The sequence below is a fragment of the Pseudomonas sp. NPDC087804 genome, assembly GCF_044742965.1.
In the GTDB taxonomy this organism is placed as follows: Bacteria; Pseudomonadota; Gammaproteobacteria; order Pseudomonadales; family Pseudomonadaceae; genus Aquipseudomonas; species Aquipseudomonas rustica.
This window is the reverse complement of the sequence record NZ_JBIUVN010000017.1, coordinates 11,507-66,806: the sequence shown is the minus strand read 5'-3', so window position 1 is coordinate 66,806 and position 55,300 is coordinate 11,507. Positions and strand designations below refer to the sequence as shown.

The following is a 55,300-nucleotide window of genomic DNA, read 5'->3' as shown; positions in this document are numbered from 1 at the left end:
GTCAGCGCAACGGCATAATGCCCCCGCCCACATCATTGCAGAGTCTAGGGAGCTAGCTTGTCTACGCCTGTCGAACCCTTGCGTTTGCTGCTACTGGCCGAAGAGCCAGCGTGGACAGCGTTATTGCGTGAGTGTCTGGCTCCGATGGGGAGCGCGGCGGTGCTGATCAGCGCGCCGAGCTGGGAGTCGGTCAGCAGTTTGTTCGAAGACAACCGCCATGCGGTGTTATTGACCCTTCCTGCGTTGCAACCGGCACCCGGCCGCTGCAGCCTGCCGACGGTATTGCTGCTGGAACATGAACCGGACACCGCGCCGGTTGGCGTCAGTGACTGGCTGGTGTTCGACGCCCTCGACCCCGGCATGCTGCGCCGTTGCCTGCGCCATGTGCGCGAACGCGGAGTTCTCGAAAACACCCTGCAACGCCTCGCCGAACAGGATCCTTTGACCGGCATCGCCAACCGTCAGGGTTTCCAGACTTTGCTGACGGCGCGTCTCGCTGAAGGCGATGGTCGCGGCCTGGCCCTCGGGCATCTCGATCTCGACAACTTTCGCCACGCCAACGACGCCCTTGGTCATCAGGCTGGCGACCGTCTGATCCTGCAAGTCGTGGCGCGGCTGAAAAGTCAGTTGGAGGCCGGCGATCAACTGGCACGTCTCGGCAGCGATGAATTTGCTTTGCTGATCGACACCCGCCGCGCGCCGCAACGCGCCGAGTGGATGGCCGAACGCATCACCGAAGCACTCGCCGAACCGTATTGGGTGGATGGCGAAAGCCTGCTCATCGGCTCCAGCCTCGGCATCGCCCACGCCCGCGCGCAGGCTGGCGCTGACCCGCTGATGTGGCATGCGCACATCGCCATGCAGCAGGCCAAGAGCACGCAGGGCTGCACCTTTCATATCTTCAACGAACGTATCAACCGCAACGCGCGGAGCATGGCTGACCTCGAAAGTGAGCTGCGCCGGGCCTTGCGTCGTGATGAGCTGGAACTGCATTACCAGCCACGCCTGAATCTTGAGGATGGGCAGATTGTCGGCCTCGAAGCCTTGGTGCGCTGGCGCCATGGCGAACGTGGTTTGCTGCCGCCGAGTGAGTTCGTGCCGTTGGCCGAGCAGAGCGGCTTGATTGTGCCGCTGGGTTACTGGGTGATTTCCCGGGCGTTGCGCGATATGCAGGCACTGCGCGAACGCGGATTGCCGGCGCTGCACATGGCGATCAACCTGTCGTTCCGCCAGTTTCAGGACAGTCAGTTGTTGCCGACGCTGAGCCGCTTGATCGCTGAGCGCGGTGTGGAGGCGCAGTGGCTGGAGTTCGAGCTGACTGAAACGGCGGTGATGCGTCGCAGCGATCTGGTCAAGCAGACCATGGATGCGCTCGGGCGCCTGGGTGTGCGTTTCTCGCTGGATGACTTTGGCACCGGGTTCTCATCGTTCGTGCACCTCAACAGCTTGCCGATCACTTTGCTGAAGATCGACAAGAGCTTTGTCGGTGGCATGGAACAGCGTGAAGAGAACCGCAAACTGGTGCACGCGATGATCAACCTTGCGCACAACCTGCATCTGGAAGTGGTGGCGGAAGGTGTTGAAACGCCGGAACAACTGGAATTGCTGCGCGGGTTTGGTTGCGATCAGGTGCAGGGTTATCTGATCAGCCGGCCGTTGCCGTTGGCAGAGCTGGTTGAGTACCTGACGTTTGGCTCAAGCCAACAGCCCGCCCTCGAAATCGTGAGCTGACCACTAGAGCAAATTTGAAACAACATTGTGGCGAGGGGATTCATCCCCGTTCGGCTGCGCAGCAGTCGCAAAACCATCGCACCGGGTGTAACTGATACACCGCGACATCAGATTTTGGGGCGGCTTCGCCACCCAACGGGGATAAATCCCCTCGCCACAAGATTCCCTTTCATTGGGGGATTTCAGTCGGTCTGAGGAACTGTGAATGGCCGGGATGACGCAGGCTCCAGCCGAATCATCCGCTTCATCTTCCACTCAAACGCCAACGTCAGACTCACCGCCGCGCACGCCAACCCCAGCGCCAATCCCCACCAGACGCCCGTCGGCCCCCAGTTCAAGTGGAATGCCATCCACCACGCCGCTGGCGCGCCGATCAGCCAATAACAGCCGAGCCCGACCAGGAACGTGGTCTTCGCATCCTTGAGCCCGCGAATACAGCCCATGGCAATCGTCTGCGTGCCGTCGAACAGCTCGAACCATGCCGCCACGGCCAGCAGGCTCACCGCCAAACGAATCACTTCGGCAAACGCCGGATCATTGTGATCAAGGAATAACCCGACCAACTGATTTGGCAGCAACCAGAACACCATCGCAAACCCGAGCATCACCACCGCACCAAAGACAATCCCGACCCGGCCTGACATCCGTGCATCGAGCAATTGCCCGGCGCCGTAATGCTGGCCGATGCGCATGGTGATCGCATAAGACATCCCCGCCGGCACCATGAACGCCACCGAAACAATCTGCAGAGCAATCTGATGCGCGCCCAGTTGCGTGCTGCCCATGGTGCCCATGCACAGCGCCGCGAAGGCAAACAACCCGACCTCCACCGCGTAGGTGCCACCGATCGGCAGACCGAGGCGCCAGAGTTCTTTCAGGTACTGGCGGTTCGGCCGCGATAACCCTGCGCGCAGCGGATAAGCGTCATACGCCGGGTGCCGGCGTATATGCCAGGCCAATGCCAGCGCCATGCAGTTGGCGACAATCGCCGTGACCAGACCGATGCCCATCAGGCCCATTTTCGGCAGACCGAACATGCCAGTGATCAGCGCGTAATTGAGCAGGAAGTTGGCCACGGTGCCGGCCAGACTGATAACCATCACCGGTGTCGCCCGACCAATTGCACTGGTGAAACCGCGCAGGGCCATAAAGCTCAGGTAGCCGGGCAGGGCGAAGGGCAGGGCGATCAGGAATTGCCCGGCGGCGTTGACGTTGGTTTCGGTCTGGCCGAACAGCAGCAACACCGGTTTCAGGTTCCATAGCAGCAAGCCGGCACCCAGCGCCATCAGCCACGCCAGCCACAACCCGGCCTGGGTCAGACGGGCCGCGCCAATGATGTCGCCCGCACCTTTGCGAATCGCTACCAAGGTGCCGACTGCGGCAATCACGCCGATGCAGAAGATCGACACGAACGAATAAGTTGCCGCGCCAAGACCGCCGCCGGCCAGCGCTTCGGGACTGAGGCGCGCCATCATCAAAGTGTCGGTCAGCACCATCAACATGTGCGCCAACTGTGAAGCGATCAACGGCCCTGCCAGCCGCAGAATGGCCCAGAGTTCAGTACGCACAGGATGCTGCATGGGTATCACCACTCAATTTTCAGAGGGAACAGGAGACCGTCGATTCTCCGGCCTTGGCAGGCATTGCACAAAGGGATAAAAAGGATGGGTGGCATGACTAAAACTCATCCTGAACAGATTCCGCTCATTTCGCTGCATCCCGCCACTGGAGCTTTGTGCATGGCCCGTCGACTTCCTCCGTTGTATGCCCTGCGCGCATTTGAAGCGGCGGCGCGACATAGCTCGTTCACCCGCGCAGCGGAAGAACTGTCGATCACCCAGAGCGCGGTGAGTCGGCATATTCGTACGCTCGAGGATCACTTTGCCTGCAAGCTGTTTCACCGCAGCGGTCGCCATTTGCAGCTCACCGAGTCGGCCCGTTTGCTGTTGCCGGGCATCCGTGAAGGCTTCGCAGCCCTGGAGCGCGCCTGCAACACCTTGCGTGCCGAGGACGACATCCTGCGCATGAAAGCCCCGTCGACCCTGACCATGCGTTGGCTGCTGGCGCGGCTCAGTCGGTTCCGCCATTTGCAGCCGGGCAACGAGGTGCAACTGACCAGTGCGTGGATGGATGTCGATTCGGTGGACTTCAACGATGAGCCGTTTGATTGCGCCGTGTTGCTCAGCGACGGCCATTTTCCGCCGGACTGGGAGGCGAGTTTGCTGTTTCCCGAAGAGTTGATCCCGGTCGGCGCGCCGAATCTGCTCAACGATCAACCGTGGGATCTTGATCGACTGGCAAACACCGAATTGCTCCACCCGACCCCGGATCGCCGCGACTGGCGCAGTTGGCTGGAGCACATGGGCTTGTCCGATCAGGTCTCGCTCAAGGGTGGGCAAGTCTTCGACACGCTGGAGCTGGGCATGATCGCAGCGGCGCGTGGCTACGGGGTATCAATGGGCGATTTGTTGATGGTCGCCGAAGATGTCGCGCAAGGACGCCTCAGTCTGCCGTGGCCAACCGCTGTCGCCAGCGGCCTGAATTATTACCTGGTGTGGCCAAAAACCCGTCCGGGAGGTGAACGTTTGCGCCGCCTCAGCGACTTTCTTCAAGGCGAAGTCCGCGCCATGGAACTGCCAGCCGTCACGCGCTTGAGCTGAAACGTTCGAGCCGCCACAATGCCGGCCCCGTGCCATACCCTCGCACAGCGCTCAAGTATTCGGATTTACCGCCGACTATGAGCAAGTGGAACCGTCGTGCCGGTCTCCATGCTTCACCCCCATTATTAGAATTATTCCGAGCATCAGCTGCGATCAAGGAGGATCCGGTGGCTCGGCCAGGAGCTGTTCATGTCTCAACCTCGCGCTCGGATTGCCTCGCAGCTGGGCCTTGCCCTTGCTGTGATTCTGGCGGTCGTCATCAGTGGCAGTACGCTGTTCGCGTTGCGTTCGCTAGATACCGCCAACCTCGCCACCCGTGAAGAACATCTGGCCAGTGAGGCGCGGCTGCTGGCCGACCAACTGAGTACCTTCCACGGCACGTTGCGTGAAAGCACCCAGCGCCTCAGCGGGTTGTTCGAGAAGCGCTTCAGCAGCGGGTTGAGCCTTCATCCGGACGAGCCGGTGAGCGTCGCCGGCGCCCAGACTCCGGGTCTGCACCTGGGCAGCGAAGTGCTGAACAACAACTTCAAGGAAGTCGACGAGTTCAAGCAGATGACTGCCGGCGTTGCCACGCTGTTCGTACGCAGTGGCGAAGACTTCATCCGCGTCAGCACCTCGCTGACCAAACAGGACGGCAGCCGCGCCATTGGCACCTTGCTTGACCACGCCCATCCGGCCTACGCGAAGTTGATGACCGGACAGGGTTATGTCGGCCGCGCCTTGCTGTTTGATCGTTCCTACATGACCCAATACACCCCGGTGCGCGATGGCAGCGGCAAAGTGATTGCGGTGCTGTTCGTCGGTTTCGATTACACCGATGCGCAGAACGCTCAGTTCGACAATCTCAAACGCTTCCGCATCGGTCAGACCGGCTCGCTGGCGTTGCTTGATGAGCAAAGCAAATGGCTGGTTCCACCAGCGGGCGTGCAGGCGCTGGATCAAGCAATTCCGCTGATCAAGGATCTGGCGAAATCGCCGGGCAAAGGCCAGTTCTGGGGCGACACGTCCGAAGATTTCTACAGCGTCGCGGTGCCGTTCGACGGCGGCCCGTGGTCGGTGGTGGCAAGCATGCCGAAAGCCGAGATACGCGCAGTGACCTGGAGCGTCGGCACGCAACTGGCGATTGGCAGCCTGTTGGCGATGTTGCTGGCGGTCGGTTCGGCGATGTGGCTGCTGCGTTCGAAACTGCAACCGCTGGGTGATCTGGTGCGTCAGGCCGAAGCCTTGGGCGCCGGTGATCTGAGCGTGCGTCTGAATGTAGCGAGTAACGACGAAATCGGTCAGTTGTCGCGCGCGTTCAACCAGATGAGCCAGGCGCTGTCGACCATGGTTGAGCACATTCGCCGTTCCTCCGCGGAGGTCAACAGCCGAGCGCAGGCACTGTCCGGTTTGTCTGGCGGTGCTTATGAAGGCATGGAGCAGCAGTCCGGCGAAATCACCAGCATGGCCGGCGCGGTGGAAGAATTCAGCGCGACCTCGTTGAACATCGCCGACAACATGGGCGCGACCCAACGTCTGGCACAGGAAAACGCCCAGCAGACGCAGATTGGCCGCAGCTCGATGGAAGAAGCTTCGTCCTCTCTGGAGCAAATCGCTGGCGCCCTCAACAGCACCGCCACAGTGATCAACACCCTCGGTCAGCGCTCGCAGGAAATTGGCGGCATCGTTGGCGTGATCACTTCGATTGCCGAGCAGACCAACCTGCTGGCGCTCAACGCTGCAATTGAAGCGGCGCGTGCCGGTGAGCAAGGTCGCGGTTTCGCCGTGGTGGCGGATGAAGTGCGCAGCCTGGCTTCGCGTACCCGTCAGGCGACCGATGAAATCTCGGTGATGATCCACAGCATCCAGCAGGAAACCGGCAACGCGATCAGCACCATGGAGCAGGGCAATGTGCTGATGCAGGAAGGCTTGTCGCGTAACGCCAATGTCGCCTCGGCGCTGGCGCGGATTGATGAGCAGAGCCGTTCGGCGGGGCAGCAGTTTGCCGCGATTACCACCGCGACTCAGGAGCAGAGCAGCACCGCGACTTTGCTGAGCAGCAATTTGCAGAGCATTGCGTTGGCCAACAGTGAGCAGCGTGAGGTTGTTTCGAATCTGGCTGTGACGGCGAAGGAACTGGAAGGCTTGGCGGCGGACTTGCGTGCCGAGGTTGATCGGTTTCGTTGATGGGTGGCTGAAATCGCTATCGCGAGCAGGCTCACTCCTACAGGTGTATCGGTTGGTCGCAATGTTTGTGATCACTGAAGATCCCTGTAGGAGTGAGCCTGCTCGCGATCGCCTCACTGCCAATCCTGAATAAAACACTCGAGCTCTTGCTCTTTCATACTTGCTGAAACGTTTCCGCAGCGCTATAAAAATGGCACAACTCCAATAAAGGCTGCTGCCATGACCCCGCTCAAACTCGCCGTCGCCCTCGGCGCATTCTCTGCTGCTTCCCACGCCATGGCCTGGGATTACGTCCTCCTCGACACCAACAAGTCCGCGCAAAACTGGAGCATCACCAGTGAGCAGCTCGGCGTGAAAACCGACAAACCCTTCTCCGTAAGCCTGCGTACCTTGCACGGGGGGCGGCAGGAAGGCGTCAGCATCGTCGATATCGATAACGGCACGATGAAACTCTCGGTGGTGCCAACCCGAGGGATGAACGTCTTGCAGGCCTCTGTCGGCAACGTGCGCATGGGTTGGGATTCGCCGGTCAAGGACGTGGTCAACCCGGCCTTCATCGAGCTCAACGGGCGCGGTGGTCTGGGCTGGCTGGAAGGTTTCAACGAGCTGGTCGCCCGCTGCGGTTACGAATGGGTTGGCCATCCCGGCATGGACAACGGTGAACTGCTGACCTTGCATGGCCGCGCCGCCAACATCCCGGCCAGTACCGTCACGCTGCACATCGACGAAAAGCCACCCTACGCCATCAGTCTGCGCGGCGAGCTGAAAGAGCAGGCCTTCAAGAAAGTCGACTTCTCGGTCGTCACTGAACTGGTCACCGAACCTGGCAGCGTGCGCTTTGCACTTAACGATACGCTGACTAACAACGGCGACTATCCAAAGGAATACCAGGCGCTGTATCACAGCAATTTCAGCACGCCGTTCCTCGAGCAGGGCGCCCGTTTTGCTGCACCGGTAAAACAGGTCTCGCCGTTCAACGACAAGGCCAAGGGCGATCTGGCTGACTGGCAGACTTATCGTGCGCCGACCAAGGACTACGACGAAACCGTCTACAACGTCGTGCCCTATGCCGACGCCAAAGGTGAAACGCTGACTGTTCTGCATAACAAGGCGGGCAGCCTTGGTGTTTCTGTTGGCTTCAATACCCAGCAGTTGCCAGTGTTCTCTCTGTGGAAAAACACTGATACCCAAGGGCAGGGCTATGTCACGGGGCTGGAGCCGGGCACCAGTTTTTCTTACAACCGCCGCTATCAGCGTCCGTTGAATCTGGTGCCGACCATCGCACCGAAGGAACGCAAACAGTTCCAGATCAGCTACAGCCTGCTCGCAGACAAAGGTGCTGTGGATAACGCCTTGAAGCGTGTGACCGAAATTCAGGCGGGGCGCGACACCGAAGTGCGGCAGACGCCGCTGGTTGATCTGACCGAGCATTAAGGTGTCGCCGGCCGATATTGCAGCGCCTCGGCCAAGTGTTCGCGTTTGATCGCATCGACTTGCTCAAGGTCTGCCAGTGTCCGGGCGACCTTGAGCAGGCGATGTGCCGAACGCAGCGAAAGCGTTAATCGCTCACAGGCCGACTCGAGCCATTTTTCATCGGCTTTGGATAGCGCGCAGTGCCTCTTCAGCCCCGGCAAATCAAGAAATGCATTGGCGCAGCCCTGACGTTTCTGCTGCCGTTCGCGCGCCTCGGCGACCAAAGCAGCGGCAGTGGCACTGTTCTCTCCCGGCTTTACCTGCGGATTCAGAGCCGTCGCCTCCCGCGCGACCGTCAGGTGCAGATCAATTCGATCCAGCAGCGGCCCCGATAGCTTGTTGCGATAGCGCTGCACCATGTCCGGTGTACAGGAACATTTGCCGCTGGGCTCGCCAAGATATCCACAGGGACATGGATTCATTGCCGCCACCAATTGAAAGCGCGCCGGAAAACGCACGCGATCCTTGGCTCGGGAAATCACGATGTGTCCGGACTCCAATGGCTCGCGCAGCACCTCCAGAACCTTGCGATCAAACTCCGGCAATTCATCGAGAAACAGCACGCCGTGGTGGGCGAGGGTGATTTCACCGGGTTGCGGTTTCGAGCTGCCACCGACCAGTGCCGGGCCGGATGCCGAGTGATGCGGCTGGCGAAACGGCCGCTGCGGCCAGTGGGTCAGCGGCACGCAACTGGCGACCGATTGAATGGCCGCCACTTCCAGCGCCTCGCTTTCCGCGAGTGGTGGCAGCAACCCGGGCAGGCGACTGGCCAACAAGGTTTTGCCCGTCCCCGGCGGGCCGCTGAACAACAGGTTATGCGCGCCCGCCGCGGCAATCAGCAGCGCACGTTTGGCAGCTGATTGACCTTGGACTTCGTTGAGATCGGGATAGGGTTTGCTGGCGTACATCAGGCCGTTCGAGACATACGGTTCAACCGGCGTATGGCCATTGAAATGCGCCACCGCCTCCAGCAGATGATCCACCGCAAACACTTTCAACCCCGATGCCAGACAGGCTTCCTCAGCATTCGCTCGCGGCACCACCAGCGCACGACCCGCCTTGCGCGCCGCCAATGCTGCCGGCAACACGCCACGCACCGCTCGTACGGCGCCGGACAGCGCCAACTCACCAAGACATTCCACATCATCCAGCGTCAGACACGGCACCTGCACACTCGCCGACAGAATCCCCAAGGCAATCGCCAGATCAAACCGCCCGCCATCCTTGGGCAGATCCGCCGGCGCCAGATTCAAAGTGATCCGCCGCGCCGGAAACTGCAGCCCGGAATTGATGATCGCGCTGCGCACCCGATCCTTGCTCTCCTTCACAGCCGCCTCGGGCAGGCCGACCATGGTCAGCGACGGCAGACCGTTGGCCAGATGGACTTCGACGGTGACAGCGGGAGCATCGACGCCAATCTGGGCGCGACTGTGGACGATGGAGAGGGACATGGTCGTTCCTTGAGCTGAATCGGGGAGCCGCTTCCTGCGGGTTTTTTAAGGGTAGTCGGGGGAGAGGGCGTTGGTCGGACAGTTTTAAGGTCGAACCTTCACTGGATGTTGCTGAAGACACTAATTCTCAGGCATAAAAAAACCGCCTGTCAGGCGGTCATTTTTGCGGTACTCAGGTTCCACCACCGGCGAGCCAACCATCGGGCTCCATTTCCTTGCCATAGGTCGCGGCCACTTTCAGAAAATGCCGCTGACTGGCTGAAACTCTGTCCGGTAATCCGAGTGCCTCGGTACCCGGTTTGGACACCCGTGCCGGTTGGGTTTTCTGCTTCTTCTGCTTCATAAACACCTCACGTGCCGGGATGCTTGATTCGATCTTATTGGTCGTCCAATGGAAAGACAAGGCGACCGGTTGTATCAAAATAAAATCCCAGCGTTTGATAGTAAGGGATGGCGCCTGAGTCTGGCTCTTGTACTTCGATTTGCGTGCACCCCAGCTTCCGGGCGTAGAACTCTGTTGTCAGCAATGCCATCGGAGCGATCCAACCCCGCAAGGTATTCGTCTTGCAGGTGTGTCCCTGCAAAAGGACGATTTTCATGCAGATCGTGCTTCTTCGCGGTGTTGCGTAGCACAGTCCGCACAGTTCCTCTTCGTACCAGAACGCCAAGTCCAGCCCTTTTGCATCTTTGTTCTTCCAGTCCAAAACAGAGTCCCAGGGATACCCAACGGGGCCGGTCCACTGGTGGAATGCGTTAATTGCTACTGGAGTAATCGGATCGATCCTGAGTAATAGAGCGTCAACTCCAGCTGCCACGGCTTCTGGATCCATGGACATTGTTTGATGTGCGAGTTTGCGCGATTCAGATTTGAGTGTCTGATTTCGAAGCTCGGTACCTTTGCCTTTTCTTCGCATCGTCTTGTTCTGTCGGGATCAATATACAGACGATATCGAAGGCATTGATGCTTACGTAATCAGACGTAGGGGACGATCCTCGTAGGACTGTGCTTGTGTTAGTGAAGGACGTTGGAGATGGCCAGTTCAGGGTGTGAGAGGGCGGAGAGGCAATACTTTATACCGGCATGGATGAGGGTTTTGCGCTGCTCTCGATCGTAAATGAGCTTTGACTCCTGAGCGGTACTGAAGGATCCTCACGCTCGAGGACTGCAACTGCGCATTCGTTGGGACTGGGCACCAGTAAAAGCTCCCCCGCATTTTTGGCAGCAGAGAAAGCTGGTTTCTCTGAAGTAATGACGACGGGCTAGCCTGTCGGATTCTGAACCCAAGGCCGTAAAGTCGGGAGCTAAAGAATCGCTGCGACTACTCCTCCGAACACAAAAAAGGCGTCCTATGGACGCCTTTTTTATTTTTCACTCAGGATCTTCTACCGGCCAGCACGCCGCTTGGCTCAAGCGCTGGCCCACATGTAACAGCAACTTCAATAAATCGCCGTTGGTTGGCTGACATATCCCCAGCCAAACGGAGTGCTTCGAGGTGTAAATCAACAATCTGAAATAGCTTTTCCTTCCTCTTCTTATCTTTCACAGATACCTCCATCTTGATGGGCGTATTTCGTTCGCCAATGTAATGACATGCGTAAGAGCTGCGTAACTGGGCGCAGACGCTAATGTTTGTAGGGCCATGCCCTAATAGTTGTAGGACGCCGGCGAAAGGGGGGTGAAGGTCTTGAATCCGGGAGTCGGATGCTCCAGTTTGGCCGTTCAATGCAGCCTCTGGAGGCGAAAAATGGATCGCAATGGTATGCGCCCGATTCATCCGGGCGAGGTTCTGAATAAGGAATTCATGGAGCCGTTGGGCATGACCGTCATGGATCTGGCCATGCCCTCGAACTGGCCCGAAAGTGAGATCGAAAAGCTTGTGAAATGCCAGCTCAGGATCTGCGCCGATCTGGCAATCAGCCTTGCCACTTATCTCAACACTACGCCTGAGTTCTGGATGAATCTGCAATCGACTTACGATTTGCGCAGGGCCCAGCTCCGGCATGCGGGTTTATAGCGATTGCAGCATCCGCGAAGCTCTTTTCCACCATGGCCCCGTCATTGGGCGCTTGGTCTGTTCCCGTTCCACCATCATCTGCGGCACATCTTGTAACCGTATCCACGGCTGGTTATTCCAGTGCAACAAACTCAAAGACATGTCCGGCCAACTGAGCAAGCTGAGGTGTGGGCGTTCGCTTGTGCTGGGGTGTTGGGCGTCGCGCAGGGTGGGGATGACCAGGTGGGTGATCCATTCGCGCAGCGCTCGGTATTCGGGGCAGTAGTGGTAGACGAGGAGGGCGTAGATACCGGACTCGCTGATCAGCAGGGCGTTTTCGATCTGGTTGTGGATCAAGGTTTTTCGGGTTTGGTATTGGTCGGGGTCGAGTTTTCGCAGCATGCGTTCGTTGAGGTAGATGTGCAGCAGGCGACTCAGGTCTCGTGCGCAGAACCAGGGTTGGTTCTGGATGAGGAGGGCGTGGAGGGGGAGTTTGTGGCGGGTGAAGATGTTAGGTGTCAGGTAGTTTTCGTCCATGGTTCAGTTCTCGAATTCAAGTGAAGAAAACTGCTTCTGTTCGTCGCCAAACGAAAAGGGTGGCAGCTATGCGCGGGTTGGCGAACCGGTGAATTCGAAACCGGCAGACCCTGAGGTCTCCCACGCAAAGCCGCCATAACTCGTTGAGAGAAAAAACCTCTCTGTGAGTTTAGTTGCATTGCGTCAAATTCGATCCAGGTCGCCAAACCCGCTGCTGAACATTCAGCATCGGGTGAGCTTAGAAACCTGGGCTTTTCGGCGCAATCGGACGGCGGTCATTCAGGTTGTAGGACGTTGCCGGGATGGTTGAAGGGCTGGAGATCAAAAGACGCAGCCTTCGGCAGCTCCTACAGGGGGCGTGGGTTATTCAGCGGGCGGTGTCAGCTTGGCTTCCATCTCGGCGACTTTGGCTTCGAGGCTTTCGAGGCGGGCGCGAGTACGCGCTAACACGACCATCTGACTATCAAATTCTTCACGGCTCACCAGATCCAGTTTGCTGAACGCACTCTGCAGCAGCATCTTGAACTGGCTTTCGATTTCGGCTTTCGGCAGCGGGGTGTCGCCGTTGAACAGGCGGGAGGCGGTGCCGCTCAGGGCGTCGAGGAAGTCTTTGGGCGCGAGCATGGTGGATGTCCTGGAAACAATGGCCGGCAGTGTATCACGCAGTGTCTATAGTCAATCCCGTGGTCAGGGATGCACGCTTTTCGCGCAGGCGGACGGACGGTGACGCACCGTTGTTGTGCGTATCCGCAGAGCGTTTTGTGCGGGATGGCTTGCGGCAGCGGCCAAGGGATTGAAATCAGAGGTTTTTGGCGAGATGGCAAGGTTTCTGCTTAGTCACCTTCGACCCATGCACTGATGCAGTCGCTGTGACGAATGCAGTGCGGCAGACGGAGCGGGGAGTTTCGTCGGCAGCGGTTAGCTGGCGTCAGTCGGGCAGGTACGGCCGACGATGCGTTACAAAGCCAGGCACTGCGCTTAGACTTGAGTCGGGTTTGTTTTCCTGGGGCAAGTCCACCAATTCGGGAGAGAGTTTTCATGAAGCTAGTCACTGCCATCATCAAGCCGTTCAAGTTGGACGACGTGCGCGAGTCGCTGTCCGAAATCGGCGTGCAGGGCATTACCGTTACTGAAGTCAAAGGCTTCGGCCGGCAGAAGGGTCACACCGAGCTGTATCGCGGCGCGGAATATGTGGTCGATTTTCTGCCCAAGGTGAAAATCGACGTGGCCATCGACGACAAGGATCTGGATCGGGTTATCGAGGCGATAACCAAGGCGGCCAACACCGGCAAGATCGGTGACGGCAAGATCTTCGTGGTCAATCTGGAACAGGCGATTCGCATCCGTACCGGCGAAACCGATACCGACGCGATTTAACCGCCGCCACAAACCCCAACGCCCCAGGAGAAAACAATATGACTCTGCGTAAATTCGCAGGGCTAGGAGCCCTGTTGTCCATCGTAATGCCAAGCCTTGCAATGGCGGCAGACGAAGTGGCGGCCCCAGTCCTCAATTCCGGCGACACTGCCTGGATGCTCACCTCGACGGCCCTCGTGCTGTTCATGACCATCCCGGGCCTGGCGCTGTTCTACGGCGGCATGGTTCGCTCGAAAAACATTCTTTCCGTGATGATGCAGTGCTTCGCCATTACCGGTCTGATCAGCATCCTGTGGGTCATTTATGGCTACAGCATTGCGTTCGACACCACCGGCATGGAGCAGGGCGTCGTCAACTTCAACTCGTTCTTCGGCGGCATGGGCAAGGCGTTCCTCGCCGGTGTCACGCCTTCGAGCCTGACCGGTCCTGCGGCGTTGTTCCCTGAAGCGGTGTTCATCACCTTCCAGATGACTTTCGCGATCATCACCCCGGCGCTGATCGTCGGTGCATTCGCCGAGCGGATGAAGTTCTCCGCGATGCTGATCTTCATGGGCATCTGGTTCACCCTGGTTTACGCGCCGATCGCACACATGGTCTGGTCCGGCAACGGCGGCCTGATGTGGGACTGGGGCGTGCTCGACTTCGCGGGCGGCACCGTGGTGCACATCAACGCTGGTGTGGCCGGTCTGATCTGCTGCCTGGTGTTGGGCAAGCGTAAAGGCTTCCCGACCACCCCGATGGCTCCGCACAACCTCGGTTACACCCTGATGGGCGCGGCGATGCTGTGGGTCGGCTGGTTCGGCTTCAACGCCGGTTCCGCTGCGGCGGCCAACGGCACTGCCGGCATGGCGATGCTGGTCACCCAAATCGCTACCGCTGCGGCGGCGCTGGGCTGGATGTTTGCCGAATGGGTCACCCACGGCAAGCCAAGCGCACTGGGCATTGCTTCGGGTGTGGTTGCCGGTCTGGTCGCGATCACTCCGGCTGCCGGCACCGTGGGCCCGATGGGCGCACTGGTAATCGGTCTGGCCGCAGGCGTGGTGTGCTTCTTCTGCGCCACCACCCTGAAACGCAAACTCGGTTATGACGATTCCCTGGACGCGTTCGGCGTACACGGTATCGGCGGTATTCTCGGCGCGATCCTTACCGGTGTCTTCGCTGCGCCGGCTCTGGGTGGCTTCGGCACCGTCACCGATATCGGCGCGCAAGTCTGGATTCAGGTAAAAGGCGTCGGCTTCACGGTGATCTACACCGCGATCGTCACCTTCATCATCCTCAAGGTACTGGACGCCGTCATGGGTCTGCGTGTGACCGAGGAAGAAGAATCGGTCGGCCTCGATCTGGCACAACACAACGAACGCGGCTACAACCTGTAAGTACGCGCACTGAAAAAAATTGCCCGGTTCGCCGGGCATTTTTTTGTCCGGGATTTGTCATTAAGCGACAGGCTGAAAGGATTTTTCGTACGCCTTTAGTCGTGTTTACGACGACGGTTTTTCACCGGCCAAACGCTTACGTCATTGCACGCGTATTAGGGCCTTTGTTTTTTCCCAGAGCGCGCTAGAATGCGCCCCGAACGTGCGGAGAACTGTATGTGGCAACAGACTCTGATTACCCTGCGGGCACGGCCCCGGGGCTTTCATCTGGTAACGGACGAGTTACTCGCTGGCCTGCCTGAACTCAGGGAGTGCCGGGTCGGTCTGTTGCATTTGTGGCTGCAGCATACCTCGGCGTCGTTGACCATCAACGAGAACGCCGATCCGGCGGTACGTCGCGACTTCGAACGATTTTTCAATCGTCTGATCCCACAAGGAACAGACGGCTATGAGCATAACGACGAAGGCCTGGACGACCTCCCGGCGCACTTCAAGGCCAGCGTGCTTGGTTGTCAGATCAGTCTGCCGGTGTCGGCAGGGCGACTGGCACTGGGTACCTGGCAAGGTGTTTATCTGGGCGAGCACCGTGATCATGGCGGTGCCCGTAAAGTCCTCGCCACCTTGCACGGTGAAGGGGCATAAACCGTTGGTCACCAATGGTTACTGATTTTTTAACGGCGACTTTCGACAGTTGCCAAAGCTGGTCTATAACTAATCTGCTTTTCGCAAGTCATGAGGTAGAACATGAGCGACGATGATCTGGAAAACGACGACCTCGAAGTAGGCGACGAAGACGAGGCCGAGGAAGGCCTGGAAGCAGCAGCGGAAGACGTTGCTGACGACGATGGCGGTGACGATACGCCGGCCCCGGCTGCCAAAGGCAAAGCCAAGGCTGCGGTGTCGGTAGATGAGTTGCCGAGCATTGAAGCCAAGAACAAGGAGCGCGACGCCCTGGCCAAGGCCATGGAAGAGTTCCTGTCGCGCGGCGGAAAAGTGCAGGAAGTGGAGGCCAATGTGGTCGCCGATCCTCCGAAGAAGCCGGACAACAAGTACGGCAGCCGCCCTATCTGAGGCGTGCCGCTTGCTTGCTGAAAAAGCCCGCCGTCGCTGCGGGCTTTTTCATGGGTGATGAAAAGATCAAAAGATCGCAGCCTTCGGCAGCTCCTACATTGGAATGCGTTCCCCTGTAGGAGCTGCCGAAGGCTGCGATCTTTTCAGCGGTTCCAGCGTGCAAGCACGGCTGGCAAATCGCTGAGGCTACGGATTTCGGCATCCGGCAGGCGCTCGGCTTCCCAGGCTTTGCCCGCCGGGTTAAACCAGATTGCCCGTAACCCCGCCTGTTGTGCGCCGGCAATGTCATCACCCGGATGATCGCCGATGTGCACGGCGGTTTCGGCGGTGGCGCCACCGCGTTGCAGAGCCTCATGAAAAAGCCGCGCGTCCGGTTTGGCGATGCCGATATCTTCCGCACAAAGCGCAAACTTGAAGTAATCCGCCAGGCCCAATCGACGCACATCGGCGTTGCCGTTGGTGACCACGCCAAGGGCGTAATGATTGGCGAGGATCTCCAGCACCGGCTCGACTTCAGGGAACACTTCAATCTGATGCCGCGCATGCAGAAACACTTCAAAGCCCTTGTCTGCCAGGTCGGTGGCTTCGCCATGGGCGTAGCCGGCGTCTTCCATCGCATGAAACAACACCCGCCGACGTAACGCGCTGATCCGATGTTTCAGCCCCGGCTCTTTGGCCAGCACACGCTCACGAATCGCCCACAAATGCTCGACCGGCACCGCGCCCAGATTCGGCGCATGTTCGCTCAGCCATTCGCGCAATACCGCTTCGGCGTTGACGATCACTGGCGCGGTGTCCCACAGCGTGTCGTCGAGGTCGAAGGTGATCAACTGGATGCTCATGAATCGTCGCCTTTCATGCGTTTGGCCCGTGGATGGGCGCTGTCGTAGACCGCCGCCAGGTGCTGGAAGTCCAGGTGGGTGTAGATCTGCGTGGTCTTGATGTCGGAGTGGCCGAGCAATTCCTGCACCGCGCGCAGATCCTGCGAGGATTCGAGCAAATGGCTGGCGAAGGAATGCCGCAGCATGTGCGGGTGCAGGTTCTGCCCGAGCTCGCGTTCGCCGGCCAATTTGACCCGCACCTGAATCGCTCGCGGGCCGAGGCGTCGGCCTTGCTGGCTGACGAACACGGCGTCGTCCGCCGGGTTGGTCATTGCGCGCAATGGCAGCCATTGTTCGATGGCTTCGCGGGCCTTTTTTCCTACCGGCAGCAGACGGGTTTTGCTGCCCTTGCCGAGGACTTGCACCATGCCATCGGCCAGATCAAGTTGATCAAGATTAAGCCCGGTCAGCTCGGAGAGGCGCAGACCGGAGGAGTAGAACAATTCCAGAATCGCCTGATCCCGACGCGCGAGAAAATCGTCCTCGACCGCACCTTCCAGCAGTTGCAGAGCACGGTCAGTGTCGAGGGTTTTCGGCAAGCGGCGCTCGCCTTTCGGTGGCGCCAGACCGGTCGCCGGATCATGGTCGCAAAGGCCTTCGCGATTCAGATAGTGATAGAGGCCGCGCACCGCCGAGAGCAACCGGGCGAGGCTGCGCGAGGACTGGCCTTGCGCATGCAGGCGGGCGATCAGGCTGCGCAGGCGCTGAATATCGAGCGCGGCCCAACTGCCGATGTTCTGCTTGATGCACCAGCCGAGGACTTTATCGAGGTCGCGGCGGTAGGCCGAGAGCGTGTGCGGCGACACCTGTCGCTCACTGCGCAGGTGTTCGCAGTAAGCGTCCAGTTGTCGTTCCATGCTCAGCGTACCGAGCGCAGGGAGCTGTTGACCCGTGGCAGCACGCGGCCCATGACTTCGGCGATGTAGCTGAGGAACAGCGTTCCGACCGAACTCTTGTAGTGCTGCGGATCACGGCTGGCAATTGCCAGAATGCCGTGGATGCCTTGATGGCTGACCGCGACCACAGCGGTGGAGCCGATCTGCTTGCGCTGTTCTTCGCCGAAGAGGAAATCCAGCTCATGTTCGCGCAGGCTGCCGCTGACGCTTTTGCCTTCGGTGAGCAAGCCGCCGATGGCGACTTGCGCGTCGGCGTGGGTGACCCAGCGGCCAACCGGTGCCGGGTTGTCGCCGAGCAAAATCAGGCTGACAAATGGCACTTGGAAATCCTGGCGCAGGCTGTCTTCGACGCTGATCACCACGTCTTCCAGGCTGCTGGCGTCCATCAGAGAAAGAATCAGGCGACGGGTTTTGTCGAACAGGCGATCGTTGTCGCGGGCGACGTCCATCAACTGCGAGAGGCGGTGGCGCATCTCGATGTTGCGATCACGGAGGATGGTCATCTGCCGTTCGACCAGCGAAACGGTGTCGCCGCGCTGGTGCGGAATGCGCAGGGCGGGCAGCAGTTCTTCGTGCTCGACGAAGAAGTCCGGATGCGCCTCAAGGTACGCAGCAACCGCTGCCGCCTCCAGGCTCTCGGACGCTGATTCGTCGGACTGTCGGGCGGGTACCTGAGGCTTATCGGTCATGGTTTTTGCTCACTCAAAGACGCACTTGTCCTTCGTATACACGCACTGCCGGACCGGTCATCAGCACCGGTTGGCCAGGGCCTGCCCATTCAATGGACAGACGCCCGCCGGGCAAGTCGATCAACAGCGGCGAATCCATCCACCCCTGACTGATGGCCGCGACCGCCGCCGCACATGCGCCGGTACCGCAGGCCTGGGTTTCCCCGGCGCCACGTTCCCACACACGCAGTTGCGCGCGGTTGCGGTCGATGACCTGGAGAAAACCGACGTTCACGCGCGCGGGGAAGCGCGGGTGATGTTCGATTTTCGGCCCCAGTTCATGCACTGGCGCGTTGTTGATGTCCTGCACGCGCAGTACCGCGTGAGGGTTGCCCATCGACACAGCGGCCAGTTCGACCGTGGTGCCATCGACTTCCAGTTGATAGCTGATGGCTTGCGCCGGTGCGTCGAACGGAATGTCCGCCGGCACCAGACGCGGGGCGCCCATGTTCACGCCGATCTGGCCGTCGTTACGCACGTCCAGTTCGATGATGCCGCCCTTGGTCTCGACGCGAATCTGCCGTTTGGCGGTCAGACGCTTGTCGAGCACGAAGCGCGCAAAGCAGCGCGCACCGTTGCCGCACTGCTCAACTTCCGAGCCGTCGGAGTTGAAGATCCGATAACGGAAATCCACGTCCGGATTGCTCGGCGCCTCGACGATCAACAATTGGTCGAAACCAATGCCAGTGTGGCGGTCGCCCCATTGCTTGGCGTGCTTTGGCTGAATATGCGCGTGCTGGCTGACCAGGTCGAGAACCATGAAGTCATTGCCCAAGCCGTGCATTTTAGTAAAACGCAGCAGCATGGGTTACTCCGGCAGCAGGCTTTCGCCGGCAAACAGCTCGGCCACGGTCTCGCGGCGACGCACTTCAAAAGCCTGATCACCGTCTACCAACACTTCAGCGGCGCGGCCACGGGTGTTGTAGTTGGAGCTCATCACAAAACCGTAGGCACCGGCCGAATGCACGGCCAGCAGATCGCCTTCGGCCAGAGCCAATTCGCGATCCTTGGCGAGGAAGTCGCCGGTTTCGCAGATCGGGCCGACGATGTCGTATTTGCGCGCAGCGCTGTCACGCGGTTTGACCGCGGTAACGTCCATCCACGCCTGATACAGCGCCGGGCGGATCAGGTCGTTCATCGCCGCATCGACGATAGCGAAGTCTTTGTGCTCAGTGTGCTTGAGGTACTCGACCTGGGTCAGCAGCACGCCGGCGTTGGCAACGATGAAACGGCCCGGCTCGAACACCAGCGCCAGATCACGACCGTTAAGGCGCTCGCGTACGGCTTTGATGTAGTCAGCAGCCAATGGCGGCTCTTCATCGCGATAACGCACGCCCAAACCACCACCGAGATCGATGTGGCGCAGGTGAATGCCGCAATCGCCGAGACGATCGACCAGATCCAGCAGACGGTCGAGCGCATCGAGGAACGGTGGCAGCGTGGTCAGTTGCGAACCGATGTGGCAGTCGACACCGACCACTTCAAGGTTCGGCAGATGCGCGGCGCGCACATACACGTCTTCGGCGTCGGCAATGGCGATGCCAAACTTGTTCTCTTTGAGACCGGTGGAAATGTACGGGTGGGTGCCGGCATCGACGTCCGGGTTCACACGCAACGAAACCGGTGCGCGAACGCCCAACTCGGCAGCCACGACTTGCAGGCGCTCGAGCTCGTCGGTGGATTCGACGTTGAAGCAGTGCACGCCGACTTCGAGGGCGCGACGCATGTCATCACGGGTCTTGCCGACGCCGGAGAACACGATCTTGTCAGCGCTGCCGCCAGCGGCGAGGACGCGTTCCAGCTCGCCCCGGGAAACGATGTCGAAACCGGCGCCGAGACGGGCCAGGACATTCAGAACGCCGAGGTTGGAGTTGGCTTTGACCGCAAAGCAGACCAGGTGCGGCATGCCGGCCAGCGCATCAGCGTAAGCCAGATACTGCGCTTCGATGTGCGCGCGCGAGTAAACGTAGGTAGGGGTGCCGAAGCGGTCGGCGATGGCGGACAGCGCCACACCTTCCGCAAACAGCTCCCCGCCACGGTAGTTAAAAGCGTCCATGGCGATCCCTTAATAAACGTCGTGCTTGTGTGCTTTGGAAGCCGGTTGTTTTTGCGACGATTTGGCTTGCTCGGCCGGATCCTGAGTGTCATCGGGCAGGTACAGCGGGCCTTTTTGACCGCAGGCCGAAACAAGGCAGGCAACCGCGACGAGCGCAGCAAGGGAAGAGATCAGGCGCTTCATGGCGAAATCCTTGAAAATGCGTTAATTGCGCCGGAGTATACCGGCCACCCGGCAGCTTGCCTATGTGATGGCCTTCCCGTCCGGCGGGGCTTGCCCAAAGCAGCCCGGATCGCCGCAATCCCCTGTAGGAGCAGAGCTTGCTCGCGAAAGCGTTGTATCAGTCAGCATCATTGTTGAATGATTGACCGCGTTCGCGAGCAAGCTTTGCTCCTACAAAGGGTGGTGAGGGTGCTTGGTCGTTAATCTTTGCAATCGGCCGGAAGCGTCCGTATCTTTCGGCGCTTGAGCCTGATCAGAACATTTTTTGAGGTTGCCGCAATGAGTTTGTCCGAAGCCCGTTTCCACGATCTGGTCGATGAAACCCAGGAAAAACTGGAAGACATCTTTGATGAAAGCGACCTGGATATCGACCTGGAGAGCTCGGCTGGTGTCTTGACCGTCAAGTTCGAAAACGGCTCGCAGCTGATCTTCAGCCGTCAGGAGCCGCTGCGTCAGCTATGGCTGGCGGCCGTGTCCGGTGGTTTCCACTTCGACTACGACGAAGAAAGCGAGCGCTGGATGTGCGACAAGAGCGAAGAGCAACTGGGCGAAATGCTCGAGCGCATCGTCAAGCAGCAGGCCGGCGCCGATTTCGATTTCGAAGGTCTGTGATTCCGTGACTGATACCGCTCCTGTTCGTCCGCCGAAACCGCTTTACAGCAATGTCAGCGCGGCCGTGCCTTCGCCGTGCAGCGGGGTTTGTCGGCTGGACGAGCAGAAGGTTTGTCTGGGCTGCTTTCGGCATGTTGAAGACATTCGCGAATGGCGCTCGGCAGATGATCAGCGCCGGCGGGTCATCTGCGCCCAAGCCACCGAGCGCCGCACTCAAGCCTGACTCGATCCTGTGGTGAGGGGATTTATCCCCGACAGACTGCGCAGCAGTCTCAAAAGCCTGGGGCCGCTGCGCGACCCATCGGGGATAAATCCCCTCGCCACAAAGGTTCCCGGATGGATAAGTGGGGGCTGGGGCAGGGTGGCTTGTATATTTTTTGAGCTGTGATAGTGTCCGCAGACGCCTCAAACCACCGAGGCACGGTGAAAACCCCGTCTTTTTTGGCGGGGTTTTGCTTTTTATGTGCAGAAGAAAGGAGTCTGCCCGGATCATGACCGCACCTTCCATCACCCTTACCCGTCTGGACGTGCAACGTCTGGAGCGCTTGATCGACAACCTGAACGAGAAAGATCAGGCTGCGCCGGGCGTGATTGCGCTGCAAACCGAACTGGATCGCGCCGACACCGTGGTCGGCCACGATGAAGTGCCCGCCGATGTCGTGACCATGAATTCCCGCGTGCATTGCCGCGAAGAAGGCAGTGGCAAGGATTACCACCTGACGCTGGTCTATCCCAAGGATGCCAACGCCGACGAAGGCAAGATCTCCATTCTGGCGCCGGTCGGCAGTGCGCTGCTGGGCCTGAAAGTCGGTCAGCACATCGATTGGCCGGCACCGGGTGGCAAGACTCTCAAACTGACCTTGCTCGAAGTCGAATCGCAACCGGCCAACGGTGGCGCGTTCCCCGAGTAATCTGCCTCAGACCTGTTCGAGCGCCTCGTTCAGGGCGCGCTCCAGGTCAGCCTTGTAGCGCAGATACAAATTGCTTGAACTCTGCCCGTCACCGAGCAGGCCCGAAAGGTCGAGGTCGGTGATGTAGCAGCGGTAGCGCTCGGTCTCGCGGCGCTGCTCGACGATCTCCCGGGCGACCACGCTGAACAGCTGGTCGCCATGTTCCAGCTCGCTGAATTCCCGTTGATTGCAATACAAAGTGACCTGCACTTCACCCGGTGCGGCTTTGCCGACGATCGCCTGCACGTCGTAGAACGGTTTGTTGACTGGCGTTTGCGGCGCGGGCCGTGCTTCGACCCGGCGCGCGCGCGCGGGGCCCGAAGGCAATAACTGGTAATACAAAGTTTCTAGGGCAGCGTCTGGGCCTGCGTCCATCGGCAGCACGGCTTCGCGGCGGAACAGGATCGATTGCAGAAACCGCTGCAATGGCACCAGCAGACTTTGCTCATCGTGATACGGCAAACGCTGCAGCCACAGCGCATTGAATTCATCCAGCACGTACAACTCGGCCTGTTGCTCAGTGATCCGGTAGAACACCTGAATGCATTCCGGCTGGCCCATCGGCAGGATCAAGGCGAGGTCGTGCTCCTCCAGCGCCATCGGATCCAGATGCAGCGGGCTATAACGCGGCTGTTCTTCGCCGAGGTAATCGAGCAACGCCGGCAGCGTGGCGAGGGCGACATGGTTGACCTGGCCCGGCACCAATTCCAAAACGTGATAGTGCTGCTGCACCTGAATCAGGTAGCGGTGATTCAGCTCGCTGAGCAACAGGTTCTGCGCGGTGTCGACAATCTCTTCGACGCGGCGGGCAATGAACTGTGCGCGGTTATGACAAAAGCAGCGCACCTTTAATTTCGGCTGCTGCGGCCCGCGCGGCAGGTTGTTGAGGTAGTCGCGCAGGCAGTCGAGCAAGGCGTGTGGGCCGTCGAAACGGTTGACCAGCACTTCGTTCCAGCTGTTGAGCGTGACCTGATCCAGGGTCAGCACCAGATTTTCGCGCACGCCGGCGTAGCTCAGCGAGTCGGTGCGTTCGGTGGTCATCAGGATATTGAGGTCGCGGTGATGCTTGAGCGGGTCGATGCCGACGTTGACCAGCATCAGCACTTCACTGGGCACTGCGGCGCGCAGCAACGGGATTTCGTCGACCGTGGGCAAGGGCAGGGCGATGCACTGTTGCAGGCTGCCGAGCAGGTTGAACAGTTCGAACTCGCTCATGTCACTGGTGCCGGGGTGCAGCGCCAGGCGCGTGCTGCTGTCGATCACGCCGTTGCGATGGCTCCAGGTCAGCAGTTCAAGCAACTCGCGGCTGCGTTTGATCGGTGCGAAATGCTCCCATTCCTGCGCGGTGAGGCTGCCGTTGTACAGGCCCCACTGGGTTTGCCCGGGTTCCTTTTTGTTGCGCGATTGCACCAGCGTCAGGGTGTCTTCGGCCAGATCCGGGGCGATGCCGGGGTTGATGAACTCGACCTTGTCGGCCTTGCGTTCAAACGCCGCGTACAACCGTCGGCCGAGCACATTGAGGTCGCGCTTGTTGATCAGGCTGACGGTTTGCTCGGTGCGGGCGAACTGGGTCAGGAAGCGATAGCTGTAATTCAGCTCGCTGACCAGCGCACGGCGCTCGGCGCTGACCTGGCGGACTTTCCACTGGCTGCGGCTATCGAGCAGCGCCAACTGCCGCTGATCCCAATGCCATTCGCTGGCCAGACGTTCGAGCAGCGAGCGCTGCCAGCTCTGCGTGCGGCTGTTGCCGGTGAGCTTGCGATTGACCTTCAAGTACAGCGCGCGCCGCACCAGTTCCAGACGCTCCGGCTCGTTGCGCGCCTTGAGGTATTCCTCGATGCGCCGGTACACGACCATGTACGGATCCAGTTCATCCAGATCCAGTTGATTGGCGAACACGGCTTTTTTGAAGCGCAGGCTCAGGCACTGCACCTGCGGATGCTCGCTGGCGTAGACCTCGGTCAGCAGCAGTTTGAGCACCGATTTGTACGGCGACTCGATGCCTTTGAACAACTGCCACAGCCCGGCACCAATGAATTCCCCCGGCGGAATCGTCGCCAGATGGCCGAGGTCGAGGGTTTCGTCAGCGCGAATAAAGCGCTTCGACAGCAGGGTGTGAGTGTAAACGTCGTAGGCGGTTTCTTCGTAAACCGGCACCAGCCACCAGATCGGCGTGCGCCCGGCCAGCCAGATCGCCGTACGATAAAACTCGTCCAGCAGCAAATAGTGCTGGGTGGTGCCGCAGTTTTCCGAGCTGAGCTGGTTGTCGCGTTCACCTTTGACGAAGCGCACCGGGTCGATCAGGAAGAAATGCGCCTCGGCGCCCTGGCTCGCGGCCCAGGCTTCGAGCAACTGGCATTTCTTGCTCAGCTCACTGAGTTCGCTTTCGCTCAGATCCGGTGCGTGGCAGACCCACACGTCCATGTCGCTTTGATCGGCCTGCGCCAGTGTGCCGAGGCTGCCCATCAGGAACAGGCCGTGAATTGGTCGCGGCGGGTTGCTGCCGTGGCGCGGCTTATAAGAAAACGAGCGTGTCAGGCGTTGGGCTTCAGCGAGCACATTGGCGTCCGGCTCGTAATTCGACAGGCCGGCCGGCGCACTGCCCGAGACGTAACCCGGCAGCAGCGGATGATTGACGTGGAAGAACAGCGGCAACAGCGTCAGCACGCTCTGTTGGCGTGGCGACAACCCTTCGAGGGCACGGCCGAGGCGGCCTTCATTGAGTTTGAGAAAGCGCGCGCGCAGCTGGCTGAGAACCTTGCGGTCAATTCCCTCGTCCAGGTCGGGGCGGATTTCGTGGGTGCGCGTCATGTCAGCTCAAACCGGCTCGCAGGCTCGGACGTAGAGGGTCTCGGAATGTCGGGCAGTTTAGCCTTAGGGCAGCGGGACTTTTAAGCTGAATTTGTTTTTGACGTCAGATTTCTATCGTTTCGCCCGCACAGGCCCGCGGAAATCCCGTGGCAGGAGTTTCCGTGGGCGAAGTCGGGTGGAATCAGGCGGTTTCTTGCTCTCTCAGAATGGTCAGCACGGTTTGCACATTTTGCGCAGCATCGCGACCGAGGCTGGTCAGATAACCGCCATCGGGCTGATCCGTCAGGTCTTTTTCAAAGAGGCGTTTAGCGGCAGAAATATGTTTCGGGGCAGCGGTCTGATGAATTTTCAAACCTTCCTGGGAACTGTCCAGGGGAAAGAGTGCGAGGACTTCCAGTTCGGCAACCAACTCAGGGGTAAGCGACATAAGGACTCCAGACTTTCTAGGAATTAGACGACAGCGCCCCTAAGGTGAACCCGCTTATGCGGCATGTCCAGTGCTCAGATCAGGGATTTTGTCGTGAGGCGGATTCCAGTGTAGTCCCCATAAAAAAGATCGCAGCCTTCGGCAGCTCCTACAGGGGATTTGTGTAGGAGCTGCCGAAGGCTGCGATCTTTTGATCTTAGGCTTTTTCGGGTGGCAACTCAGGGAGTGCACGCAGGGCCGCTTCGTACCATTCAGTATCAAATGCGCGGTCTTCATCGAGCATCGCGTCAATCTCGTAGGCCAGCACGTGGGCCATCAGATTGAGGATTTCTTCGCGCTCGACGCCGACCAGTGTCAGTTTGTTGAACGTCGCTTTGGCGGCCGGCGGGTTGTCGCTTTCGATCTGGTTTTCGATGGCTTCGATCAACGTCGCTTCGGTGAACTCTTCTTCGTCGTTGTCATTGTCGATGTCTGTCGGCTCGCTCATGGCAGGCTCCTCAAGGAAAGGCGCCAGTTTACCCGCATTCAGCGGCGTGATGCTGCTGGCGGGATTGGCCTGAGCGATCTATAAACAGGCACTGCCCACCCCGCACGGCCTGGAGGCTATGTGATGCTCAAGCTCTACGGATTCTCAGTCAGCAACTACTACAACATGGTCAAGCTGGCGCTGCTGGAAAAAGGCCTGCCGTTCGAAGAGATCACCTTCTACCCGACGCCAACCCCGGAATCACTGGCTATCAGCCCGCGCGGCAAAGTCCCGGTGCTGGGCGTGGACGCCGGTTTCATCAACGAAACCGCGATCATCCTCGAATACCTCGAACAGACCCAAAAAGGCACGCCGCTGCTGCCGAGCGATCCGTTCGAACGTGCGCAAGTGCTGGCGATTGCCAAGGAAATCGAGCTGTACATCGAGTTGCCGGGCCGCGCCTGTTATGGCGAAGCGTTCTTCGGCATGACCTTGCCGGACGCGATCAAGGAAAAAACCAAGTCTGAATTGTTGCTGGGGTTTGCGGCGCTGGGTCGTCACGGCAAATTCGCCCCGTACGTGGCGGGCGACAGTCTGAGCATTGCCGATTTGTACTTCCTCTACAGCGTGCCGTTGGCTTGTGCGGTCGGGCATAAACTGTTCGGGATCGATTTGCTGGCGGAGATGCCGCAGGCGAAGGCGCTGCTGGAGCGGCTGGAGCAGAATCCGCATGTGCAGAAGATTGCGGCGGACAAAGAAGCGGCGATGCCAGCGTTTTTGGCGATGATCGCTGCCAAGAAGTGAGGTTTGTAGTGAGTTGAAGGCAGCTATCGCGAGCAGGCTCACTCCTACAGGGGAACGCATTCCAATGTAGGAGTGAGCCTGCTCGCGATGCTTTTGGCTTTTTCTGTTAGCGGCTGGCGATCAGCGCCTGACCGCGAATTACAGCTGCCTTGACCTGCGCCGGCGCAGTCCCGCCGATATGGTCGCGGGCATTCACCGAGCCTTCCAGGGTCAGCACGGCAAACACATCCTGCTCGATCTGATCGCTGAACTGACGCAGTTCTTCCAGGCTCATCTCGGCCAGATCCTTGCCTGTGTCCACGCCGTATTTCACCGCATGACCAACGATCTCGTGGCAATCACGGAACGGCAAACCACGGCGCACCAGGTAATCCGCCAGGTCGGTCGCGGTGGAGAAACCACGCAGCGCCGCTTCACGCATGATCGCGTGCTTCGGTTTGATCGCCGGGATCATGTCGGCAAAGGCGCGCAGCGAGTCGCGCAGGGTGTCGGCGGCGTCGAACAGCGGCTCTTTGTCTTCCTGGTTGTCCTTGTTGTAGGCCAGCGGCTGGCCTTTCATCAAGGTCAGCAGGCCCATCAGCGCGCCGAACACACGGCCGGTCTTGCCACGCACCAGTTCTGGCACGTCAGGGTTTTTCTTTTGCGGCATGATCGAGCTGCCGGTGCAGAAACGATCCGGCAGATCGATGAACTGGAACTGCGCGCTGGTCCAGAGCACCAGCTCTTCGGAGAAACGCGACAAGTGCATCATCGCGATGCTCGCGGCCGAGCAGAATTCGATGGCGAAGTCGCGATCGGAAACGTTGTCCAGCGAGTTGCCGCCGACGGCGTCGAAACCGAGCAGTTGTGCGGTGTATTCGCGGTCGATCGGGTAGGTGGTGCCTGCCAGCGCAGCGCTGCCCAGCGGCATGCGGTTGGTGCGCTTGCGGCAGTCGACCAGACGCTCGTAATCGCGGCTGAGCATTTCGAACCAGGCCAGCATGTGGTGCCCGAAGGTCACTGGCTGCGCGGTCTGGAGGTGAGTGAAGCCCGGCATGATGCTTGCGGCTTCGCGCTCTGCTTGCTCCAGCAGGCCTTTTTGCAGGCGGGTGATTTCGGCGAGGATCAGGTCGATCTCGTCACGCAGCCACAGGCGGATGTCGGTGGCGACCTGGTCGTTACGGCTACGACCGGTGTGCAATTTTTTACCGGTGACACCGATGCGATCGGTCAGGCGTGCTTCGATGTTCATGTGCACGTCTTCGAGGTCGATGCGCCAGTCGAACTGGCCGGCTTCGATTTCGCCCTGAATGGTGTTCAGGCCGTCGATGATGCTGTCGCGCTCGGCATCGGTCAGCACGCCGACCTTGGCCAGCATGGTGGCGTGGGCGATCGAGCCCATGATGTCGTGGCGATACAGGCGCTGGTCGAAAGTGACGGTGGCGGTGAAGCGGGCGACGAAGGCGTCGAGGGGTTCACTGAAGCGGCCGCCCCAGGACTGATTGGTCTTGTCAGTGCTCATGATTTCGCTCGTATCGGCTTGAAGAAAAAAGGCGTGAAACGCTGGCGCGGATAATAACAGGGTTGCCAATCCTGTCGTTGACACTGGTCGATACGTTTTTTTCTCATCGAACCGGCCATAGTCGGCACTGCTCCCGGGGGATTTGCGTAAGGATATTTTTCGATTGAGCAATATCGGCCCGACGAGCGTCTACAGTAGGACATAAGGGTCGGCGCGACTTTGGATCGCGCAAAGGTCTGGCCGCCGACTATAAGAAGAGGGGGTGGGTGTAATTGTCCTTCGGCAATCCCTGCGAAAAACGCGAGAAACAGCGGGCTTTGAGCGGTACGACGCGGACTCTGGCAAATATTGCTGGCCGACGTACGGCACTTTTTGGCGCTCGGGCTAGTCTTAGCGTGGATCGCGGTGACGGACGTCACTTCACCTGTCTACGCTATCCTTGTGCGAGACTCACGCAGGAATCCAGCGCAATATGAATGTCCTGATCGTTGATGACGAACCACTGGCTCGCGAGCGCCTCAGCCGAATGGTGAGCGAGCTCGAGGGTTATACAGTTCTGGAGCCCAGCGCCACGAATGGCGAGGAGGCGTTGGCACTGATCGACAGCCACAAGCCGGATATCGTCTTGCTCGATATCCGCATGCCAGGCCTCGATGGCCTGCAAGTCGCTGCCCGTCTGTGCGAACGAGAAACGCCGCCCGCCGTGGTGTTTTGCACCAGCCCCGATGAATTTGCCGTGGAAGCCCTGCAGGCCAGCGCCGTGGGCTATGTGGTGAAACCCGTGCGAACTGAACATCTGCATGACGCCCTGAAACGGGCGGAACGTCCCAACCGGGCGCAACTCTCGGCCCTGACCCGTCCCGCTGCCGAAAGTGGCACCGGCCCGCGCAGCCATATCAGCGCCCGTACCCGCAAAGGCATCGAACTGATCCCGCTGGATCAGGTGGTCTATTTTATTGCCGACCACAAATACGTGACCTTGCGCCACGAGGCCGGCGAAGTGCTTCTTGATGAGCCGCTCAAGGCTCTCGAAGACGAATTCGGCGAACGCTTTGTGCGGATCCACCGCAACGCCCTGGTCGCCCGCGACCGCATCGAACGACTGCAACGCACGCCGCTGGGGCATTTTCAGCTGTTCCTCAAAGGCCTCAATGGTGATGCGCTGATCGTCAGTCGTCGGCATGTGGCCGGCGTACGCAAAATGATGCAGGGCCTGTAAGCCGGACTTTTCTGGCGGCTCACTGTTCTTTTCACCGGGCATGGCAGGCCAGGGAGGCCGCGCCGAGGCTGATTCAAGTCAAAGTGGATTTGGCTGAGCTGTTATTATCCGCCGTATCTATTCAGTACGGATTGATCCATGTCCTCTCGCGAAATCCGCATCGCCACCCGTAAAAGTGCGCTGGCCCTCTGGCAGGCCGAATACGTTAAAGCCCGTCTGGAAGCGGCCCATCCGGGCCTGCTGGTGACGCTGGTGCCCATGGTCAGTCGCGGCGACAAGCTGCTCGATTCGCCACTGTCGAAAATCGGCGGCAAGGGACTGTTCGTCAAAGAACTGGAAACCGCGCTGCTCGAAAACGAAGCCGACATCGCCGTCCACTCGATGAAAGACGTGCCGATGGACTTTCCTGAAGGCCTCGGTCTGTTCTGCATCTGCGAGCGCGAGGACCCGCGCGATGCCTTCGTTTCCAACACCTATGCCAGCCTCGATGCGTTGCCTGCCGGCGCCATTGTCGGCACTTCGAGCCTGCGTCGTCAGGCGCAATTGCTGACGCGTCGCCCGGATCTGGAAATCCGCTTCCTGCGCGGTAACGTCAACACGCGTCTGGCCAAGCTCGATGCCGGTGAGTACGACGCGATCATCCTCGCCGCGGCCGGTTTGATCCGCCTCGGTTTCGAAGAACGCATTACCTCGGCGATCAGTGTCGATGACAGCCTGCCGGCCGGTGGCCAGGGCGCGGTCGGCATCGAATGCCGCAGCGCTGACACTGAAATCCACGCCTTGCTCGCACCGCTGCATCATGCCGACACCTCGTCGCGCGTGACCGCCGAACGTGCCCTCAACAAGCATCTGAATGGCGGCTGCCAAGTGCCGATCGCCTGCTACGCCGTGCTGGAAGGCGAGCAGTTGTGGTTGCGCGGTCTGGTCGGCGAGCCGAGCGGTGGCTTGCTGCTCAGTGCTGAAGCTCGCGCACCGCGTGCCGATGCCGAAGCGTTGGGCGTGCGGGTCGCCGAAGACTTGCTGAGCCAGGGCGCAGCCGAGATTCTCAAGGCGGTCTATGGCGAGGCAGGTCACGAGTGACCGCTTGGCGCCTGCTGCTGACGCGCCCTGCGGAAGACTGTGCGGCGCTGGCGGAGACGTTGGCGGCGCAGGGTGTTTTCAGTAGCTGCTTGCCGCTTCTGGACATTGTTGCGCTGCCGGTCTCTGACAATATTCGTCAGGCGATGGCGCGCTTGCAGAGTTGTAACGCGGTGATCGTGGTCAGCAAACCGGCGGCGCGCATTGCGCTGGATCTGCTTGGCAATTCATCTTTGCTAACGATGCCTTGGTTCAGCGTCGGCGCGGCGACCGCACAGATTCTGCGCGAGCATGGCCTCGACGTGAGCTTCCCGGACGATGGCGATGACAGCGAAGCCTTGCTGCAATTGCCGCGTCTGCGTGAAGCGGTCAGCCAGCCCGGCGCGCAGGTGATGATCCTGCGTGGCGAGGGCGGGCGCGAGCTGCTCGCCGAGCGTCTGCGCGCGCTAGGTGCTAGTGTCGAGTATCTGGAATTGTATCGACGCGACCTGCCAGCGTACGCGCCGAAAGAGCTGCCACGGCGGTTGCAAGCGGAACGCTTGAACGGGCTGGTGGTCAGCAGTGGACAGGGTTTTGAGCACCTGCGCGAAATGGCCGGCGATGCCTGGCCGGAAATTGCGCAATTGCCGTTGTTTGTACCAAGCCCGAGAGTCGCCGAGCTGGCACGTGCCGCCGGGGCTCAAACAGTTGTGGATTGCCGCGGCGCGAATGCCGCGGCTTTGCTGACGGCGTTACGGGAAAATCCCGGGCCCGTTCTCTAATGCAAAGGATGGATACGTGAGCGAAACAGCCTTGCCTAAAGATGATGTCCAGCCTGTGATCGATGCTCAGGTTGAAACTCCACCGCCGGCCAAAGAGCCGCGCCGAGGCAATGGACTGGCCATCGTCGCCCTGTTGCTCGGCGCAGCCGGCGTCGCGATCGGTGGCTGGGGTGTCTGGCAGGTGCGTCACCTGCAGACCAACACGCAAGCGCAGTCGGGTGAAGTGCAAGCGCTGAACGATCAGGCACAGACCCTGAAGCTCAACGAGCAGCGCCTGACCGAACGCCTCGCGCAGTTGCCGGGCGCCGACGAACTTGCCGAACGCCAGCGTCTGGTGACGCAACTTCAGGGCGATCAACAGCGCCTCAATCAACGTCTGGAAACCGTCCTCGGCGCAAGTCGCAAGGACTGGCGTCTGGCCGAGGCCGAGCATCTGCTGCGTCTGGCCAGCCTGCGTCTTTCAGCGTTGCAGGACATCAGCAGCGCTCAGGCACTGGTGCAGGGTGCCGACGAAATCCTCCGCGAACAGAACGATCCGGGCGCCTTCGCGGCCCGCGAGCAAGTGGCCAAAACCCTCGTCGCCCTGCGCAGCACCGAGCAGCCGGATCGCACCGGATTGTTCCTGCGCATCGGTGCACTGCGTGATCAGGTGGTCGGGCTCACCGAGCTGGCGCCCGAGTACAAAGATCGCGGCGAATCGCTGCTGGGCCTGACCGCTGACGGTGACGGCGCCAGTCGTTGGGCGCAGTGGTGGGATCAGGTCTCGCGTTACATCCGCATCGATTTCAATGCGGATAAAAACGTGCGGCCGCTGCTGGCCGGGCAGAGTCTGAGCCAAGTGCGCCTGGCCCTGAGTTTGGCCCTAGAACAGGCGCAGTGGGCGGCCCTCAATGGTCAGGCGCCGGTTTACACCCAGGCCATGGCCGAAGCACGTGATGTGCTCAAAGGCAATTTCAATCCGGACAACCCGCAAAGCAAAGTCATGCTGGAACAGGTCGGCGAGCTGAGCAAAGAACCGGTCACCGTCAACACGCCGGACATGACCGGCACCCTGAGTGCAGTGCAAGGCTATCTCGAACGCCGTAACGTCAACGCTGAAGAATCGGTGAAACCGTTCGCCAAACCTGCCGCGAATCCTGCGCAGGAGGCCACGCCATGAAACGCCTGTATGTGATCGTGTTTCTGGTGATCGCGGCGACGGCAGCGCTTGGGTTTGCGGTGGCGCAGCATTCCGGTTACGTGCTGATCGCCTACAAGAGCTTCCGCTATGAAGCGAGCCTGTGGGCAACGCTCGGGCTGATCGCGGTGTTGTGGCTGCTGATCTGGGGCATCAAGGCCTTGGTTGAGTTGGTGATGGCCTCCAGCGGTGTGGTCAATCCTTGGTCGCGACGCAATCGCAGCCGTCGTGTGCAAGTGGCGATCGAGCATGGTCAGCTGGATCTCGCCGAAGGTCGTTGGGCCAGTGCGCAGCGGCATCTTTCTCGCGCCGCCGAGGCTGAGCGCCAGCCACTGCTGTACTACCTCGGAGCCGCCCGTGCGGCCAATGAGCAAGGCAATTACGAAGAATGTGATCGTCTGCTGGAGCGTGCGCTGGAGCGTCAGCCGCAAGCCGAGCTGGCGATTGCCCTGAGTCATGCGCAGTTGCAGACCGATCGCGGCGATACCGATGGTGCGCTGGTCACCCTGCAAGCCATGCACGAACGCCATCCGCACAACGCGCAAACCCTGCGCCAATTGCATCGCCTGCATCAGCAGCGCGGCGATTGGTCGGCGGTGATTCGCCTGCTGCCGGAGCTGCGCAAAGACAAAGTGCTGCCGCCGGCTGAACTGTCTGAACTGGAGCGTCGCGCCTGGGGTGAAAACCTCTCGCTGGCTGCACACCGCGAAGAAGACGGCACCGTGGGTTTGCAGTCGCTCCAGCGAGCGTGGCAGCAACTCACTTCGGCTCAGCGTCAAGAAGCGCCGCTGGTGCTGGCCTACGCCGAACAACTGCGTCAGCTGGGCGCTCAGGTCGAGGCGGAAGAAGTGCTGCGCACCGCGCTCAAGCGCCAGTACGACAGTCATCTGGCGCGTCTCTATGGCCTGGTGCGCGGCAGCGATCCGACTCGTCAGTTGCAGACCGCTGAAGGCTGGCTCAAGGAACATCCAAATGATCCGAGCTTGCTGCTGACCCTCGGCCGTCTGTGTCTGCAGACCAGTCTGTGGGGCAAGGCGCGCGACTATCTGGAAAGCAGCCTGCGCGTGCAGCGCAACCCGGAAACCTGTGCGGAGCTGGCGCGTCTGCTGGCGCAGCTCGGGGACACCGATCGCAGTAATCAGCTGTTCCAGGAAGGCCTTGGCCTGCTCGATGAACGCCTGCTCGCGGCGCCATTGCCGGTGCCGGCACGCGTCTGAATCGACGAGGGAGTTCGCTCCCTCGTGTAGGTTTCCCGACCGAATAATTCCCCGCAAATGGGCGCCAGAGGCAAAGTCCTACGAGCGCCTTCTTCTTTTCCTTCCTGCCCTGTCGGGTTTTCCCTACACCTTTGCTGAAGTGTCGGCAGCCCCTTGCCTTGAAAGGCTTACGCGCTTTCCTCTACCGTAACTACCTGTCTCTACTGTTACGGAAAAGCCATGTCGTTGGCCTGCTCACGCTCCTTGTTTTTCATGGCTTTCACTGCGGGGGCCGTTGCCCTGGGAGCTTCCTATTACCTCGAATACGCGATCGGGCTGGCGCCGTGCAGCCTGTGCCTGGTGCAGCGTTTGTTCCTGACGCTGCTGACGGCCATCTGCGGTTTGGCGGCGGTGCATGGCCCGCAACGTGTCGGTCTGTCGCTCTATTGGCTGGCGGCGCTGGGTGCCAGTCTGGTGGGCACGACGGCGGCCTGGCGGCAGGTGCTGTTGCAGAGTGATCCGCTGTTGCAACTGGTGGAATGCTCGCCCGATCCCGAGACCCTTTTCAGCCGTTTGCCGTGGCTGTGTGCGACGCTGCGGATGTTTAACGGCAGCGCCGATTGCGCCGAAATTTCCTGGACGCTGTTTGATTTGAGCATCCCGGAATGGAGTTTGCTGTTCTTTGTCGGGGTGTCGATTCTGGCGTTTTATCAACTGCTGCGGCTGGTCTGCAACGCTCTGCAACGACCGCTCAGCGGCGAAGCGTCGCACCAAGGGCTGGTCAGGGATTAAACACTTGTATGAACTTTATCTCCTGCGTACCTTGATGCCATAGGCGCGCGGGCATAATCTGGCCCGCACGTGTCATTGGAATTATGTTGCTCGATGACGCTCTGCCCGGCCGCCCTCCAAGCGATAAACCAGAAGAGAGGCGCGGGTGTAGAGCAGCATGACCCACAAGGGAAGAGAGATCGCCATGCTCGAAAGTTGTCAGAATGCTCAGGAACGTTGGGGTGGAGTTCATCTGCTGATCGACCGCTGGTTGCAAGAGCGTGAAGATCTGATCGGTGCCTACGACAATCTCGGTGCACAGCCTGAGTCGCTGTCCGAGAGCCGCAAGCCTTTGCAGGAATTCTGCGGCGTGCTGGTCGATTACGTGTCGGCCGGGCACTTCGAAATCTACGAACAGCTGACTGGCGAAGCCAAGGCGTTCAACGACAAACGCGGTCTGGAGCTCGCCGAGACAATCTACCCGCGCATCGACGTCATCACCGAGAAGCTGCTCGCGTTCAATGACCTTTGCGATGAAGGCAAATGCGTTGCCGAGAAATTCAAGGAGCTCGGTGGTTTGCTGCACGAGCGCTTCGAACTCGAAGACTGCCTGATCGAAGTGCTGCACACAGCACACAAGGAAGAAGATCCGGTTCAGGCCTGATTCTTTTCTCTGATCAAAAAAAACGGTGCGCCCAAAGCGCACCGTTTTTTATTGCCTGCTCAACTGCTCGCGCCGCGCAACTCCACTTCGAATACCAGCGGTGTAAACGGTGCGATCAAGTCACCGGCACCATCAGCGCCATAGGCCTGATCCGATGGAATCACCAAACGCCATTTCGCGCCCACCGGCATGTTTTGCAAAGCGCTGCGCCAACCGGCGATCACGCTGTCGAGGTTGAACCATTGCGGCTGAGTGTTCTGATCGAACACGGTGCCGTCCGGCAAGCGACCGACATACAACACCTGCACTTTTCCATCCGGGCCGGCCTTGGTGCCGGTGCCTGGCGCGAGCTCGGTCAGCAGGATGCCATCGGCCAATTCCTTCACGCCCGGTTTGGCTTTTTCAGCGGTGAGAAAACGCTGTTCGTTTTCCATCGCGGCATCGCTCGAAGGCTGTGTCGAGTGCTCGGCATTTTGCGCTTCGTGATCGGCCAGAACCTGTTCGATACGCGCTTCACTCAGCGCCAGCGGCTTGCCTTGATACGCCTGCTGCAAGCCCTCGACCAATGCCTGAATCTGTAGCTGCGGGACTTCCTGACGCAGCCGTTCACCCAGGCTGGCGCCGAGGCTGTAGGCCAGATCGTGAGCATCGTTCGCAGTGGATTTTTCGTCAGCGTGGGCTGCAGAAAAGATCACGCAGAGGGATAAAAAAAAGTAGCGCGACATGGTCACTGCTCCGTCCTGAATTGCGCTGGATTATGCCAGCGCAAACGTCTGCAACGGTGAACTGCTTTTGCCTTTGTGCAGAACATTTTCACTTCGTTGCAACGCAACTGTTTCGATACTGTCAACATGACCTAGCGGCGGTGTCAGCAGAGGTCTAGTATGAGCCGCACTCACGTCAGCCAGGAGGTAAACCATGTCGGCCACCAAGAAGCCTGTAAACACTCCGTTGCACTTACTCCAACAACTCTCGGGCAGCCTGCTCGAGCATTTGGAAAACGCTTGCTCGCAAGCCTTGGCTGATGCTGAGAAACTGCTCGCCAAGCTGGAAAAGCAACGCGGCAAGGCGCAAGAAAAACTGCACAAATCCCGCACCAAATTGCAGGACGCAGCCACTGCCGGTAAAGCCAAGGCACAGACCAAAGCCAAAGGCGCAGTGAAAGAACTGGAAGACCTGCTCGATGCGCTGAAGGATCGTCAGTCCGACACCCGCAGCTACATTCTGCAACTCAAGCGCGATGCCCAGGAAAGCCTGAAACTGGCCCAAGGTGTTGGCCGCGTTCAAGAAGCAGTGGGCAAGGTATTGTCGACTCGCTCGGCCAAACCAGCGGCGGCACCGGCGAAGAAAGCTGCTGCAAAACCTGCTGCAGCCAAAGCTCCAGCGAAAACTGCAGCGGCCAAGCCTGCTGCAAAAGCGGCTGCTAAATCCGCTGCCAAGCCTGCTGCAAAAGCACCGGTGAAAGCCGCTGCAAAACCAGCTGCAAAACCAGCTACCAAAGCGGCTGCAAAACCTGCTGCGAAAAAACCTGCTGCGGCGAGCGCTGCAAAACCAGCGGCTAAAACCACAGCGGCAAAACCTGCTGCGCGGACTGCCGCTGCCAAGCCGGCTACCCGTGCCGCGGCTGCTAAACCAGCTGCGAAGCCAGCCGCTGGCAAAGCTGCTCCAGCGAAAACCGCCGCTGCTAAACCGGCCGCCAAACCTGCTGCCAAAGCTGCGGCAAAACCAGCTGCTAAAACTGCCGCTGCAAAACCCGCTGCCAAGACTGCCGCTAAACCAGCAGCAGCCAAGCCTGCGGCAAAAGCGCCAGCCAAAGCTGCTGCAAAACCGGCTGCAAAACCAGCCGTGAAAGCCGCCGCCAAACCGGCAGCCAAGCCAGCCGCTAAACCGGCCGCTGCTGCCAAACCAGCGACTGCTGCTGCCAAGCCTGCTGCTGCAAAACCAGCCGCCAAGCCAGCTGCGAAACCTGCCGCAAAACCAGCCGTTAAAAAGCCAGCCGCTGCCAAACCAGCTGCCGCCAAACCGGCTACCGCGCCTGCCGCCAAACCTGCCGCACCGACAGCGTCGGCTGCGCCAGCGGCACCCGCTCCAGCCGCTACGACCTCGACGCCATCGACTGCGCCATCGCCAGCCGCTGTGTCGAGCACCAGCAACAACCCAACCAGCGCTTCCTAAACGCCGGTCGCCGCGACGCGCAGCACTTGCAGCGCGTCGCGGTTCGGGTTGGCCGCCGTGCCGGCCAAGCCTTCAAGCCAGGTCATCGAACCTGCATCGTTTCGCGTCCATTCCTGCGCCACACCTTCAAGCCGTGACAGCAACGCTCGCTCAGCTTCCAGCTCAAGTGATTTGATCTGCTCGCGCATGCCTTTCAACACCGCGTCATCCACCGCCCGTGCTTTCCATTGCATACGCAGTGTCCGCAGCGGTTGCACCACTTCGATATCCCAAGGCTCGGTGAGCGCCTGAAGTTCGCTGACGCGTTGTTCATCGCAGGTCACCCCGCGTTGCTCCAGCCATAAACCGCACAACAGCAGGCACACGTTCGCGCCCGCCGTTTGCAGTTGCAGGCAGGCGTCTTCCACGCCCGGACGGGCGTAGGTGGCAAGGGAAAAGCTCCACAGGTCAGAGGACATCGTGCTACTCGCGCCAGTTGTGAGCGAAGCTGGTAGACTCCGCCGCCATTATGATCCGACTTCAGAACCTGACTTTACAGCGTGGCCCGCAACGTCTGCTAGAAGACGCCGAGCTGACCCTGCACGCCGGCCACAAAGCCGGCCTCATCGGTGCCAACGGCGCCGGCAAATCGAGCCTGTTCGCCTTGATTCGGGGCGAACTGCACCCCGATTCGGGTGATTGCTTCTTGCCGGCTGACTGGCGCATCGCCCACATGCGCCAGGAAATCGAGACGCTCGAGCGCCTTGCCGTCGACTATGTGCTCGATGGCGACCTACGTCTACGCGAGGTGCAACGTGACCTCGCCGCCGCCGAAGCCGCGCATGACGGTGCCGCTCAGGCCCGCCTGCACTCGGAACTCGACAGCGCCGACGGTTACACCGCCGATGCGCGGGCGCGCAAGTTGCTCGCCGGTCTCGGTTTCACCAACGAGCAGATGGATCGTCAGGTCGGGGATTTCTCCGGCGGCTGGCGGATGCGTCTGAACCTGGCGCAAGCGTTGATGTGCCCGTCGGATTTGTTGCTGCTCGACGAACCGACCAACCACTTGGATCTCGACGCCATCATCTGGCTCGAGGAGTGGCTGAAAAACTATCCGGGCACTTTGCTGCTGATTTCCCACGACCGTGATTTCCTCGACGAAGTCGTCGATCACGTCGCGCATGTCGATCAGCGCAAGATCACCTTGTACCGCGGTGGCTACAGCGCCTTCGAGCGCGCCCGTGCCGAGCGTCTGGCCCAGCAACAACAGGCCTACGAGAAGCAGCAGGCGCAGCGTGCGCACATGGAAAGCTACATCGCCCGCTTCAAGGCGCAAGCCACCAAGGCCCGTCAGGCGCAAAGCCGGATCAAGGCCCTGGAGCGCATGGAAGAGCTGTCGGCGGCCCACGTCGATTCGCCGTTCGACTTCGTCTTCCGCGAGTCGACGAAGATCTCCAGCCCGCTGATCGACCTGTCCGATGCCAGCCTCGGTTACGGCGACAAAACCATCCTCGAGAAGGTCAAGCTGCAACTGACCCCGGGTGCGCGGATCGGCCTGCTCGGGCCAAACGGCGCGGGTAAATCGACGCTGATCAAGAACCTCGCCGGTGAGCTATCGCCGATCGCCGGGCGTCTGACCCGTGGTGAAAACACCGTGGTCGGCTACTTCGCCCAGCATCAGCTCGACTCGCTGGATTCCAAGGCCAGTCCGTTGCTGCACATGCAGCGTCTGGCGCCGAGCGAACGCGAGCAGACCCTGCGCGACTTCCTCGGCGGTTTCGACTTCCGTGGCGCGCGCATCGATGAGCCGGTGCTGAATTTCTCCGGTGGCGAAAAGGCGCGTCTGGCTTTGGCGTTGATCGCCTGGGAACGCCCGAACCTGCTGCTGCTCGACGAACCGACCAACCACCTTGACCTGGAAATGCGCCTGGCGTTGACCATGGCGCTGCAGGAATTCAGCGGCGCGGTGTTGGTGGTGTCTCACGACCGGCACTTGCTCAAGAGCACCACCGATAATTTCTACCTGGTCGCGGACGGCAAGGTCGAAGAATTCGATGGCGACCTCGAAGACTATGCGCGCTGGCTGGTGGAATACCGTCAGCGCAACGCGCCGGTCAGCAACACTCCGGTCAACCCGGACAAGACCGACAAGAAGGCTCAGCGTCAGGCTGCCGCTGCTCTGCGTCAGCAACTGGCACCGCACAAGCGTGAAGCTGACAAGCTTGAAGCTGAACTGGGCAAGCTCCACGAGAAGCTCGCCAAGGTCGACGCCAGCCTCGGCGACAGCGACATTTACGAGCCGGCGCGCAAGAACGAATTGCGTGATCTGCTCGCCGAACAGGCCAAACTGAAGGTTCGCGAAGGCGAGCTGGAAGAGGCGTGGATGGAAGCCCTCGAGGTGCTGGAAAGCATGCAGGCGGAGCTGGAGGCGCTGTCCTGATGGAAGCGTTCAAGCTGCCGCTGCCGGCGGTGTGGGTCGAGCCGATCTGGTTTACCGTGCAGATTCTGCTGATCCTGCTCGCCGGCTACCTCACCCAGCGCTTCGTTGCCAAAGGCCTGACCCGACTGGGCGAGCGCTATCCGTTCCCGCCGCAGTTGCTGATGCCGCTGCGCGGCGTATTGCGCTGGCTGATCATGGGCAGCGCGCTGATCTTCGTCTTGGAGCGCCTTGGCGTCTCGGCCACGGTGTTGTGGACGGCGCTGTCGGGTTTCGTCGCGGTAGCGGCGGTGGCGTTCTTCGCGATGTGGAGTGTGCTGTCGAATCTGCTTTGCGCGATTCTGATCTTCACGGTCGGGCCGTTTCGGCTGGGCGATATCGTTGAACTGGTCGACACCACGGACAAGCCTGGGGTGAAGGGCCGGGTGGTGGCGATCAATCTGCTCTACACCACGCTGATCGAGGCGGAAGAGTTGGGGACTGGCAGCGCGATGGTGCAGGTGCCGAACAGTTTGTTCTTCCAGCGCTCGGTGCGGCGATGGCGCGGGACGGATGTGTTTCCTTCCAGTGGGTTTGAGAAGTAGGGTTTCAAGCAAGATCAAAAGATCGTCCGATCGCGGCCCGAGCCTTCGGCAGCTCCTACAGGGATCGCATTCTCATGTAGGAGCTGCCGAAGGCTGCGATCTTTTGCTTTTAGCCCCAAACAGCATTAGCTTTGACAACTTGTTACGGCATGAGTCGAGGTGTGCGATGGAGCTTCAAACATGGCTGGCGTTTTTTGCCGCCTGCTGGGTGATCAGTCTGTCCCCGGGGGCTGGCGCCATTGCGTCGATGTCCAGCGGTCTGCAATACGGTTTCTGGCGTGGTTACTGGAACGCGCTCGGCTTGCAAATCGGTCTGGCCGTGCAGATCGCGATTGTCGGCGCCGGTGTTGGCGCGATCCTGACTGCTTCGGCCACAGCCTTCCACGCGATCAAATGGTTTGGTGTCGCTTACCTCGTGTATCTGGCGATCAAGCAATGGCGCGCGCAGCCCATGGACATGAGCGATGACGCAGCGGTGCGTCCGATCGGCAAGCCGCTGGCATTGGTGTTCCGAGGCTTTCTGGTGAACATCAGCAACCCCAAGGCCCTGGTGTTCATGCTCGCGGTGCTGCCGCAGTTCATCAATCCGCATGCGCCGCTGCTGATTCAATACGTGGTGATTGGCGTGACGATGGTCTGTGTCGACCTGATCGTGATGGCGGGTTACACCGGTCTGGCGTCGAAGGTGCTGCGCCTGTTGCGCACACCGCAGCAGCAGAAACGCATGAACCGCACGTTTGCCGGGCTGTTCATCGGCGCGGCGGCGTTTATGGCGACGCTGCGCAAAGCAGCCGCCTGAACCTCACAGATACACAACTGTGGTGAGGGGATTTATCCCCGATGGGCTGCGCAGCGGCCCCTTCTTTTAAGATCAAGAGGGGGCCCGCTTCGCGAGCCATCGGGGATAAATCCCCTCACCACAAAGTCCACAGCACAAGAGTCCTCAGCAGAAAAGTCCCCAGCACAAAGTTCACAGCACATTTGTGCAGGCCTGCAATCAGCGCAATATCACCGGCGCAGTATCACGCGGCAAATTGTTGCGCTGCGGCGCCTCACGCGGCTGTTCATAACCGTCGCCACCACCGAGCTGCATGCTCAGTTGCCCGGCCACGTCCTCGCCCAGCGCTTTCGACACATCACGCACCACCCGTGGGCGGTTCAGCGAGATCTTGATGTCGCGGTGGTTCACCAGTTTGGTGTCCTGCGCTTCGCCCATCGCTGTGAAGGCCGAAGTGATCTCGAAGGTCTTGGTATTGATCAGGCTGAAATCCGCCACCAGCGTCAGGCCCAGCACCGCCGAATAGCTGTCGGTGTTCGCCAGTTCGTTGATGTCCTGGGTGAAGTCGATGTCCGACACGGTACCGAACAGCACGTAGTCGGCGCCCTTGAAGTTGCCGGCCTTGATCCGCTTGATCACGTCGTAGACGTCACCCTTGGACGACGCGGTGTACGGCGTGCCCTGCACCAGCTGGAACATGCCGGTACGCAGAATTTCACCCTTGATGTCACCGGTGAATTTACGCAGCTCGCCTTGTTCGATGTAGCTGGTGCTCGCTTCGATCTCGTTGTAGCTCGAAGAACCGCTCGCGCTGTAGTAACCCTCGCGATGGCTGCTCTGCGCCGAAACGATGTGGATGTATTGCTCCACACGCTCCTGATACGCCAGATCCGTTACCGCAACTTTCGGGGCCGCTTGCACGCTGAACGCGCAAGCCAGGGCCATCATGCCAATCCATGCGCGCATCAATTAACGCTCCGTGGTTTTGCGAATCTCTTTTTCGTCCATCCACTCGGCCAGACCGCTTTCAACGTCGATCAATTGCAGGCTGAATTTGTAGAAGACGTCCTTGTAGTCGCTGCTGCGCTTGACGATCGAGCTGATCGAGCCTTCGATGCGGTACTTGGCGGCAACCATGTTGCCAGTCTTGGCCACGGTGCTCTTCTTGTACAGACCGCTCTGGTTTTGCAGCTTGAGCTGGTCAACCTGGCTCTGCATCGCATTGTTGTCGCTGGCGAAGCGGGCTACGCCGGTCTTCATCAGCTGAGTCTTGATGCTGGTGGTGATTTCGCGGGTGTCGATGTACTCGCTGGTCTTGTTCTTCACGTCGTAGACCTGAACCACCGGACGGCCCTGCAGGATGCCGGACTGAGCCAGCGAGCGGGTCATCGATTCGGCGATCATTTGCAGGTCGGTCGAACCGAATTCGTTGGTCACGGTTTCAACCGCTTTGGTGTCGCCGTAGCTAATGTTCTTGCTGCCCAGGGTCGGCGAAGTGTTGGCGCAACCGGAGGCGAGCAGGGCGATGACGGCGATGCAGGAAAAGCGTGCAAACATGGGAATGCTCTCTAAATCAGGAATAGGGTGGCGGGCTTACGGCGTCTTGATTTCCAGACGGAAGTCCACGGCTTTCGGGGTCGGGGCGATGCCCTGAATGAAGCTGGTCTGGGCGCCGTACATCATTTGGCTTTTCCAGACTTCTTCTTCGGCGATCGGGAAACCTTCCGCACCGAGCCAGGCGAAGCGGTAGTAGAAAATCTTGTTGCTGTTGAGGGTGTTGCTCAACTGCACATTGACCGTCATGAAGCCGTTTTCGCGGGCGACGCGCATGGCGCCGACGACGATGTGTTTCTGCGGGCCCATGGCCACGACTTTGCTCGCGGCGCTGCCCGGCTCAGGTGGTGGCGGGGTGGCGCAGCCGCTCGCCAGCAAGGCGAGGGCGGCGACGGCGATGAGTTTGAAGCGCATGCAAAGACTCCGTTCTTAAGGTTGTTTGAGGCTGGCGACGTTGGTCGCGCTGGCGCTCGGCATCACGTGGGCGGCGATACCGCCGGCGAACACCTGGTTGCCGACGGCGCGCAGGCTGATCACTTGATAACGCTGATCGATGGTGACTTTGACCACCGAGCCGCCGACGGCGCTCGGCAGGGTGACCTGATGCTCACCTTTCTTCAAGCGCAGACGCACCACCTGGGTGTTGTCCGGCAGGGTGCGCCACGTACGGGTATCGGCACCTTCGAGCACAGCTGAAGAAATACCCACGGCGAGACCGGCCAGCGGGCTGGTTTCGTTGAGTTTCTTCTGCGCCACACCTTTGGTGATCGCGCGCACGGTGGTGCGTACGATGATGCCCGGCATGTCATCACGCAGCGCGCGGCGAGACATGGCGGTGGTGCTGTTGAGTGCGGTCAGATTGACTTGCTGACCGTCGACGCCGATCTGCGCAAAAGTCGCAGTGGAGGTGTCCGCTTTGATGATCGGGAACGACAGCGGGGTGATCACCACGTTGTTGGCAATCGGCAATGGCAGCGGAATGCGGATCGAATCACGCGCCGGGGCCAGACCGCTTTGCACCACGATCAGGATGTCGCTGTCGTCGGACTTCGACGGCTTGTCGAGGTCGATCAGCGCTTGCTCCAGCAATGGCGTGTTCGGGCGCAGTTCGGCGGCTTTGCGGTAGCCCGGCGCGGCGAGGTCTTTTTCGCCCAGCGCTTCGTAAACGTAGCCGGCCAGGTAATGGCTGAACGCACTCTGGTAGCTGTTCTTCAGGCCGACCACTTCCGGCGCGTCGAGGCTGGCGACCGGGTAACCCTGCAGGTCTTTGTACTGCGTCTTGACGCCTTCTTTCTCGGCCTCTTCTTCGCTCTTGAGGTATTCCTTGTCGCGCAGGTCGGCGATCACCGCTTCACGTTCGTGAGTCTTTTTGATTGCGGTGCGGGCGCCGTCGAAATCGTTGACCGCCAACAGGTTCAGGGCCATCTGCGTGGTCAGCATGACTTTTTCGTAGTCGTAGCCTTCGTAGCGACGCACCTTGTCGTTGACGATGAAGCTGCCGAACTGGGCCAGGTACTTGCCGGTGTCGAGCTTGACCGAATCTTCCCACTGACCGACCACCACGTCGGCGCTGGTCCAGGCGTTCTGGCTGCCGGACAGGTCGCCCTTGGCGCGCAACAACTCACCTTTCTCGAAGTAATAGAGCAGGTCTTTGTCCGCGCTGGAGTTGTTCTTTTCCAGCAGGGTCAGCGCCGCGTCGACGTTGCCGGAGGCCAGTTGCTGATTGGTCTGGGCCAGTTCCGAATCGTAATTGCGAAAGGCCGAACAGCCGGACAGCAGAGTGACGGCGCTGAGCGCGATCAGAGTGGGGGCGCGGAATGCCATGGGGTGACGTCTTCCCTGAGTGCAGATAAATGCAGCCGCGTTTGCTGGTCGGGCTGATAGGACCGATCGACAGTGGCGTTGGCCTCCTGCCAATTCCTCATAACCAGAGGAGCTTTAATGCCGTTTCGCCATAGCGAAGGCGCGGCATTATAAGCGCGGGATGATGGCGATGTAATAGCTTTTTAATTGCACTGGTTAGTTAGGTGCCATTACGGCCGCTGCCGGTGTTTCGGGGAACAGCCACGACGAACCGATGAAAAAGCCCTGATACAAAAAGACCCGCAGGCTCAATAGCTGGTGGCTTTGGTCGACGCGCACGGTCAGGCCGCCCTCTGCACCTTCGTAGGGAAAACGCACGCGGTGCAGGCCTTTTTTCAGGCGCAGCCGGGCGACCAGGGTTTTGTCCGGCAGGGTGCGCCAGGTGCGCGTGTCAGCCTCTTCGAAAGGGTCGGGATCGGTGACTACCAGCGAAGCCTTGGAAGGATCGCGCTCGTTCTTTTCTGCCTGGCCGATGGCGGCCATGTTGGCGCGGAACATCGCCCGCGAAATGATCTGCGGCATGTCATCGCGCAAGGTACGCATGGCCATGTCGGTGACGCTGTTGATCATCGTCAGTTTCTGCTGTTTACCGTCGACGACGATGTGCGTCAGCGGCGGTGTGAGGGTGTCGGGGAGCATCACCGGAAATGAGATCGGCGCAACAATCGTCAGGTTTTCGTTGAGGCGCACCGGAATCGGCACTTGCACCGAGCTGCGCGCCGGGGCGAAACCGCTCTGCACCACGATCAGAACTTCGCTTTCATCATCGTCCGGCCCGGGCTTGTCGAGATTGCGCAACGCGCTTTCGAGGAAGGGCACGTCCGGCCGCAACTCGATCGCCTGACGATAACCCGGCGCCGCGAGCGTGCGTTCGCCCAAGGCTTCATAGGTGAAACCGGCCAGATAATGGCTGAACGCACTTTGGTAACCGTTCTTCAGCTCGATGACCTGTGGGGCGTCGAGGACGGCGACCGGGTAGCCTTGCAGGTCTTTGTAATGCAGCTTGATCCCTTGCTGCTTGGCTTGCTCTTCAGCCTCTTCGTATTGCCGTTCGCGCTGGCGGGCAATCAGGGTTTCGCGTTCGTGGGTTTTCTTGATGTCGGCGCGGGCCCCGTCGAAATCGTTGTCTGCCAATTGATTGAGGGCCATCTCGGTGGTCAGCATGACCTTTTCGTAGTCGTAGCCTTCGTAGCGCAGAAGCTTGTCATTGACCAGCATCGTGCCCATCTCATTGCCGAAACGGGTCAGCAGTTTCATGGGCGCGGAGGGCACGGCGTCTTCACGCTGGATAATCATCTGCTCAGCGGTGCGCCAGGCTTCCTGACTTTTTGGCAGGGCGGTGCCAGCGCTGAGAATCGCGCCTCGCTCCAGGTAATACAGCAGATCCTTGTCTTCCCACGGATTGTTGACCTTCAGCACGTACAGCGCTTCGTTGAGATCACCCTTGGCCATCTGATCGATGGTTTGCTGCATTTCCTCATCGTAATTGCGGTAAGCGGCGCACCCGCTCAGTTGCACGATGGCGCTGAACAGCAGGAAGAACGGCAGGCAATGGCGCATGGAGGCGGGTTCTTCCTTGAACGGCAAAGGCTGGGAGGTGACGCATTATAGGGACGGTTGGCGCCCCGAGGTGGTCATCGAATTCAGCGCTGAAACATATCAAACACCGACAAAGCTTGAGGGAAATGGCGCCGGAGTGAACAATATGTAACTCCGTATTTCCCCTTGAGACTCCTTCATGACTGCCTCGTCCCGATTTCTGGCCTGGCTGCTGTTCCCTTTGTTTGCCCTGAGCAGCGTCAATCTGCTGGCCGATACCGTGGAAGGCGCGCCGCAAGCGCTGCACCTGCTCGATTACATCAGCGCGGATTACCCGCCGACGGTCGAGGCGGGCACAGTTGTCGATGACGCCGAATACCGCGAGCAACTGGAATTCACCCAAGCGCTGCAAGGCTTGATCGCCGACATGCCGGCCAAGCCTGAAAAGGCTGCGTTGGAGCAGGGCGTCGCCGCGTTGCGTGCGGCCATCACCGCGAAGCAGGACGGCGCGGAAGTGGCCCGTCAGGCGCGGCAACTGGGCGCGAAACTGGCCGTGGCGTATGAAGTCAGTCAGGCGCCGATCATCACCCCGGATCCGACCCGTGGCGCGCCGTTGTATGCGCAGAACTGCTCGGTGTGCCACGGCGATACCGGCCTCGGCGATGGCCCGGCGGGTGTCGGCATGTCGCCGGCGCCGGCCAATCTGCGTGAGGCGGCGCGGATGGATCACCTGAGTCTGTACGCGATTTACAGCACCCTCGGCCAGGGCGTCGAAGGCACCGACATGCCAGCGTTCGCCGATCAGCTCGATGATCGCCAGCGCTGGGATCTGGCCACCTACATTGCCGGCTTCAGCGCCGATGCAGCGGCCGCTCAATCCGAGAAAACCTACAACATCGCCGATCTGGCGCGCCAGACCCCGGCCGAAGTGCAGGGCGCTGAAGGCCCGCAAGCGGCGGCGACTTTCCGTGCGCAGCGAGCGCAACCGCCGCAGGTTAAACGCGGCCCGGCGCAGTTGCTCGACTACACCGCAGCGACGCTGGACAAGAGCCTGGCGGCGTACCGCGCCGGTGAACACGATCAGGCTTACGACCTGTCGGTGGCGGCGTATCTGGAAGGTTTCGAGCTGGTTGAGAGTTCGCTGGATAACGTCGACGCCAACGTACGCAAGGACACTGAAAAATCGCTGATGGCTTACCGTCAGTCGTTGCAGGACGGTTTGCCGGTCGCACAGGCCGAGCAGCGTCTGGACGCGGCCAAGGCCAAGTTGAAAGAGTCTGCCGGGTTGCTCGGCAGCGATGGTTTGAGCTGGTCGCTGAGCTACATCTCCGGTTTGCTGATTCTGCTGCGCGAAGGCCTGGAAGCGATTCTGGTACTCGCGGCGATTCTGGCCTTCCTGCGCAACACCGGCCAGCAATCGGCGGTGCGCAGCGTCAACGTCGGTTGGGGCTTGGCGCTGCTGGCCGGCCTCGGCACCTGGGCGTTGGCGGCTTACGTGATCGATGTCAGCGGTTCGCAGCGTGAATTGCTCGAGGGCGCGACGGCGCTGTTCGCCAGCGTCATGGTGCTGTGGCTGGGCGTGTGGATGCACGATCGTCGCCACGCCGCAGCCTGGCAGGATTACATCAAGAGCAGTCTGGTCGGCGGTGGCGGGCGGTTTGGTTTTGCGATCCTTGCGTTCTTCTCGGTGTATCGCGAGTTGTTCGAAGTGATCCTGTTTTACGAAACCCTGTGGTTGCAGGCCGGCCCGGCCGGGCATGACGCGGTACTCGCCGGTGGTGCGACGGCCCTGGTGCTGCTGGTCGGTCTGGCGTGGGTGATCCTGCGCGGTTCGGCGAAACTGCCGCTGACGTTGTTCTTCAGCATCAACGCGGCGCTGCTCTGCGCGCTGTCGGTGGTGTTTGCCGGGCATGGCGTGAAGGCGTTGCAGGAAGCCGGGATCTTCGGCACGCGGCCGGTGGCGTTCTTTGAGTTTGACTGGCTGGGGATTCATGCCGATGCGTATTCGTTGACGGCGCAAGCGGTGGCGATTCTGGCGATTGTTGTGTTGTATGGGCGTAGTTGGGTGGCTGAGAAGAAGCGGATTTCGGCTGCTTGATTGGGTGATCCCTTAAAAGATCGCAGCCTTCGGCAGCTCCTACATAGGTTCGTGTATACCTGTAGGAGCTGCCGCAGGCTGCGATCTTTTGCTTTATGAGGTAAACAAAATGCGTGTATGGATCGATGCCGACGCTTGCCCACGGGCGGCGAAGGATCTGGTGGTGAAGTTTGCGCTCAAGCGCCAGTACGAGGTGGTGCTGGTGGCCGGGCAGCCGCAGATCAAGCCGGGGCTGGCCATCGTCAAACTGATCGTGGTGCCGAGCGGGCCGGATGCGGCGGATGATTATCTGGTCGAGCACGCGGTGCCGGGGGAGCTGGTGATTTGCAGCGATATCCCGCTGGCCGATCGGCTGGTGAAGAAGGGCGTGGCGGCGCTGGATCCGCGCGGCAAGGAATTCGATGCCCAGAACATGGGCGAGCGATTGGCGGTGCGCAACCTGTTCACCGATCTGCGCGAGCAAGGCCAGATGAGCGGCGGCCCGGCACCGTTTGGCGATCGCGAGAAGCAGGCGTTTGCCAATGCGCTGGACCGGATTCTCACCCGACTGACCCGTAAACCCTGAGCCCAACACAAATCCCTTGTAGGAGTGAGCCTGCTCGCGATAGCGGTCGATCATTCAACAGATATGTTGCCTGGCACACCGCCATCGCGAGCAGGCTCACTCCTACAATAGACCGTGTCAGGCGTCGTTTTCGTGGGTCAGTTCGAGCACGCGGTCGACCAGTTTGTTGATCCCCGAAGCCGCTTCGCTGATGTTCTGCGCCAGCATATAAGCCGGGGTCGTCACCAGTTTGCGCGCCTTGTCCTCGATGATCTCGGTCACGGCGCAATCTTTATGCGTCGCGCCCATCTTGTTCATCGCCGTGGCGGTGTCGGTATCATTGCCGATGGTGCAGGTCACGCCCGGGCCGTAGATCTTCGCCGCGAGTGCCGGCGAAATGCACATCAAACCCACCGGTTTACCCGCTTCGGCAAACGCTTCGGCCAGCGCCAGCACTTCAGGCTGTACGCTGCAGCCGGCGCCTTCGACAGCAAAGTTGGAAAGGTTCTTTGCCGCACCAAAACCGCCGGGCACGATCAGCGCATCGAAGTCATCGACGTCAGCCTCGCGGATGTCCTTGATGTTGCCTCGGGCAATCCGTGCCGACTCGACCAGCACGTTGCGGGTCTCGGGCATTTCTTCGCCGGTCAGGTGGTTGATCACATGCAATTGCGCGATGTTCGGGGCGAAGCACTGTACCTGCGCGCCGCGTTGATCAAGACGCAGCAGGGTGATGACGCTTTCATGGATCTCGGCGCCGTCGTACACGCCACTGCCGGACAGGATCACTGCAACTTTTTTGCTCATGGGTTTCTCTCCAGATTCATGGCGCTAAATGTCCACTAAATTGTCGCGCGTTGCCATAGGGTAAACGGGCGGCTACACCTAGGATCTGTTCATACGATTGCGAGCAGGGCGCGTCATGGACTTGATTCTGTATGCGGTGCCGTTTTTCCTCGTGTTGATTGCGCTCGAACTGATCGTCGACCGCTGGCGCGGGGTGAGCAATTATCGCCTCGCCGATGCGGTGAACAGCATCAGCACCGGCGTGTTGTCGACCACCACCGGGCTGCTGACCAAAGGTGTCGGGCTGCTGACCTACGCCTTCGCCCTCGAACATCTGGCGCTGTTCAAACTGCCAGCGAACAGCGTTTGGGTCTGGATGCTGGCCTTCGTCCTCTACGACTTTTGCTATTACTGGCTGCACCGCATGGGCCACGAACGCAACATCCTCTGGGCCGCGCATTCGGTGCATCACCAGAGCGAGGAATACAACTTCTCCACCGCGCTGCGCCAGACCAGCACCGGGTTTCTGCTCGGCTGGATTTTCTACTTGCCGATGGCGGTGCTCGGCGTGCCATTGCTGGTGTTCGTCAGCGTCGCGGCGCTGAACCTGCTCTATCAATTCTGGGTCCACACCCAACACATTCCCAAGCTCGGCTGGTTCGAGTGGTTCTTCGTCACGCCATCCAATCATCGGGCCCACCATGCACAGAACGCTCTCTACATGGATCGCAACTACGGCGGAGTGTTCATTCTTTGGGATCGTCTGTTCGGCACGTTTCAGGAAGAGGACGACAACGAGCCGGTGATTTTCGGCGTGACCACGCCGCTGGCGAGCTGGAATCCGTTGTGGGCCAACCTGCAGTTTTATGCGCAATTGTGGGACGACGCGCGTCGCGCCGAGAGCAAGTGGGACAAGCTGCGCATCTGGTTTATGCGCACCGGCTGGCGCCCGGCGGACGTCGCGGCGAAATACCCGATGAGCAAGCCGGATCTGGCGCAGTTTCGCAAATTCGAGGTGCCGCTTGAGCGTCGCCAGCAATGCTACGTGGCGCTGCAGTTTTGCGTGTACATCGCGCTGGGTAGTTATCTGATGAATCTGGAGCGCAGTCTGCCGACCGCCGCGTTGTTACTCGGCTGGGGCGCGGTGGCGTTCGGGGTGTTTGCGTTGGGCGTGAGCCTGGAGAATCGCCCGTGGGCGCTGAAGGTCGAGCTGTTGCGGCTGGGGTTGAATGTGCCGCTGGTGTGGCTGGCGCCGCTGGTTGGATTGTGGCCGGCCAGCCCGATGATCTGGGCTGGCTTGCTCGGGTACAGCCTGCTCAGCGGCATCGGGCTGTATAACTGCCGTCAGCGCGTTACTCGACTGGCGGTTTAGGTTCGGCGGACTTGGCTGGTTCGGCGAGCTGCAGTTGCTCAGCCTTGGCAGCTTGTTCAGCTTTTGCAATTTGCTCGTCTTCGTAAATCTTCTTCGCCAGACGCGCATTCTTGAAGCGGCGGCGCAGCCACAGGCCAACACCGAGCACCAGCAAGGCGCCAAGCACCCACAGCTCATACTTCTTGATGCTGCCGAGCATGCCTTCCAGCACCGCGCCGAAGTGGTAAGCCGCAGCGGCCAGCGCCGTGGCCCAGATCGCCGCGCCAATGCCGTTCAGCAGCAGGTAGCGTCCCGGCGGATAACCCGACAGGCCGATTGCCACCGGCATCACCGTGCGCAAGCCATAAACAAAGCGGAAGCTCAGCACCCAGATGTCCGGGTGCTTGCGAATGTGTTCCAGCGCGCGGTCACCCATCATCTGCCAGCGCGGTTTGCGCGCGAGCAATTTGCGCCCGTGCTTGCGCCCCATGAAGTACCACAGCTGATCACCGGCATAGCTGCCGAAGAACGCCACGACCACCACCAGGTTGATGTCCATGTATCCACGGAACGCGAGGAAGCCCGCGAGCACCAGGATGGTTTCGCCTTCGAAGAACGTGCCAAGAAACAAGGCAAAGTAGCCGAAGTCATGCAGAAATTGTTGGAGCATTGTCTGGGTGCTGGCGAAATGAACGCGCAGCCTAACCCTTCGGACACATTCATGAAAGTGTCCAAATGTGTCTCGACGTGAACAATTCCTACAATAAGAATGGAATCCGTCACCGTGCCACAGGCCTCACACAACTGTAATCTGTTCGTCATAATGGCCGTCTATAACTGTCACGCTCGCCCGTTTGCGCGGGCTCAGGAGTCCGCCGTGAGCTTTACCCCTGCCAACCGTCTGTTCCCTGCCACGCGCCTGCGCCGCAACCGCCGCGATGATTTTTCGCGTCGGCTGGTACGGGAAAATGTGCTGACGGTTGATGATCTGATCCTGCCGGTGTTCGTGCTCGACGGTGAGAACCGTCGCGAAGCCGTGGCCTCAATGCCCGGCGTAGAGCGCCTGACCATCGACCTGCTGCTGGAAGAAGCCGCCAAGTGGGTCGAACTGGGGATTCCGGCGCTGGCGCTGTTTCCGGTCACGCCTCCTGAATTGAAATCCCTCGACGCCGCTGAAGCGTGGAACCCTGAAGGCATCGCCCAGCGCGCCACTCGCGCCTTGCGTGAGCGCTTTCCGGAACTCGGCGTGATCACCGACGTTGCGCTCGACCCGTTCACCACCCACGGTCAGGACGGCATTCTCGACGAAGAAGGCTACGTGCAGAACGACATCACCGTCGACGCACTGGTGCGTCAGGCGTTGTCCCATGCTGAAGCTGGCGCACAGGTGGTGGCGCCGTCGGACATGATGGACGGTCGCATTCAGGCGATTCGCGAAGCGCTGGAAATCGCCGGCCACGTCAATGTGCGGATCATGGCCTACTCGGCCAAGTACGCCAGCGCCTACTACGGCCCGTTCCGCGATGCCGTGGGTTCGGCGTCGAACCTCGGCAAAGCCAACAAAGCCTCTTATCAGATGGATCCGGCCAACAGCGACGAAGCGCTGCACGAAGTCGGTGCGGACTTGTCTGAAGGCGCGGACATGGTCATGGTCAAACCGGGCATGCCGTATCTGGACATTCTTTTCCGGGTAAAAGATGCCTTCAAAGTGCCGACCTTCGTCTATCAGGTTAGTGGCGAATACGCCATGCACATGGCGGCGATCCAGAATGGCTGGTTGAGTGAAGCAGTGATCCTCGAATCACTGACCTCCTTTAAACGTGCCGGTGCAGATGGCATCCTGACTTACTTTGCTGTCCGTGCCGCTCAATTGTTACGAGAGCAGAAATAGCCCTCCCAGGAACATTCGATGAATACCGAAGGACTCACTGAAGTTGCAGTAAAAGAAGCTCAGCCGGTGGTGGAGCAAATCACCGAGACCCCGCCGGAACTGGAGCCAGCGCCACCCGCGCCGGTGGCCGAAACCGCTGTGGCGGTGCCGGCGATCACCATTCCGGGTCTGGATGACAGCAGCCTGTACATCCACCGCGAGCTCTCGCAACTGCAGTTCAATATCCGCGTGCTGGAACAGGCGCTGGACGAGTCCTATCCGCTGCTGGAGCGTTTGAAGTTCCTGCTGATCTTCTCCAGCAACCTCGACGAATTCTTTGAAATCCGTGTCGCCGGCCTGAAGAAGCAAATCACCTTTGCCCGTGAGCAGGCCGGCGCCGATGGCCTGCAACCGCATCAAGCACTGGCCCGCATCAGCGAGTTGGTGCACGGTCATGTTGACCGTCAGTACGCGATCCTCAACGACATCCTGTTGCCGGAGCTGGAAAAGCATCAGGTGCGCTTCATCCGTCGCCGCAACTGGACGGTCAAGCTCAAGACCTGGGTACGCCGCTATTTCCGCGACGAGATCGCGCCGATCATCACCCCGATCGGCCTCGACCCGACGCACCCGTTCCCGTTGCTGGTGAACAAGAGCCTGAACTTCATCGTCGAGCTCGAAGGCATCGACGCCTTCGGTCGCGACTCCGGTCTGGCGATCATCCCGGCACCGCGTCTGTTGCCACGGATCATCAAGGTGCCGGAAGAAGTCGGCGGCCCCGGCGACAACTATGTGTTCCTGTCGTCGATGATCCACGCCCACGCCGATGACCTGTTCCAAGGCATGAAGGTTAAGGGCTGCTACCAGTTCCGTCTGACCCGAAACGCTGACCTGGCGCTCGACTCCGAAGACGTCGAAGACCTGGCCCGCGCGCTGCGTGGCGAGTTGTTCTCGCGTCGTTACGGCGATGCGGTGCGTCTGGAAGTCGCTGACACCTGCCCGAAACACCTCTCGGATTACCTGCTCAAGCAGTTCAACCTGAGCGAGAGCGAGCTGTATCAGGTCAATGGCCCGGTCAACCTGACGCGGCTGTTCAGCATCACCGGTCTGGACAGTCATCCAGAGCTGCAATACACGCCGTTCACCCCGCAGATCCCGAAACTGCTGCAGAACAGCGAAAACATTTTCAGCGTGGTCAGCAAGCAGGACATCCTGCTACTGCACCCGTTCGAGTCGTTCACCCCGGTAGTCGACCTGCTGCGCCAGGCCGCGAAAGACCCGCACGTACTCGCGGTGCGTCAGACCCTGTACCGCTCCGGCGCCAACTCCGAGATCGTCGATGCGCTGGTCGATGCCGCGCGTAACGGCAAGGAAGTCACGGCGGTCATCGAGTTGCGTGCGCGCTTCGACGAAGAGTCCAACCTGCAACTGGCCAGCCGTCTGCAAGCGGCCGGTGCAGTAGTGATCTACGGCGTGGTCGGTTTCAAGACCCACGCCAAGATGATGCTGATCCTGCGTCGCGAGGCCGGCGAAATTGTGCGTTACGCGCACCTCGGCACCGGCAACTACCACGCCGGCAACGCCAAGCTGTACACCGACTACAGCCTGCTGACTTCCGACGACGCCTTGTGCGAAGACGTTGGCAAACTGTTCAGCCAGTTGATCGGCATGGGTAAAACCCTGCGCATGAAGAAGCTGCTGCATGCGCCGTTCACGCTGAAGAAGGGCATGCTCGACATGATTGCCCGCGAGACCCAGTTCGCCGTCGAAGGCAAACCGGCGCACATCATCGCCAAGTTCAACTCGCTGACCGATCCGAAGATCATCCGCGCGCTGTACAAGGCCAGCCAGTCCGGTGTGCGCATCGATCTGGTGGTGCGCGGCATGTGCTGCCTGCGTCCGGGGATTGCCGGGGTTTCGCACAACATTCATGTGCGCTCGATCATCGGTCGCTTCCTGGAGCACACGCGGGTGTTCTACTTCCTCAACGGCGGCGACGAACAAATGTTCCTCTCCAGCGCCGACTGGATGGAACGCAACCTCGACAAACGCGTCGAGACTTGCTTCCCGGTGGAAGGCAAAAAGCTGCTGACCCGCGTGAAGAAAGAGCTGGAGCTGTATTTGACTGACAACACTCATAGCTGGAGTTTGCAGTCGGATGGCCGTTACATCCGCAACACGCCGACGGGTAATCAGAACCCGAGGAGTGCGCAGGCGACGTTGCTGGAGCGGTTGGGTAGCCCGATTTTGCCGGTGAGCAGCTAGGGCCAAAGGCAAGAGCCCCTCATCTCAAACCAAACCCAATAAAAAAGGCGATCCCCGCGGATCGCCTTTTTCATACCTGTCATCCACACACCTGTAGGAGCTGCCGAAGGCTCGGGCCGCGATCGGACGATCTTTTGACGTTGATCGTAAAAAAACAGATCAAAAGATCGCAGCCTTCGGCAGCTCCTACACGGAGATTTGCGGTGTGTCAGTGGACAGTGAGGACGATGCCCACTCTTGCGCGGGCGGGTAATCAGAACCCGAGGAGTGCGCAGGCGACGTTGCTGGAGCGGTTGGGTAGCCCGATTTTGCCGGTGAGCAGCTAAGGCCAAAGGCAAGAGCCCCTCATCTCAAACCAAACCCAATAAAAAAGGCGATCCCCGCGGATCGCCTTTTTCATACCTGTCATCCACACACCTGTA

Annotated in this window: 55 protein-coding genes and 1 pseudogene; 30 read left to right on the top strand and 26 right to left on the bottom strand. The window is 60.1% G+C overall.

The annotated features are described in order from the left end of the window. Nucleotides 1-57: 57 nt before the first annotated feature. The gene (locus ACIOMO_RS19565; protein WP_159814930.1) at nt 58-1,731 is read left to right on the top strand and encodes a bifunctional diguanylate cyclase/phosphodiesterase; all 1,674 of its coding nucleotides are present in this window, start codon (nt 58-60) and stop codon (nt 1,729-1,731) included. Nucleotides 1,732-1,913: 182 nt separating this feature from the next. Here the strand turns inward: ACIOMO_RS19565 and ACIOMO_RS19560 are convergent, their stop codons facing one another. Beyond that, nucleotides 1,914-3,311 carry a NorM family multidrug efflux MATE transporter gene (locus tag ACIOMO_RS19560; RefSeq protein ID WP_045123281.1) on the bottom strand — a complete coding sequence of 466 codons (1,398 nt, stop codon included), beginning with the start codon at nt 3,309-3,311 and terminating at the stop codon, nt 1,914-1,916. Nucleotides 3,312-3,470: 159 nt separating this feature from the next. Between ACIOMO_RS19560 and ACIOMO_RS19555 the strand changes: the two genes are divergently transcribed. The 3 genes from ACIOMO_RS19555 (at nt 3,471) to ACIOMO_RS19545 (ending at nt 7,991) form a co-directional block, all read left to right on the top strand. After that, a complete protein-coding gene (locus ACIOMO_RS19555) occupies nt 3,471-4,391 on the top strand; it encodes a LysR substrate-binding domain-containing protein (protein WP_401243038.1) in 921 nt (306 codons plus the stop codon). A gap of 189 nt (nt 4,392-4,580) precedes the next feature. Then, nucleotides 4,581-6,557: a methyl-accepting chemotaxis protein gene (locus ACIOMO_RS19550; protein ID WP_401242984.1), complete on the top strand. Its 1,977-nt coding sequence runs from the start codon at nt 4,581-4,583 to the stop codon at nt 6,555-6,557. A 219-nt stretch (nt 6,558-6,776) separates the two neighbouring features. Then, nucleotides 6,777-7,991, top strand: coding sequence for an aldose 1-epimerase family protein (locus ACIOMO_RS19545; protein WP_401242981.1), 1,215 nt, complete (start codon nt 6,777-6,779; stop codon nt 7,989-7,991). On the opposite strand, the gene ACIOMO_RS19540 is transcribed toward ACIOMO_RS19545, so the two are convergent. The 4 genes from ACIOMO_RS19540 to ACIOMO_RS19525 all read right to left on the bottom strand — a co-directional run bounded on the left by ACIOMO_RS19540 (nt 7,988) and on the right by ACIOMO_RS19525 (nt 11,025). Beyond that, on the bottom strand, nt 7,988-9,481 hold the full coding sequence (locus tag ACIOMO_RS19540) for a YifB family Mg chelatase-like AAA ATPase (protein WP_401242978.1): 1,494 nt from the start codon (nt 9,479-9,481) through the stop codon (nt 7,988-7,990). The genes ACIOMO_RS19545 and ACIOMO_RS19540 overlap by 4 nt on opposite strands. 172 nt (nt 9,482-9,653) lie before the next feature. Further along, the gene (locus ACIOMO_RS19535) at nt 9,654-9,824 is read right to left on the bottom strand and encodes a hypothetical protein (RefSeq protein ID WP_171057229.1); all 171 of its coding nucleotides are present in this window, start codon (nt 9,822-9,824) and stop codon (nt 9,654-9,656) included. Nucleotides 9,825-9,858: 34 nt separating this feature from the next. Then, a complete protein-coding gene (locus ACIOMO_RS19530) occupies nt 9,859-10,311 on the bottom strand; it encodes an N-acetyltransferase (protein ID WP_401242975.1) in 453 nt (150 codons plus the stop codon). 543 nt (nt 10,312-10,854) lie between these two features. Further along, a complete protein-coding gene (locus tag ACIOMO_RS19525) occupies nt 10,855-11,025 on the bottom strand; it encodes a hypothetical protein (protein WP_401242972.1) in 171 nt (56 codons plus the stop codon). 201 nt (nt 11,026-11,226) lie between these two features. Here ACIOMO_RS19525 and ACIOMO_RS19520 point away from each other — a divergent pair, with 201 nt between their 5' ends. Then, the gene (locus ACIOMO_RS19520) at nt 11,227-11,496 is read left to right on the top strand and encodes a HigA family addiction module antitoxin (protein ID WP_401242970.1); all 270 of its coding nucleotides are present in this window, start codon (nt 11,227-11,229) and stop codon (nt 11,494-11,496) included. Here the strand turns inward: ACIOMO_RS19520 and ACIOMO_RS19515 are convergent. Next, the gene (locus ACIOMO_RS19515) at nt 11,491-12,012 is read right to left on the bottom strand and encodes a Bro-N domain-containing protein (protein ID WP_401242967.1); all 522 of its coding nucleotides are present in this window, start codon (nt 12,010-12,012) and stop codon (nt 11,491-11,493) included. The genes ACIOMO_RS19520 and ACIOMO_RS19515 overlap by 6 nt on opposite strands. 363 nt (nt 12,013-12,375) lie before the next feature. Then, nucleotides 12,376-12,636 carry an accessory factor UbiK family protein gene (locus ACIOMO_RS19510; protein ID WP_008086041.1) on the bottom strand — a complete coding sequence of 87 codons (261 nt, stop codon included), beginning with the start codon at nt 12,634-12,636 and terminating at the stop codon, nt 12,376-12,378. A 414-nt stretch (nt 12,637-13,050) separates the two neighbouring features. Between ACIOMO_RS19510 and glnK the strand changes: the two genes are divergently transcribed. From glnK to sutA, 4 genes are all read left to right on the top strand, one after another. Then, a complete protein-coding gene (gene glnK / locus ACIOMO_RS19505) occupies nt 13,051-13,389 on the top strand; it encodes a P-II family nitrogen regulator (protein ID WP_002555808.1) in 339 nt (112 codons plus the stop codon). A 38-nt stretch (nt 13,390-13,427) separates the two neighbouring features. Continuing rightward, nucleotides 13,428-14,765 carry an ammonium transporter gene (locus ACIOMO_RS19500; protein ID WP_016985874.1) on the top strand — a complete coding sequence of 446 codons (1,338 nt, stop codon included), beginning with the start codon at nt 13,428-13,430 and terminating at the stop codon, nt 14,763-14,765. A 216-nt stretch (nt 14,766-14,981) separates the two neighbouring features. Continuing rightward, nucleotides 14,982-15,407: a secondary thiamine-phosphate synthase enzyme YjbQ gene (locus tag ACIOMO_RS19495; protein WP_007920418.1), complete on the top strand. Its 426-nt coding sequence runs from the start codon at nt 14,982-14,984 to the stop codon at nt 15,405-15,407. Nucleotides 15,408-15,509: 102 nt separating this feature from the next. Then, the gene (gene sutA, locus ACIOMO_RS19490; protein WP_007920420.1) at nt 15,510-15,836 is read left to right on the top strand and encodes a transcriptional regulator SutA; all 327 of its coding nucleotides are present in this window, start codon (nt 15,510-15,512) and stop codon (nt 15,834-15,836) included. 143 nt (nt 15,837-15,979) lie between these two features. Here sutA and ACIOMO_RS19485 read toward each other — a convergent pair whose 3' ends face one another. The 6 genes from ACIOMO_RS19485 to ACIOMO_RS19460 are packed head-to-tail and all read right to left on the bottom strand — an operon-like array spanning nt 15,980 to nt 20,580. Further along, complete coding sequence (locus tag ACIOMO_RS19485) at nt 15,980-16,678, bottom strand: HAD family hydrolase (protein ID WP_401242964.1); 699 nt, start codon at nt 16,676-16,678, stop codon at nt 15,980-15,982. After that, a complete protein-coding gene (xerC, locus tag ACIOMO_RS19480; protein WP_053124977.1) occupies nt 16,675-17,574 on the bottom strand; it encodes a tyrosine recombinase XerC in 900 nt (299 codons plus the stop codon). The genes ACIOMO_RS19485 and xerC overlap by 4 nt, the downstream gene beginning before the upstream one ends. Nucleotides 17,575-17,576: 2 nt before the next feature. After that, nucleotides 17,577-18,302: a DUF484 family protein gene (locus ACIOMO_RS19475; protein WP_053124974.1), complete on the bottom strand. Its 726-nt coding sequence runs from the start codon at nt 18,300-18,302 to the stop codon at nt 17,577-17,579. 13 nt (nt 18,303-18,315) lie between these two features. Continuing rightward, a complete protein-coding gene (gene dapF, locus ACIOMO_RS19470) occupies nt 18,316-19,146 on the bottom strand; it encodes a diaminopimelate epimerase (RefSeq protein WP_053124973.1) in 831 nt (276 codons plus the stop codon). Nucleotides 19,147-19,149: 3 nt separating this feature from the next. Then, nucleotides 19,150-20,397 carry a diaminopimelate decarboxylase gene (lysA, locus tag ACIOMO_RS19465; RefSeq protein ID WP_401242959.1) on the bottom strand — a complete coding sequence of 416 codons (1,248 nt, stop codon included), beginning with the start codon at nt 20,395-20,397 and terminating at the stop codon, nt 19,150-19,152. Between the two features lie 9 nt (nt 20,398-20,406). Continuing rightward, nucleotides 20,407-20,580, bottom strand: a complete 174-nt coding sequence (locus ACIOMO_RS19460; RefSeq protein ID WP_082341500.1) for a lipoprotein — start codon at nt 20,578-20,580, stop codon at nt 20,407-20,409. A 318-nt stretch (nt 20,581-20,898) separates the two neighbouring features. Between ACIOMO_RS19460 and cyaY the strand changes: the two genes are divergently transcribed. The 3 genes from cyaY to rnk all read left to right on the top strand — a co-directional run bounded on the left by cyaY (nt 20,899) and on the right by rnk (nt 22,142). Next, nucleotides 20,899-21,231 carry an iron donor protein CyaY gene (cyaY, locus tag ACIOMO_RS19455; RefSeq protein WP_400649551.1) on the top strand — a complete coding sequence of 111 codons (333 nt, stop codon included), beginning with the start codon at nt 20,899-20,901 and terminating at the stop codon, nt 21,229-21,231. Between the two features lie 4 nt (nt 21,232-21,235). After that, entirely contained in the window at nt 21,236-21,454 is a 219-nt protein-coding gene (locus tag ACIOMO_RS19450; protein WP_082341499.1) for a DUF1289 domain-containing protein, read from the top strand. Nucleotides 21,455-21,722: 268 nt separating this feature from the next. Next, on the top strand, nt 21,723-22,142 hold the full coding sequence (gene rnk / locus ACIOMO_RS19445; protein WP_053124969.1) for a nucleoside diphosphate kinase regulator: 420 nt from the start codon (nt 21,723-21,725) through the stop codon (nt 22,140-22,142). Between the two features lie 6 nt (nt 22,143-22,148). On the opposite strand, the gene ACIOMO_RS19440 is transcribed toward rnk, so the two are convergent. The 3 genes from ACIOMO_RS19440 to ACIOMO_RS19430 form a co-directional block, all read right to left on the bottom strand. After that, a complete protein-coding gene (locus ACIOMO_RS19440) occupies nt 22,149-24,992 on the bottom strand; it encodes a class I adenylate cyclase (protein ID WP_401242954.1) in 2,844 nt (947 codons plus the stop codon). 181 nt (nt 24,993-25,173) lie between these two features. After that, nucleotides 25,174-25,419 carry a TIGR02647 family protein gene (locus ACIOMO_RS19435; protein WP_008084565.1) on the bottom strand — a complete coding sequence of 82 codons (246 nt, stop codon included), beginning with the start codon at nt 25,417-25,419 and terminating at the stop codon, nt 25,174-25,176. 196 nt (nt 25,420-25,615) lie between these two features. Further along, nucleotides 25,616-25,906 (bottom strand): hypothetical protein, encoded by a 291-nt coding sequence (locus ACIOMO_RS19430; RefSeq protein ID WP_053124965.1) that lies wholly within the window; start codon nt 25,904-25,906, stop codon nt 25,616-25,618. 123 nt (nt 25,907-26,029) lie between these two features. Here ACIOMO_RS19430 and ACIOMO_RS19425 point away from each other — a divergent pair, with 123 nt between their 5' ends. Beyond that, complete coding sequence (locus tag ACIOMO_RS19425) at nt 26,030-26,689, top strand: glutathione S-transferase family protein (RefSeq protein ID WP_401242950.1); 660 nt, start codon at nt 26,030-26,032, stop codon at nt 26,687-26,689. Nucleotides 26,690-26,795: 106 nt separating this feature from the next. Here ACIOMO_RS19425 and argH read toward each other — a convergent pair whose 3' ends face one another. After that, entirely contained in the window at nt 26,796-28,190 is a 1,395-nt protein-coding gene (gene argH, locus ACIOMO_RS19420; RefSeq protein ID WP_401242947.1) for an argininosuccinate lyase, read from the bottom strand. A gap of 272 nt (nt 28,191-28,462) precedes the next feature. Between argH and ACIOMO_RS19415 the strand changes: the two are divergent. The 8 genes and pseudogenes from ACIOMO_RS19415 to ACIOMO_RS19380 all read left to right on the top strand — a co-directional run. Next, nucleotides 28,463-28,666 (top strand): annotated as a pseudogene (locus ACIOMO_RS19415) (sensor histidine kinase); the annotation flags it as partial. Continuing rightward, on the top strand, nt 28,663-29,409 hold the full coding sequence (locus tag ACIOMO_RS19410; protein WP_007911111.1) for a LytTR family DNA-binding domain-containing protein: 747 nt from the start codon (nt 28,663-28,665) through the stop codon (nt 29,407-29,409). The pseudogene ACIOMO_RS19415 and the gene ACIOMO_RS19410, both read left to right, overlap by 4 nt. Nucleotides 29,410-29,547: 138 nt before the next feature. Beyond that, entirely contained in the window at nt 29,548-30,489 is a 942-nt protein-coding gene (gene hemC / locus ACIOMO_RS19405) for a hydroxymethylbilane synthase (protein WP_401242945.1), read from the top strand. After that, nucleotides 30,486-31,247: a uroporphyrinogen-III synthase gene (locus ACIOMO_RS19400; RefSeq protein WP_401242942.1), complete on the top strand. Its 762-nt coding sequence runs from the start codon at nt 30,486-30,488 to the stop codon at nt 31,245-31,247. The genes hemC and ACIOMO_RS19400 overlap by 4 nt, the downstream gene beginning before the upstream one ends. A 16-nt stretch (nt 31,248-31,263) precedes the next feature. Then, nucleotides 31,264-32,406 carry a uroporphyrinogen-III C-methyltransferase gene (locus ACIOMO_RS19395; protein WP_053124956.1) on the top strand — a complete coding sequence of 381 codons (1,143 nt, stop codon included), beginning with the start codon at nt 31,264-31,266 and terminating at the stop codon, nt 32,404-32,406. After that, entirely contained in the window at nt 32,403-33,641 is a 1,239-nt protein-coding gene (locus tag ACIOMO_RS19390) for a heme biosynthesis protein HemY (RefSeq protein WP_401242939.1), read from the top strand. The genes ACIOMO_RS19395 and ACIOMO_RS19390 overlap by 4 nt, the downstream gene beginning before the upstream one ends. Before the next feature lie 219 nt (nt 33,642-33,860). Continuing rightward, the gene (locus ACIOMO_RS19385; protein ID WP_401242936.1) at nt 33,861-34,412 is read left to right on the top strand and encodes a disulfide bond formation protein B; all 552 of its coding nucleotides are present in this window, start codon (nt 33,861-33,863) and stop codon (nt 34,410-34,412) included. A gap of 184 nt (nt 34,413-34,596) precedes the next feature. After that, the gene (locus ACIOMO_RS19380; protein ID WP_053124949.1) at nt 34,597-35,055 is read left to right on the top strand and encodes an Rsd/AlgQ family anti-sigma factor; all 459 of its coding nucleotides are present in this window, start codon (nt 34,597-34,599) and stop codon (nt 35,053-35,055) included. Between the two features lie 59 nt (nt 35,056-35,114). On the opposite strand, the gene ACIOMO_RS19375 is transcribed toward ACIOMO_RS19380, so the two are convergent. After that, nucleotides 35,115-35,780 (bottom strand): FKBP-type peptidyl-prolyl cis-trans isomerase, encoded by a 666-nt coding sequence (locus ACIOMO_RS19375; RefSeq protein ID WP_159814381.1) that lies wholly within the window; start codon nt 35,778-35,780, stop codon nt 35,115-35,117. Nucleotides 35,781-35,973: 193 nt separating this feature from the next. On the opposite strand from ACIOMO_RS19375, the gene ACIOMO_RS19370 reads away from it, so the two are divergent. Beyond that, nucleotides 35,974-37,230 (top strand): AlgP family protein, encoded by a 1,257-nt coding sequence (locus ACIOMO_RS19370; protein WP_401242931.1) that lies wholly within the window; start codon nt 35,974-35,976, stop codon nt 37,228-37,230. Here ACIOMO_RS19370 and ACIOMO_RS19365 read toward each other — a convergent pair. Then, entirely contained in the window at nt 37,227-37,688 is a 462-nt protein-coding gene (locus ACIOMO_RS19365; protein WP_401242928.1) for a TIGR02444 family protein, read from the bottom strand. The two genes, ACIOMO_RS19370 and ACIOMO_RS19365, sit on opposite strands and share 4 nt — an antisense overlap. 50 nt (nt 37,689-37,738) lie before the next feature. Between ACIOMO_RS19365 and ACIOMO_RS19360 the strand changes: the two genes are divergently transcribed. The 3 genes from ACIOMO_RS19360 (at nt 37,739) to rhtB (ending at nt 41,029) form a co-directional block, all read left to right on the top strand. Further along, nucleotides 37,739-39,649 carry an ATP-binding cassette domain-containing protein gene (locus ACIOMO_RS19360; RefSeq protein ID WP_053124941.1) on the top strand — a complete coding sequence of 637 codons (1,911 nt, stop codon included), beginning with the start codon at nt 37,739-37,741 and terminating at the stop codon, nt 39,647-39,649. Beyond that, on the top strand, nt 39,649-40,230 hold the full coding sequence (locus tag ACIOMO_RS19355; RefSeq protein WP_016985893.1) for a mechanosensitive ion channel family protein: 582 nt from the start codon (nt 39,649-39,651) through the stop codon (nt 40,228-40,230). Before ACIOMO_RS19360 ends, ACIOMO_RS19355 begins: the two co-directional genes overlap by 1 nt. Before the next feature lie 166 nt (nt 40,231-40,396). After that, on the top strand, nt 40,397-41,029 hold the full coding sequence (gene rhtB, locus ACIOMO_RS19350; RefSeq protein WP_053124937.1) for a homoserine/homoserine lactone efflux protein: 633 nt from the start codon (nt 40,397-40,399) through the stop codon (nt 41,027-41,029). Between the two features lie 198 nt (nt 41,030-41,227). On the opposite strand, the gene ACIOMO_RS19345 is transcribed toward rhtB, so the two are convergent. The 5 genes from ACIOMO_RS19345 to ACIOMO_RS19325 form a co-directional block, all read right to left on the bottom strand. Then, nucleotides 41,228-41,974, bottom strand: coding sequence for a penicillin-binding protein activator LpoB (locus ACIOMO_RS19345; protein ID WP_400651508.1), 747 nt, complete (start codon nt 41,972-41,974; stop codon nt 41,228-41,230). Between the two features lie 3 nt (nt 41,975-41,977). Continuing rightward, the gene (gene lpoB / locus ACIOMO_RS19340; protein ID WP_016772610.1) at nt 41,978-42,565 is read right to left on the bottom strand and encodes a penicillin-binding protein activator LpoB; all 588 of its coding nucleotides are present in this window, start codon (nt 42,563-42,565) and stop codon (nt 41,978-41,980) included. Between the two features lie 36 nt (nt 42,566-42,601). Then, nucleotides 42,602-42,976, bottom strand: coding sequence for a YcfL family protein (locus ACIOMO_RS19335; RefSeq protein ID WP_007911131.1), 375 nt, complete (start codon nt 42,974-42,976; stop codon nt 42,602-42,604). 15 nt (nt 42,977-42,991) lie between these two features. Continuing rightward, nucleotides 42,992-44,386, bottom strand: a complete 1,395-nt coding sequence (locus ACIOMO_RS19330) for a COG3014 family protein (protein ID WP_159814374.1) — start codon at nt 44,384-44,386, stop codon at nt 42,992-42,994. 195 nt (nt 44,387-44,581) lie between these two features. Then, entirely contained in the window at nt 44,582-45,985 is a 1,404-nt protein-coding gene (locus ACIOMO_RS19325) for a COG3014 family protein (RefSeq protein WP_401242923.1), read from the bottom strand. A gap of 178 nt (nt 45,986-46,163) precedes the next feature. On the opposite strand from ACIOMO_RS19325, the gene ACIOMO_RS19320 reads away from it, so the two are divergent. Together ACIOMO_RS19320 and ACIOMO_RS19315 are read left to right on the top strand one after the other, a co-directional pair. Continuing rightward, nucleotides 46,164-48,062, top strand: a complete 1,899-nt coding sequence (locus tag ACIOMO_RS19320) for an FTR1 family protein (protein ID WP_401242920.1) — start codon at nt 46,164-46,166, stop codon at nt 48,060-48,062. Between the two features lie 109 nt (nt 48,063-48,171). Then, nucleotides 48,172-48,627 carry a YaiI/YqxD family protein gene (locus tag ACIOMO_RS19315; RefSeq protein WP_127930187.1) on the top strand — a complete coding sequence of 152 codons (456 nt, stop codon included), beginning with the start codon at nt 48,172-48,174 and terminating at the stop codon, nt 48,625-48,627. A gap of 117 nt (nt 48,628-48,744) precedes the next feature. Here the strand turns inward: ACIOMO_RS19315 and elbB are convergent, their stop codons facing one another. After that, nucleotides 48,745-49,413, bottom strand: a complete 669-nt coding sequence (gene elbB, locus ACIOMO_RS19310) for an isoprenoid biosynthesis glyoxalase ElbB (RefSeq protein WP_401242916.1) — start codon at nt 49,411-49,413, stop codon at nt 48,745-48,747. A gap of 115 nt (nt 49,414-49,528) precedes the next feature. Between elbB and ACIOMO_RS19305 the strand changes: the two genes are divergently transcribed. Continuing rightward, the gene (locus ACIOMO_RS19305) at nt 49,529-50,764 is read left to right on the top strand and encodes a sterol desaturase family protein (RefSeq protein ID WP_401242914.1); all 1,236 of its coding nucleotides are present in this window, start codon (nt 49,529-49,531) and stop codon (nt 50,762-50,764) included. Here the strand turns inward: ACIOMO_RS19305 and ACIOMO_RS19300 are convergent. Further along, entirely contained in the window at nt 50,745-51,413 is a 669-nt protein-coding gene (locus ACIOMO_RS19300) for a DedA family protein (RefSeq protein ID WP_401242911.1), read from the bottom strand. The genes ACIOMO_RS19305 and ACIOMO_RS19300 overlap by 20 nt on opposite strands. A 207-nt stretch (nt 51,414-51,620) precedes the next feature. Here ACIOMO_RS19300 and hemB point away from each other — a divergent pair, with 207 nt between their 5' ends. Both hemB and ppk1 read left to right on the top strand, forming a co-directional pair. After that, nucleotides 51,621-52,634 (top strand): porphobilinogen synthase, encoded by a 1,014-nt coding sequence (gene hemB, locus ACIOMO_RS19295; protein ID WP_212545139.1) that lies wholly within the window; start codon nt 51,621-51,623, stop codon nt 52,632-52,634. 18 nt (nt 52,635-52,652) lie between these two features. Beyond that, on the top strand, nt 52,653-54,878 hold the full coding sequence (gene ppk1 / locus ACIOMO_RS19290) for a polyphosphate kinase 1 (RefSeq protein ID WP_053124923.1): 2,226 nt from the start codon (nt 52,653-52,655) through the stop codon (nt 54,876-54,878). Nucleotides 54,879-55,300 lie beyond the last annotated feature (422 nt).

Bases quoted from the DNA above. Each gene is read 5' to 3' on its own strand.
- ACIOMO_RS19345 (WP_400651508.1), bottom strand. From the start codon at position 41,974: ATGCGCGCATGGATTGGCATGATGGCCCTGGCTTGCGCGTTCAGCGTG.
- ACIOMO_RS19365 (WP_401242928.1), bottom strand. From the start codon at position 37,688: ATGTCCTCTGACCTGTGGAGCTTTTCCCTTGCCACCTACGCCCGTCCG.
- glnK (WP_002555808.1), top strand. From the start codon at position 13,051: ATGAAGCTAGTCACTGCCATCATCAAGCCGTTCAAGTTGGACGACGTG.
- ACIOMO_RS19475 (WP_053124974.1), bottom strand. From the start codon at position 18,302: ATGACCGATAAGCCTCAGGTACCCGCCCGACAGTCCGACGAATCAGCG.
- ACIOMO_RS19360 (WP_053124941.1), top strand. From the start codon at position 37,739: ATGATCCGACTTCAGAACCTGACTTTACAGCGTGGCCCGCAACGTCTG.
- rhtB (WP_053124937.1), top strand. From the start codon at position 40,397: ATGGAGCTTCAAACATGGCTGGCGTTTTTTGCCGCCTGCTGGGTGATC.
- xerC (WP_053124977.1), bottom strand. From the start codon at position 17,574: ATGGAACGACAACTGGACGCTTACTGCGAACACCTGCGCAGTGAGCGA.
- ACIOMO_RS19335 (WP_007911131.1), bottom strand. From the start codon at position 42,976: ATGCGCTTCAAACTCATCGCCGTCGCCGCCCTCGCCTTGCTGGCGAGC.
- ACIOMO_RS19500 (WP_016985874.1), top strand. From the start codon at position 13,428: ATGACTCTGCGTAAATTCGCAGGGCTAGGAGCCCTGTTGTCCATCGTA.
- ACIOMO_RS19390 (WP_401242939.1), top strand. From the start codon at position 32,403: ATGAAACGCCTGTATGTGATCGTGTTTCTGGTGATCGCGGCGACGGCA.
- argH (WP_401242947.1), bottom strand. From the start codon at position 28,190: ATGAGCACTGACAAGACCAATCAGTCCTGGGGCGGCCGCTTCAGTGAA.
- ACIOMO_RS19545 (WP_401242981.1), top strand. From the start codon at position 6,777: ATGACCCCGCTCAAACTCGCCGTCGCCCTCGGCGCATTCTCTGCTGCT.
- ACIOMO_RS19560 (WP_045123281.1), bottom strand. From the start codon at position 3,311: ATGCAGCATCCTGTGCGTACTGAACTCTGGGCCATTCTGCGGCTGGCA.
- ACIOMO_RS19300 (WP_401242911.1), bottom strand. From the start codon at position 51,413: ATGCTCCAACAATTTCTGCATGACTTCGGCTACTTTGCCTTGTTTCTT.
- ACIOMO_RS19515 (WP_401242967.1), bottom strand. From the start codon at position 12,012: ATGGACGAAAACTACCTGACACCTAACATCTTCACCCGCCACAAACTC.
- ACIOMO_RS19370 (WP_401242931.1), top strand. From the start codon at position 35,974: ATGTCGGCCACCAAGAAGCCTGTAAACACTCCGTTGCACTTACTCCAA.
- ACIOMO_RS19550 (WP_401242984.1), top strand. From the start codon at position 4,581: ATGTCTCAACCTCGCGCTCGGATTGCCTCGCAGCTGGGCCTTGCCCTT.
- rnk (WP_053124969.1), top strand. From the start codon at position 21,723: ATGACCGCACCTTCCATCACCCTTACCCGTCTGGACGTGCAACGTCTG.
- ACIOMO_RS19535 (WP_171057229.1), bottom strand. From the start codon at position 9,824: ATGAAGCAGAAGAAGCAGAAAACCCAACCGGCACGGGTGTCCAAACCG.
- ACIOMO_RS19510 (WP_008086041.1), bottom strand. From the start codon at position 12,636: ATGCTCGCGCCCAAAGACTTCCTCGACGCCCTGAGCGGCACCGCCTCC.
- lysA (WP_401242959.1), bottom strand. From the start codon at position 20,397: ATGGACGCTTTTAACTACCGTGGCGGGGAGCTGTTTGCGGAAGGTGTG.
- hemC (WP_401242945.1), top strand. From the start codon at position 29,548: ATGTCCTCTCGCGAAATCCGCATCGCCACCCGTAAAAGTGCGCTGGCC.
- ACIOMO_RS19380 (WP_053124949.1), top strand. From the start codon at position 34,597: ATGCTCGAAAGTTGTCAGAATGCTCAGGAACGTTGGGGTGGAGTTCAT.
- ACIOMO_RS19555 (WP_401243038.1), top strand. From the start codon at position 3,471: ATGGCCCGTCGACTTCCTCCGTTGTATGCCCTGCGCGCATTTGAAGCG.
- ACIOMO_RS19355 (WP_016985893.1), top strand. From the start codon at position 39,649: ATGGAAGCGTTCAAGCTGCCGCTGCCGGCGGTGTGGGTCGAGCCGATC.
- ACIOMO_RS19435 (WP_008084565.1), bottom strand. From the start codon at position 25,419: ATGTCGCTTACCCCTGAGTTGGTTGCCGAACTGGAAGTCCTCGCACTC.
- ACIOMO_RS19410 (WP_007911111.1), top strand. From the start codon at position 28,663: ATGAATGTCCTGATCGTTGATGACGAACCACTGGCTCGCGAGCGCCTC.
- ACIOMO_RS19485 (WP_401242964.1), bottom strand. From the start codon at position 16,678: ATGAGCATCCAGTTGATCACCTTCGACCTCGACGACACGCTGTGGGAC.
- ppk1 (WP_053124923.1), top strand. From the start codon at position 52,653: ATGAATACCGAAGGACTCACTGAAGTTGCAGTAAAAGAAGCTCAGCCG.
- ACIOMO_RS19520 (WP_401242970.1), top strand. From the start codon at position 11,227: ATGGATCGCAATGGTATGCGCCCGATTCATCCGGGCGAGGTTCTGAAT.
- cyaY (WP_400649551.1), top strand. From the start codon at position 20,899: ATGAGTTTGTCCGAAGCCCGTTTCCACGATCTGGTCGATGAAACCCAG.
- ACIOMO_RS19495 (WP_007920418.1), top strand. From the start codon at position 14,982: ATGTGGCAACAGACTCTGATTACCCTGCGGGCACGGCCCCGGGGCTTT.
- ACIOMO_RS19375 (WP_159814381.1), bottom strand. From the start codon at position 35,780: ATGTCGCGCTACTTTTTTTTATCCCTCTGCGTGATCTTTTCTGCAGCC.
- ACIOMO_RS19540 (WP_401242978.1), bottom strand. From the start codon at position 9,481: ATGTCCCTCTCCATCGTCCACAGTCGCGCCCAGATTGGCGTCGATGCT.
- lpoB (WP_016772610.1), bottom strand. From the start codon at position 42,565: ATGTTTGCACGCTTTTCCTGCATCGCCGTCATCGCCCTGCTCGCCTCC.
- ACIOMO_RS19530 (WP_401242975.1), bottom strand. From the start codon at position 10,311: ATGGATCCAGAAGCCGTGGCAGCTGGAGTTGACGCTCTATTACTCAGG.
- ACIOMO_RS19385 (WP_401242936.1), top strand. From the start codon at position 33,861: ATGTCGTTGGCCTGCTCACGCTCCTTGTTTTTCATGGCTTTCACTGCG.
- ACIOMO_RS19440 (WP_401242954.1), bottom strand. From the start codon at position 24,992: ATGACGCGCACCCACGAAATCCGCCCCGACCTGGACGAGGGAATTGAC.
- ACIOMO_RS19305 (WP_401242914.1), top strand. From the start codon at position 49,529: ATGGACTTGATTCTGTATGCGGTGCCGTTTTTCCTCGTGTTGATTGCG.
- dapF (WP_053124973.1), bottom strand. From the start codon at position 19,146: ATGCTGCTGCGTTTTACTAAAATGCACGGCTTGGGCAATGACTTCATG.
- ACIOMO_RS19320 (WP_401242920.1), top strand. From the start codon at position 46,164: ATGACTGCCTCGTCCCGATTTCTGGCCTGGCTGCTGTTCCCTTTGTTT.
- ACIOMO_RS19430 (WP_053124965.1), bottom strand. From the start codon at position 25,906: ATGAGCGAGCCGACAGACATCGACAATGACAACGACGAAGAAGAGTTC.
- sutA (WP_007920420.1), top strand. From the start codon at position 15,510: ATGAGCGACGATGATCTGGAAAACGACGACCTCGAAGTAGGCGACGAA.
- ACIOMO_RS19425 (WP_401242950.1), top strand. From the start codon at position 26,030: ATGCTCAAGCTCTACGGATTCTCAGTCAGCAACTACTACAACATGGTC.
- ACIOMO_RS19315 (WP_127930187.1), top strand. From the start codon at position 48,172: ATGCGTGTATGGATCGATGCCGACGCTTGCCCACGGGCGGCGAAGGAT.
- ACIOMO_RS19330 (WP_159814374.1), bottom strand. From the start codon at position 44,386: ATGGCATTCCGCGCCCCCACTCTGATCGCGCTCAGCGCCGTCACTCTG.
- ACIOMO_RS19460 (WP_082341500.1), bottom strand. From the start codon at position 20,580: ATGAAGCGCCTGATCTCTTCCCTTGCTGCGCTCGTCGCGGTTGCCTGC.
- elbB (WP_401242916.1), bottom strand. From the start codon at position 49,413: ATGAGCAAAAAAGTTGCAGTGATCCTGTCCGGCAGTGGCGTGTACGAC.
- ACIOMO_RS19325 (WP_401242923.1), bottom strand. From the start codon at position 45,985: ATGCGCCATTGCCTGCCGTTCTTCCTGCTGTTCAGCGCCATCGTGCAA.